The following is a 57,671-nucleotide window of genomic DNA, read 5'->3' on the forward strand; positions in this document are numbered from 1 at the left end:
TGAATTTTAACTTGGCTTCCGACCCTGGATCGATTTCCGGTATCGTCACAAATGCGCAGACCGGAACGCCCATCATCGGTGCAAATGTACAGGTTAGAGTGGTTGATTCAAGTGGCGCAGTGATAGCCACGGTCCTAACAGATGAGAATGGACAATATGTTGTAAATGGTTTAGCGCCCGGAATCTACACTGTTGTTGTGTCAGCACAGGATTTTCAGACTAATGCTGCTACTATACAGGTCATCTCCAATCAAGCAACGGATGGAAGCATCGCCCTTCAACCCGATCCGGGTCAGATTACCGGCACAGTAGTGGACAGTGTAGGAAGCAACCCAATCCCCGGAGCAAGTGTCAGCATTGTGAACAGTTCCGGAAACTTGATCACGACAGTACTGACAGACACAAATGGTGTATTCATGGTAGAAGGTCTTGCCCCTGATAATTATACAGTGAATGTATTTGCAAACAATTTTCAAAATGGTATGGTCGGTGCTCTCGTTTCCTCCGGACAAACGACACCTGTATCTGTTTCCTTGGAGCCTAATCCAGGTTTCATCACCGGCACAGTCATTCCTCAGGTTCCAAATACAGTCGTCCAATTAAGGGATGTGAACAATGTACTGATCGATTCAGTCGTGGCGAACCAGGATGGTACGTTCTCATTTAACAACTTGACACCTGGAATCTATACAGTGCTGGCATCAGCCCCGAACTATTCAACTGCTCAGGCAGGGGTTTCGGTCCTCGCAAACCAAACGTCAACAGTGGATTTGACTCTTGTTCCTAATCCAGGTTCTGTATCCGGGATCGTAACAGATAATCTTGGAAACCCGATTGTAAACGCAATCGTACAGATATTCGACCAAAATAACATTCTGATTGGCTCCGGATTCACAGATTCATCAGGTCAATATATTGTCGGTAACCTTCCAAGTGGATCATTCAATGTGGTGGTCAACTCTCCTGGTTTCGGCCAGGTCATCACCGGGATAAACCTAGGTGTTGGAGAAGATTTAACCGGAGTAAATATTTCATTGATTCCTAATCCCGGCATCATCGATGGACAAATTACAAACTTTACGACAGGCGATACAATCGCAGGGGCTACAGTAGTCATTATTGACGGTATTTCCCAAATCCCGGTAGCAACCACAACAACTTCAGCCTTTGGAAACTATTCGGTCAGTGGCTTGTCACCTGGTTCCTATATTGTGTCCGCTTCAAAAATGAATTTCACTACGGAGCAAATCGGCGCCATTGTCATAAGCGATTCAGCTACAAGAGCAGACCTTGCATTAGGGGAAAACCCGGGAATGATATCCGGGAATGTGGAGGATACCAACGGAAATCCGATAACGGGGAATGGGATCCAAATCTCCGTATTCAATGAAAATAATGTGTTAGTTGTAAGCTTCTTAGCGAACTCCGATGGAACGTATTCAGTTCCTTCCCTAGCACCGGGCACATATTTCATTACCGCAAGTGCTCCGAATTACTCATCGTCTACCGTATCTGCCATCGTAGAATCAAATCAAACCACTACCGTTACCAACGTCTTAGCTGCAAATCCCGTCACGCTTACGGTGCAAGTCGTCATCGAAAATACCCTTACACCTATTGAAGGATCCGCCGTCACGATTCGTCACTCAAATAATATCGTGATTGCAACAGGGATTACAGATGGAAACGGTATTGTAACCTTTTTCTCCTTGCCGACAGGGACGTTGAATATTACAGCCGATGCTTCTTCTTTTGGAACAGATACAAAGTCGGTCATCGGGGGGCCTGGAGATAGCTTATCTGCTGTCCTGAGTCTTGCTCCAAATCCCGGGCAGATACAGGGCCTTGTATCAAATCTTGCAAGTGGAGAGGCGATACCTAATGCAGTCATTCAGCTCTATGATATTACCAATGTACTTGTCCAAACCACACTTTCTAATCAAAATGGGGCATATGCGTTTTCAGGGGTAACACCTGGCGTATATACTGTCATTGCCAACGCAACGGATTTCGGACCGGAGACGGCCGGGGCCATAGTCACTTCCAATCAAACGAGCTTTTTGAGCTTCGCATTAAGCCCGAATCCAGGGATTGTCCAAGGGTATGTAAGGGATTCGGTTACCCTGGATCCCATAGTCGGAGCCACTGTGGTAGTTCGGGAACTTTCCGGAACGGGTCCGGTCATCTTCACTACGATCACAGATTCGGATGGATTCTTCCAGACAACCACCCTATCCCCAAGAGTATATGTATTAGTAGGAAGCAGCCCTGATTTTGGTTCGAACTCTGTATCGGCAGAAGTCATGAGCGGGGGGGTAACCAATGTTGAAATCCTCCTTACTCCAAATCCGGGGGCTTTGACTGGGACGGTAAGGGATGCCCAGACTTTGCAACCTTTAACAGACACTTTAGTGAGGGTTATCAATAATCAGGGAACGATAGTCGCAACCGTTCAAACGTCAATTGATGGGACATATTTCATTCCTGGATTGACTGAAGGAAGCTATACCGTTTCAGCAATCAACACGGGTTATCAATCCTTGCTTCAACAAGTGAATATTCTACCAAATAGCACCATTGTGCTGGATTTCAACCTATTGGCCAACCCAGCAACCCTTAGTGGAACTGTCGTGGACACAATTACTGGATCACCATTAACGGGCGTCATCATCGAGGTTTATGTCAGTGGGACAGATATTTTGGTAAGACGTGTTCTCACTGATGAAAACGGGAATTATTTGATTGAAGGACTTCCCCAAGGGACTTTTGACGTGAAGGCTCAGCTTCAAGACTACGCGATCAGTGTCAATACAGTGTTCTTATCTCCAGGTGAGAGCGAGGAGTTAAATATTGCGCTTGTCCCATTCCCGGCAACGGTCCAAGGAACGATAAGGGATGCCGTTACGCTGGATCCGATTAGCGGGGCTCTTATAAAAGTGGTGATACCAAATACAGACATTGTCGTTGGAAGCATAATAACCTCGAGCGATGGAACGTATTCGATCGGGAATTTACCAAGTGGAAGCTATAATGTGGTTATCTCAGCAGACGGTTATGCAACAGAAGTCATTCCTGTCATACTTGCTCCTAATGGAACAGAAACCGTAAATGCGGATCTGGATCCAAATCCGGCCGGGATTACAGGTTTCGTATTAAATGCACAAACGACTACTGGCATACAGGGGGCGTTAGTAAGAGTATTTAACTCTGACGGAGTGTTTATTACCAGTACTTTGACAGATGATAATGGGCTTTATGCGATTCCTGGTTTGGCTCAAGGTCAATACACCGTCATTGCAAGTGCAGACGGTTTCGGAGAACAGATCGCGATTGTCACGTTATCTCCTGGGGAAACGGAAAGCCTGAATTTCAGCTTATCAAACCAAACCGCAACCCTAAGAGGGACGGTACGGGATGCAGTCAGTAATCAGCCAATACAATCCGCCCTCGTCCAAGTCTTCAGGATCGGAACATCGATTCCCGTGGCTTCTGTTCTCACCGATGGTTCAGGTGAGTATGAATTTACTGGTTTAGATCCAAGGGAATACAGGGTGGTCTTCTCAGCAGATGGTTATACAAGTGAGGTCTTTAGAGTATTCCTTACGAACGGGGAAGTCCAAACGTTGAATGCAGAGCTTGGTCGTCGACCAGCTACAATTAGAGGACGGGTAACGGATGCAAATACAGGAGAACCCATCCAAAGTGCAGGTGTCATAACAGTCATAAGCGGAAGCGGGATCATCGTAGCATCAACCTTGACCGACCAGGAAGGGAATTATATTCTAACCGGTCTTTCAGCCGGTGATTATAATGTCATTTTCTCTGCGGACGGCTATGTGAGTCAGACGGTCATGATCAGATTAAGTACAGGTGAAATGGCGATTATTAATGCGGCATTAGAATCAAACCCTGCCACCCTGACCGGGTTTGTGCGGGATGCTGCAACCCTGTCTCCGATTGAGAATGCGCTCATCCAAGTGTTCAAACCTGATGGAACACTTATAGGAACAACACTCTCGGATATGAACGGGAACTATACAATCTCAGGATTGCCGGGAGGAACGCTTGTCATCATCGCAAGGGCAACAGGATACCAGAGTCAGTTACAACCAGTCACGCTCACCCCGGGAACGACGAGCACGCTCAATTTCTTATTAGCAGACAATCCTGGAAGTGTCAGTGGTACCGTCACGGATATTCAAACAGGTGAGCCCATCTCACAAGTGCTTGTACAAATCTTCCCTGTAGGTTCACTGGTACCGATCCGGTCCACGTTAACCGATCCCGATGGATTCTATATTTTGACGGGCTTACCTCCTGGAACATATGTCATCAGATTTACTGCTTCAGGATATCCGGTTAAAGAGGTGACAATCGTATTAGCGGAAGGGGAGAACAGGCTGCTGAATGTTCAGTTGGGAGAAGTCATTCCTCCACCACCTTCAAACCTCAGACCTGAATGTATTTCAGTCGAGAAGGTATATGATTGGGTCATCGCTACTCATAATTCAACACAAGCATTCGGACTATCCCCGGACTGCAGGAAACTGGTGAATGGATTGCTTGAAAGGGGAGAGGGAATAGATATTCAATGTCAGCTTGATCCTTCCGTTTCTCCTGGATGCTCTCTGATTTCTTTTGAAAGAGGAACCCCGGGTACTGTTGAAATCAGGGGGGAAGTGAAACTCCTTGTAACGTTGAGTTCCAGAACGGATAATGCCGAAACATGTACAATGGAAGTACCTGTCTCCTTCGATAAAATAGTCGCGGTTTGCTTACCCGAAGGAATGGATGCGGGTAATGTGAACTGCTCAATCGTTGATTTTAAATGCCGCGAGAAGGGAGTAATTCTTACTCGCGACCAGGCAAAGATTCCATTTATCGCATGCCTGGAGATAGAAATACTTCAGCCTGTCACTCTTGAAGTACTTGGTGAATTTTGCAGACCAAGGACAGTAGTCGAACGTGTGAAAGAGGATGAAGATTTGTGTTAAGATGAAGTAAGGGGCTGTTTCAAAGGTCAGTACTAACTGACTTTTGGACGCTCCTTTTTTATGGTGGGTAATTTATGCCTTATATCCCTGGCCAAGAATTATTTTCACCTTCATAAGATAACCACCATCCTTTATACCTGAGACCAATGACACAACGCAATGACAAAATGTTTTGAAATTCGACAACAAGGGTAAAGGAATGTTGGCGCATTTATACGGTAATACTAATTCCGTGGGTCGTCAGGACGATACTAGATCCTGAACGGCTTTTATTATGGCCAAAAATACATATATTGAGGAGGGTGAAATTGTGGATAAATGGATGAAGTTTCTGGAAGTCAATGCCCCTCGGATTCTTGATCTCACGATAGAGCATGCGGTGCTCGTAGGTCTAGCCATTATCGTAGCTTTATTGATTGGGGTACCTTTAGGCATTTATTTAACGACCAACGATTATCTGGCGGAGACGGTGTTGCAAATTGCATCCGTCATGCTGACAATTCCGAGTATTGCCCTGTTTGGCGTCATGATTCCGATCTTTTCCATCATCAATCAGGGAATAGGATTTGTGCCAGCATTTGTAGCCTTGGTTCTTTATTCTCAGCTTCCGATTATACGGAATACATATACAGCAATCCGGAACGTGAGCCCCGAGATGCGCGATGCAGCAAAGGGAGTCGGGATGAAGACCCACCAGCGACTGTTAAGAGTCGAAATTCCAAATGCCTTTCCGGTCATAATGGCAGGAATCCGGACAGCTGTCGTCATGAATATCGGAATTGGAGTGATCGCAGCTTATATAGGTGCAGGAGGACTTGGTGTCCTGATCACTCAAGGGATTTCCAGAGGTGACAATTACCTGATCATCAGCGGATCTGTTGCAGTAGCGATACTTGCCATGATTGCTGACGCGATCTTGTTATGGATTCAAAAACGCTATACACGTAAAAGCATTGCATAAAGTGAAAGAGGTGAAGAGATGATTACGTTTGATCAGACTACAAAGACCTATGAAGGTGGTGTGACGGCGGTGAAAGGTGTCGACTTTACCGTGGAAGAAGGTCACATCGTCGTACTACTAGGACCATCCGGTTGCGGGAAGACGACTTTATTACGAATGGTAAATCGACTTGAATCAATTACTGACGGTAAAATCATCATAGACGGACAGGATTCAATGGAATTAAACCAAATCGAGCTTCGCAGAAAAATCGGTTACGTCATTCAGAGTAATGGACTTTTCCCGAATATGACGATAGAAGAAAACGTCATGATTGTCCCTGACATGTTAGGGTGGGGCAAAAAGGAGAAGAAGGAGCGTTTCAACAAGCTGATGGAGATGATCGGACTTGACGGGGATAAATTCGGTAAACGATATCCTCATGAATTATCCGGTGGACAGCAACAGCGTATCGGCGTCATTCGTGCTTTGGCAGCGGATCCTCCCGTCATGTTGATGGATGAGCCGTTCGGGGCACTCGATCCGATCATTCGTGAGAAGATTCAGGATGAGTTCCTGCAGATTCAACGGGAAGTGAAGAAAACCATCCTGTTTGTAAGTCATGATATTGATGAAGCGATCAAGATGGCAGACAAGATCGTATTATTGCGCGGAGGGGAAATCATGCAGTATGATACGCCTTCAGAGATGCTTGTCCGTCCGAAGAGTGACTTTGTGTATGAGTTTTTCGGAAAAGACCGTGCCATAAAGAGCCTCAGTCTCCATACGATATCCGATTTGAAAAATATCATAGGACTGGCAGATTTTGATGAAGCAATTCCCGATACGAAGACCATCAACGTGCGGCATGACCTCAGAAATACGTTGTCGATGCTTTTGAATCAGGAAGCTGATCAAGTGATTGTAACCGACGATGCGGGCACTAAATTAGGTGCGATTACCATCGATCTTGTTCAGAAGTATCTTCATTATGAAATCAAAGGAAAATCGAACGCGGTTCAGAAAGGATGATTCGGTGAATACCAAGAAGGTCGTCAGTAATATTGTCCGGTATGTGGTGTATGCGCTGGTCATCCTGTTCTTTGTCTGGGCGATAAAGAATCATTATTTTGACTATATGTTCAGTCAATCCAATACGTTTCTCCACTTATTGAAGCAACATCTGCAGCTCGTCCTGGTGTCTTCGTTGCTTGCCCTTGTGGTTGCTGTTCCAGTGGGGATCCTGATTACCCGAAAGCAGTTCAGGAGAGCCGAGTGGATTGTATCCAATACAGTTAACTTTGGTCAAACCATTCCAAGTTTGGCCGTTCTTGCCCTGATGATCAGTATTTTGGGCATCGGGTTTAAAACAGCTATCTTTGCACTGTTTATTTATTCTCTTTTACCGATTTACCGAAATACGGTTGCCGGAATTGACTCGATTGACGATAATCTCATAGATGCAGCAAGAGGGATGGGGATGAAGCCCCATCAAATCCTTTTCCGTATTGAATTGCCGAATGCAGCGTATTCAATCCTTGCAGGAATCAGGACAGCCGTAGTATTGAATATTGGAACGGCAGCTCTCGCTTATGTCGTAGGCGGCGGGGGATTAGGCGTCTGGATCTTTACGGGAATTCAGTTATTCGATAATGGCTATTTAATATCAGGAGCCATTCCGGTAACGATACTTGCCATTCTGGTTGATTTACTCTTGAGACTTATCGAGCGGCTGGTGGTTCCTAAAGGTACCAAGCAAACAATGGAAATGTAATGGTTAAAGCAGGAGGTGAAATTCATGAAACAGAAGCTGAAATGGGTTGGCATCGTGACCCTTATACTTATGCTTTCCGCTTGTTCAAACGTAGGGATAGGTGGTAAACAGATATCCGTCGGTGGAAAGAACTTTACCGAGCAATACCTGCTTTCTGAGATGACGGCCTTTCTTTTAAAAGAAGAGGGTTTTAAAGTCAAGCAAATGAATAATCTTGGAAGTACCGTCGTACGCAAGGCACTGGAAAACGAGCAGGTGGATATGATGTGGGAATATACGGGGACAGCCTTGATCACGTATATGGGGGAGGAACCGATGTCAGATCCCGAGAAAACGTTCAAAAAAGTGAAAGAAATAGATGCAAAAAAGGGCATCCATTGGATGAATATGTCCAATGTCAATAACACATATGCCCTTGCCATGAATGAAGACCAGGCAAAGGAATTGGGAATCGAATCAATCAGTGATTTGGCACAATACATCAACAATCATCCCGGTGAACTAACAATGGCATCTGATGCTGAATTTGCCAATCGAGCCGATGGTCTCCCGGGTGTGGAGGAGAAATACGGCTTCAAATTCGGTTCGGGGCAGATAAAGCAGATGGATCTTGGTTTGACTCAAAGAGCATTGAATAATCGTCAGGTGGACGTATCGGTTGCCTTTGAAACGGATGCAACCATCGTGGATTATGATCTTGTGACCTTAAAGGATGATAAAAATTTCTTCCCGCCTTACAGGGCAGCTGTCAGTATCAACAAAGACGTATATAAAAAGTATCCCGAAATCAAAGAAATCACTGGAAAATTGGCAGATAAACTAAACAGTGATATCATGCGGGAACTGAATTACAAAGTGGATATCGAAGGAAATAGTGTATCCGTTGTGGCCCATGATTGGCTGGTGGAAAACGACTTAATAAAAGATTAATAAAGACTCTTATAGGACTGGACCGATCGTGGTTCAGTCCTTTTTCATTCTAGCAATAAATAGTCAGCATAGTTTCAGTCTAATCCACTCATAGAAGTTAATCAGCATCAAATTCTAAAAGAAGAATGGATGTTTAAAACCACTATCGTTTGACATATGACACCGTGTCACTTAAAGTGGAGAATGTTCCATGTGACACGGTGTCATTTTTTGAAGGAGGAATGCGAAATTGCCTAAACCTACATTCTTCAATTTGAAGGAAGAGAAAAGGAATGTTTTGGTGGAAGCAGCCAAGAAGGAGTTTTCCAGGGTATCCCTATACGATGCCTCCATTGCAAACATCCTGAAGACGGCTGGAATCCCGAGGGGAAGCTTCTATCAGTATTTTGAGAATAAAGAGGATGCCTTTTTCTACCTCGTAGGAGAGCATGCCCGGAAACGGTTTGAAACCTTTATTGCTTTGTTGGAAACCCATGATGGGGATTTGTTCGAAGCCACAAGGGTCATGTTTCATACAATGCTAGCGTTTTCGTATGAAAATGGACAAAATAATTTTATTCGGAACGTCCTTTTGAATATGAATTACAAAATAGAAAAAACGTTCACACAGACGCTAACCAGCGAAACCATCGATCAGCGCTATGAGGAAATCTTCCTCTTAGTTAATAAAGATCAATTTGAAATTGATAATAAATCGGATTTGTACCATGTGTTGCAAATCCTTTCAGCCGTCACATTCCATAATCTTGTTCAGAGCATTGCAGATGAACTGACGCTTGGAGAAGCACTGGGAAAATACGATAAGGAAATTAACATGATTAAAAGAGGGTTGTGTAAATCCTCTTCATAATTGAATAGAAAGAAGGGAGAACATGAATGACAGAGATGCTAATACCCATTCCGAAACCTTTAATAAAACACCCCTGCTCATAGTCCTCATATCAGGGGCGTTCGCAGCCATCCTCAATCAAACGTTGCTTGGGACGGCTCTCCCTCATATTATGACCGATTTGAATCTGGATGCGAGTACAGCCCAGTGGCTGACGTCGATCTTTATGCTCGTAAACGGGGTGATGATCCCGATTACGGCATTCCTGATCGAGCGCTTCACGACAAGGGCCTTATTCCTGAGTGCAATGGGCTTATTTGCAGGAGGGACGCTCATATGCGCCATTGCACCTAACTTCGGGTTCCTGATGGTCGGGAGAATCATTCAGGCTTCGGGAGCAGGTATAATCATGCCACTTATGCAAACCATCCTCTTTCTTATTTACCCTGTTGAGAAAAGGGGAGCGGCCATGGGAATGTTCGGGCTGGTCATTTCGTTCGCTCCGGCAATCGGACCGACCCTTTCAGGATGGCTTGTTGAACAATTCCCTTGGAGAAGTTTGTTCTATGTGATTTTACCGATCGTCATCGTCGATTTTATCGTTGCGTATTTCATTTTAAAGAACGTGACCAAACAAACGTATCCGAAACTCGATATCCTTTCGATCATTCTCTCTTCACTGGGATTCGGTGGTTTATTGTATGGCTTCAGTATTGCAGGAAGCCAAGGGTGGGGGAGTGTTCAGGTTATCGTTTCGATGATTGTGGGAAGTGTGACACTCTTCTGGTTCATCACAAGACAGTTTAAGTTGAAGCAGCCGATTCTCGAATTCCGCGTGTTTCAAAATAAGATGTTCACATTAACGACAGTGCTGGGAATGGTCGTGTTTATCGCGATGATCGGAGCGGCAACGGTCCTTCCTCTTCTTATGCAGAATATGCTGGGTTTCTCCGCCTTTGAATCAGGACTTATGCTCCTCCCAGGGGCTCTCCTGATGGGGCTGATGAACCCTATTACCGGGAGGATATTTGATAAGTTCGGAGCCCGGTGGCTTGCCATTATCGGGTTGACCATTCTTACGATCACGACGTTCATGTTTACGAATTTATCGACAGGCACATCGTTTATGTACTTGGCCACAGTCAATGCCATCAGGATGTTCGGGGTTGCCATGGTCATGATGCCGGTAACCACTGCCGGGCTGAATCAGTTGGACAGGAGTCTGATCCCGCACGGAACAGCCATGAACAATACGATGAGACAAGTCTCAGGTGCCGTCGGAACAGCACTTCTTGTAACCGTGATGACAACGAGTGCCGATCCCGCCAGAGGACTCGAAGGGATGATCCATGGAGTCAATGTCTCATTTATCGTTGCCGGCATTACGGCCATTGCAGGACTTCTACTCTCCTTTTTCATCAAGAGCGGGCGACCTGCGAAGGTTAGAAGCAATGCTTGAAGGTAATAGAGGGACGGACCTTTCTTGTGACCTGGTCCGTCCCTCATTTTATTTGCCTTCTTGCAAATATTCTTCGTTTTCCCAATCGGTAACAAACATACAGCCAGGGGAATGGGTCAGCATGTAGGGGATTTTCGCATGAAGTGCCACTGCCTGAGGGGTAACTCCGCAAGCCCAGAACATTGGAGTTTCTCCTTTCCTGATACCGACAAAGTCACCGTAATCAGGCTTCGTGATATCCAGAATGCCAATTTCAGCAGGATTACCAATATGAACAGGACCACCATGCATTTTAGGGAATAGTGAAGTTATATCTGTTGCTTTCTGTACGAGTGAATCAGGTATCGGTCTCATGGAAACGACCATCGGCCCTTCAAATACTCCGGCTTTTACTGTCTGAATACTAGTCTGATACATAGCTACGTTTTTATTTTCCTCTATATGACGCAGAGGAATGTCCCCTTTGATGAGCTGACTCTCGAATGTAAAACTGCACCCAATGAGAAAGCTCACTAGATCATCCCTCCATATTTCATCAATCCGATGTTTCTTTTCAACCAATCGCCCATGTTCATATACATGGTACAGAGGGATGTCAGTGCGGATATCTGAATTTTTTGCATACTTGGATCGGAATTGCCCGGGTTCCAACACTTCTACAATCGGACAGGATTTTGGATTGCGCATGGTGAATAATAAAAAGTCAAAGGCATATTCCTTAGGAAGAACAACCAGGTTGGCTTGTACATAATCCTGGCAGACACCTGAAGTGTGAGTTTGGTGCTTTCCGCATCTGATGCTCGTTCTTAGTTCTGAAGGTAACATGGGAACAGGCTCTCCTTTAATTGAAATTTTAATAGTCTGAAGATTGGTATCCATTTTATCATAGATTTGTGCTACGTTATCAGTAATTAATCATATCAGTCAGGGGGAATACAATATGTCTCACAATCTACACGGCATGGATCCGAAAATATTATCGGATTTACAGTCTTATAAAGAAATTTTATGGACCAACCCGTTAGTCAATTCCGGTGATATCCCAGGGGGTGGCTTCCAGGAAATCGTTGAAGCGGAGCAGCGGCTCGCCCGTTTTGCTCCCTATATAAAAAAGGTCTTTCCTGAAGTCGTAAACGGGATCATCGAGTCCCCTATCAAGCGACTGGGAAACATGCAAACTGAGCTTCAAGATTATTTTAAAACAACGATACAAGGTCAGCTGGTCCTCAAATGTGATAACGAGCTCCCGATTGCAGGCTCGATCAAAGCCAGGGGAGGCATTTATGAAGTATTAAAAATCGCGGAAACGGTTGCTTTGGAACAGAACTGGATCCAAGAGACAGACGACTATTCGGTGCTGGCATCGAGTCGTTTCAAGAAGCTTTTTTCACGGTATTCCATCGCCGTCGGTTCAACGGGAAACCTTGGCTTGAGTATAGGAATCGTGGGGGCTTCACTCGGTTTCAAGGTCACTGTCCATATGTCCCGGGATGCGAAGCGATGGAAAAAGGAACTCCTGAGAGAGAAGGGGGTTAACGTTATAGAACATGAACAAGATTTCTCCCACGCGGTTGCTGAAGGAAGAAAGCAGTGTGAGTTGGATCCAGATTGTTTCTTCATTGATGATGAAAATTCAAAGGATTTATTCATGGGCTATTCAGTCGCGGCTCTCAGGCTTAAGAAACAGTTTGAAGAAGAGGGGATTAAAGTAGATCATGATCACCCCTTAATTGTATATTTGCCATGCGGGGTGGGCGGTGGTCCAGGTGGGGTGACCTATGGTTTGAAGCATGTATTCGGCGAACATGTCCATTGTTACTTTGCAGAACCTGTTAATTCCCCTTGTATGCTCCTTGGACTTGCATCCGGCAGACATGAAGGGATTTCAGTCCATGATATTGGACTGAGCAATCGTACGGAAGCGGATGGTTTGGCGGTGGGCAGACCCTCTGCCCTTGCAGGTAGAATGATTAACGAACTGGTGAACGGGGTCTATACGGTAAGCGATATTAATCTATTCAAATTGCTTGCCCTGCTGCATCAATCAGAATCCATCTTCGTTGAGCCGTCTGCAGTGGCGGGGATGATTGGTCCCTTGCTGTCGGATCTGCAGGAACACCTTTCCTCTCTTGACGTGGAATTATCACATGCCACCCATTTAGTATGGGCCACGGGTGGGAATCTTGTGCCGGAAGCCATCATGGAAGAGTATGTGAAAAAAGGAAAGGATTATTTGGTTGACTGAGTTGAGGGATAGTTTGGAACTGGGCGGATGCACACCTTCTGAAACCACGCATATGATATCGTGGTAAAAAGCAGAAGGGAATGATCAGAATGTACAATGTGCCGATGACCTATTCATCATACCCCCAAACCTTTACAGACGCTGCACCAAGAAGTGAAGATAATCCTCAGCACTTAGTGAATACCCTGCTTAACGGTATAAGCAGAAAGGCATCAACTGCAGATTTATACGACCGATTGGCCTGGGCCGCACCAACTAGTGAGGAACGTCAAAATCTAATGCGGATGAAGGAAGACGAGGAGAGGCATTGGTGGGAATTAACCAATTTATACACTTCCCTTACCGATACCCAGCCTACCTATCATGTAGAAAGAATTCCTTTTCATTCCTATCGGGATGGCCTGCAAAGAGGCTATGAAGCGGAGCTTGCAGATTATGAGCTGTATCGGATATGCAGTATGCAGGCACAGCATTCCACGGTATACGAGGTCCTCGTGAATACGTGCAGGGATGAATGGGGGCATGCCGAAAGATTGAGTATGTTAGGTGCAGAAGAAGACAATCGGATGTTGTCTAAGGATTATGGACCATACCCGTATACCGTGAACATTGATGAGGTGACGGTTAATAATGACACGTTCCGCACGGCTTTATGGACGGGTGAACATCTGCAGGTAACGCTTATGAGCATCAATCCCGGGGACGACATCGGTTTGGAAATCCATCCCAATACTGATCAATTCCTCCGTCTTGAACAGGGAGAAGGAATTGTGAGAATGGGTGATCGCCAGGATAACTTAACCTATGAGAAAAAAGTAAGTCAGGATTTTGCGATCATGATCCCGGCAGGTACCTGGCATAATGTCATCAATACCGGAAATACGCCTATCAAGTTGTACTCGATATATGCACCTCCACACCATCCCCGGGGAACGGTACATGCAACCAAGGCTGACGCAATTGCGGCTGAGGAAGGGCATAGCCACTATTAAACTGACTTTAATAAAAAGGATGTGGAATCGGTCGGATTTCACATCCTTTATAATGAAACTATCTGTTCCACTCCTTTCATATTTGTTGACAAAAATTCAGGAATAATATGTTAAAATGAAGCAGTGAGGATGAATAGAATGAGAGTTTGCAAGTGAGAGGATGAATCGATTGGTGAATAAAAGCAAAAAGATTATGGGATGGGCACAGCCTTTGATAATTGGGATAGCGTTAGCCGTCATTATTCGTTCCTTTATCGTCATACCCATTGTGGTTGAAGGAGCTTCGATGAATACCACTTTACTGGATCATGACCGCATGATCGTAAACAAAATGGATAAACCTGAGCGGTTTGATATTATCGTATTTCACGCAACTGAAACAGAAGATTATATTAAACGTGTAATCGGGCTGCCTGGTGACAAGATTGAATATAAAAACGATACGTTATACATAAATGGTAAAGCATATGATGAGCCTTATCTGGATGAACAAAAGGAAGTGACGGTAGGGGCGTTAACCCCTGATTTCACTTTACAGGATACCCCTTTAAAACAACTAACGGTTCCGGAAGGTGAATTATTCGTCATGGGTGACAACAGGAGGTTCAGCAAGGACAGTCGTCAGATCGGCTCGATCCCGATCAATAAAGTAGTGGGAACGACGAATATTGTGTATTGGCCGGTTAAGGAGATGAAGATCATTCATCATTAGATGATAGAAATGGCGATCATCAACTTGGCAGATTTTCAAATGCAGAAAATCAGAAAATACAAAGAGTCTGGAGGATGGAAATATGGACAGCATCATCTTTGATCTGGATGGTACCTTGTGGGACCCGATCGAGTCGGTACTGGAAGCTTGGAATAAGACAATCATCGAACATGAGCAATTAGAGCATGGAATCACCAGAAGGCACTTAGAGGGTACCATGGGGCTTCAAATGAAAGAAATTGGTAAGAAGTTGTTCCCGGAATTGAATGAAGAGGAAAGGGAACAATTATTGAAAGACCTTTCCTATCATGAAATTCCCCACCTGAGTAAGAACGGTGGTCAAATATATGACCATGTAGAGAAAGTGTTGGAGAAGCTTTCTGAGAAATACGATTTATTCATAGTAAGCAACTGTCAGGACGGTTATATCGAAGCATTCTATGAATATCATGGGCTGGACAGGCATTTCAATGATTACGAGAATCCAGGGAGGACTGGTCTTTCAAAAGGGGAAAACATTAAACTCATCATTGACCGAAACCAATTAAAGGAACCTGTCTATATTGGAGATACAGAAGGCGATCGTAAAGCAGCCAAAGAAGCAGGCATCCCCTTTGTATATGCATCGTATGGATTTGGAAAAGTAGAGTCATATGACTATAAGATTCAATCATTTGATGAATTATTAAACATCTTTTAAAGGTCTGTTCTCTTTGAGGGACGGACCTTTCATTTTTTTCTGAATGAATTAGAAAGAAGATCTATTTTGCCTATGCTTTTTGAGAATCTTATCTTGCAAGCTTCTTTTTATGCCGTTAAGATGGTAAGCTAATGATTTAGTAAACGCAAAATCTCAGGAGGCATTCAAATGAATATTGATAATAACGATATCTTAATTCGATTGCGGTACGCTCTCGATCTTAAAAATACAGAAATGGTAGACATCTTCAAGCTTGGTGGAATAGAATTATCAAAAGATGAAGTGATGAAAGTGCTGACGAAGTCAATGGATGAAGAAGGGTTGAATGAAGGGGACGATCACATACATTGTGACGATGAGATGTTCGAATCCTTTTTGAATGGTTTTATCACGTTTAAAAGAGGGAAGCGGGAAGTGAAGCCTGGACAGGCGGAAAGACCGGAATTAACGTATGAACATGTGAATAATCTTCTTTTAAAGAAAGTAAAGATTGCACTTTCCTTAACCAGTGAGGATATGATTGAAATCCTGGAATTGGCTGACGTACATATCACCAAAGGGGAATTAGGTGCGATTTTTCGAAGAGAAGGCCATAAAAACTACCGTATATGCGGCGATCGCTACGCGCGGAACTTCTTAAAGGGGTTGGCAATCAGATATAGGGGTTAGAAGATGAATCATACGTATGCAGGAGAGACGATTCAATTTGAACTTAAGTATAAAAACCGTAAATCAATCGGCATTTTCCTAGATAGCTATGGGAATATTGAAGTCCAAGCACCTAAAGGGACGGATGAAGAATCTGTCATTCGATTGCTTGAGCATCATTGGGATGGGATCCTTCAGAAATCGAAAGAATTGAAGGAGCGTTTAAATGGCCCTCAGATGAAGTCCTACCAACATGGAGAACCTTTCCTGTATCTCGGAAAAAGCTTCCCCATTGAAGTTCTTCATACCCCTGACATCACGAAAGACTCTGTCACTTTTAGCGGGGATACGCTAAAAATCCAGGTCAGAGAGCTTGAAGATGAACGGATAAAGCAGGCGTTGAAACGTTTTTACTACAAGAGGTGCAAGTCCATGGTAGAGAGCAGCATTGCTCATCATCAGCACCATTTTAAGAACAAGCCCCGGTCGGTACGCATTTCAGATAGTCAAAAGACCTGGGGGACATGCGACGGTAGAAGACAGCTGACTTTTAATTGGAAATTGGCCATGGCCCCACAAGAGGTCATCGACTATGTCGTTGTCCATGAAATGTGCCATATGATCCACCTCAACCACGATCGATCTTTCTGGAGGTTGGTTGGGAAGATTGTCCCTGATTATAAAGAGAAAGAGAAATGGCTGGCAAGTACAAGTTGGAAGATGACCGTATAGTGAGTCATGTCAGCAAGAGATTGGGAGGGATGGAAAATGACGATTGCCAGTTTCCTTATCATTGCCTGGATACTCAGTTGGTTTAAATTTGATCGGCTTTTTATTCAAGCATGTAAAGAGCTTTTCAAAAAAGAAGTGACAAAGGCAACCTATTATTTCACCTTTTTTTGCATTGGAACGATAGGGGACATCACTTTATTTTTTAATGGAACTTTTTATGATGTACTAATCAGTTAGGGAAGAGTGTTCAATAAACTAAGTGATATATATATAGTGAAAGGGTGATGGAAGTGTCTGAATCATATGCAATGTCCAAAAAAGAAATAGCCGTTTCGTTTCTGGAACGAGTTGCCTCAGGAGATGTCCGGGGAGCGTTTAAGGATTACACAGGAAATGATTTTCGTCATCACAACCCCTATTTTCGTGGTGACCCGGATTCGCTCATGATCGCCATGGAAGACAATGCTATTAAAAATCCCGACAAGAGATTTGAAGTGAAACGAGCGATGGAAGATGAAGAGACAGTAGCGGTTCATTCCTATGTAAGGCAGAACCCCGAGGATGCAGGGGCAGCGGTTGTCCACATTTTTCGATTTAAAAATGGAAGAATCGTAGAATTATGGGACGTAGGTCAACCGATTCCGGAGAATCCTGTGAACGAGAATGGGGTTTTTTAGAACGGGAGAGCAGATATCTATCTACACAAAAACCTGCACCACTAGGATAAATAGTAGGTGCAGGTTTAAATTTATTATTGTAAATGTCTTGTGATTATGATAAATTAATACAGAAACACTTTTACTAGGGTAAAAATATTCATATACCCTCAATAATAATTATACAACATAATATTCTCGTTAGTCAACCCTGAATTTTATAGCTGAAGGAGTGCTTAGATGAAATCTGAAATGAGGCATGAGCAAAAGCGAGTGGACGATGTGATTGATAACATCATGCAACAGATCGAAACCCTGGAAACCGAAACAGGAAGGCGCAAGGAGGAAGTGGCGGAGACCCGAAATCATTTCTGGGATGAGGTAAAGGTAAACACAGATACCTTCGATGATTTTCTGGAAACCGTTATTGCCTTAAGGCAGCAGGCGCAATCGTTAACCGTTTCGGAGAGTACTCACAAACAGGCACTTAAAAAATTATCGGCTTTGCACAGGATGAAAGGGAAGCCCTATTTCGGGCGCATTGATTTTACTGAAGAGGGGGAATCCACTGAAAGGGTTTATATCGGGATATCGACCCTGACTGATCAAACAGGTAATGACTTTCTTATTTACGATTGGCGGGCACCGATTTCAAGTGTATATTATGATTATCCACCAGGGCAGGCCGAATACACCACCCCGGGAGGCATCATCCGTGGGGTGGTGGAAAGCAAGTGGCAGTATCTCATCAGGGATGGTGTGATTCAGTCCATGTTCGATACGAGCCTCACGATCGGCGATGAGATTTTACAGGAGGTACTCGGTAAACGAACAGACAATCACATGCATAGCATTGTCGCTACGATTCAACAGAAGCAGAATCAGATTATCAGGCATGACCAGGGCAGGCTCCTCATTGTTCAAGGAGCAGCTGGGAGTGGGAAAACATCTGCTGCCCTTCAGCGTATTGCGTACTTATTATATAAATATAGGGAAACCTTGAAAGCAGATCAAATTGTTTTGTTCTCACCTAATTCTATGTTCAACAGTTATGTTTCTCAAGTTCTACCTGAACTTGGGGAAGAAAACATGGAGCAGGTAACTTTCCAGGAGTATTTGGACCACCGATTAAGCAAAGAATTCCAGGTTGAGGGTCCATACGATCAGCTCGAGTACGTGTTGAGGAAAGCAGACAACCGCCAAACGTATGAAACACGTACGGCGAGTATCCAATTCAAGGCATCTACCGATTTCTTTGAAGCAATCAAATCATACAGGGAATCCTTAGAGGGTTCAGGGATGAAGTTCAAAGGAATCATGTTCAGGGGAAGGACGATCGTTACGTCTGAAGAGATCACCGAACGTTTTTATTCATGTGACACATCACTTCGTTTCCATAACAGGATCGAAAAGCTGACTGAATGGCTAAACATTCAAATCGATCAGGCAGAGAAACGAGAACGGGTGGAGCCTTGGGTGGAAGAAACGATTGAATTGATGAGCAATGAGCAATACCATAAGGCGCGTAAGTATTTTAGGAAGAGAAATATCTCCGATGATTACGAAGTAGAGTACGAAGCGTTGAGAAGATTGGTTGTACGAAAAAAGTTCAAGAAGCTACGCAAATGGATCAAGACCCTCCAATATGTGGATGTAAAAGGGGTTTATCAGCAGCTCTTTACAGATCCTCTGATGATTCGTTCTTTAATGAGTAGGAATACACCTGGGAAATGGGAATATATATGCCGTTTGACGTTGAGAATGCTTGACAAAGGGAAACTTTATTACGAAGATGCGACGCCATTCTTACTATTAAAAGAGCTGATTCTCGGTTTCCAAACGAATACATCCATTAAGCATGTACTCATCGACGAAGCACAGGATTACTCTCCATTTCAATTTGAGTTCATCAAGAGGCTGTTTCCTTCAGCGAAATTGACCGTCCTCGGAGATTTTAATCAGGCTATCTTTGCTCATGCAAACGAACATGTTGATTTCAGTAATCTGACAGAATTGTATGGTCCGGATGAAACAGATCAGATTAACCTGACCGAGAGCTACCGGTCCACTAAACCAATCATAGATTTTACACGAAGGCTGGTTCCCGGCGGGGAACATATCTCCGCTTTCGAGCGGGATGGAGCAAATCCTGTCATAACGACAGTCACAGACCATGATGACCTGTATGATCAAATTACCGGAACAATTGAGAAATGGAAGGCGCATGGGTACCATTCAATCGCCGTCATATGCAAAACCGCTGAAGAAAGTGAACGTGTATTTGGTTCATTAAACCAAGTCGAGAACCTGAAACTAATGAAAAGCGTCTCCCTCGAATATGAACAAGGCGTTGTCGTCATACCTGCTTACTTAGCCAAAGGAATCGAATTCGACGCCGTCATTATTTACGACGCATCAGCCCAAACATACGATGAAGAAAGTCTACGAAGACTATTCTACACCGCATGCACACGAGCCATGCACGAACTAACGCTCTACAGCATAGGCAAACCAACCCACTTCATCCAAGTATAGAATGAGGGACGGACCTCCATTTTTCAGAAAGAATCCCTATACAAAAGGATTTTGCTCTGAAAAGAGAGGTCCGTCCCTCTTTTATGAAAATAATGGTAAAATATGATGTGGAATTAACTAAGAGGTAGAGGAGTGGATAAGTTGAATTCCTATATGGATTTGTTGAATAGTATGGGTGCCCACCATGGTAATTCGAGATTTGTGTTGGGGATAGACGGATTAAGTCGTTCGGGGAAGACTACTTTGGTTCAACAATTACGCTTTGAATTAGAGAAAGAAGATCGTCCCTATCAAATTTTTCATCTGGATGATTTTATCGTTGAACGGGCACGCCGTTATCATACTGGTTCAGAAGAATGGCAGGAATATTTTCATTTGCAGTGGGATGTAGAATGGCTTTCAAATCACTTCTTTCAGAAATTGAAAGCAGAGGAACAGATCACTCTCCCATTTTATGAAGGCTCGCGAGACACTCATGACGACAGAACCATTCCGTTGCCAAAGAAAGGTTTAATCATTATTGAAGGAGTATTTCTTCAGAGGGAAGAGTGGAGACATTTTTTTGATAAGATTATCTATTTGGACTGTTCGAGGGAGACGAGGTTTAACCGCGAATCAAACGAAACGAAAAAGAATAGGTCAAAATTCGAAAATAGATATTGGAAAGCAGAAGATTATTATATCAATCGGTATCATCCTGCAGAATCGGCAGATATCATGATAACTTCATAAGCCGTTATGCGGTAGCGGGGTTTTTCAAATGCATGGTGACGGGGTAAAGTATATTAGATACTTATTAAACAATACTAATAGAAAATACCTGTAGGAGTCGAACCGAATTGATTCACGTTGATTACTTTGAAATGATTGCTCGTTCAACAGCAAGCTTCCTGGTTCTCCTCCTTGTCGCCCGTTTGCTTGGAAGGAAACAATTGAGCCAGTTAACTTTTTTTAACTATATAACCGGGATCACCATCGGTTCCATTGCAGCAGATATTGCAGGTGAATCGAAGACGCCTTTTTTTGAAGGACTCACCAGCCTTGTCTGGTGGAGTGTCTTAACACTCCTGGTTGGATATATCGGACTCAAATCACCGAGAGCACGGGTAGTGATGGATGGGCAACCGGTCATTGTCATGAAGAATGGTAAAATTCTTGAAGATACGTTAGGGAAACATCATCTGAATATGGACGATTTAAGCATGCTCCTAAGAGAAAAAAATGTATTTTCTACTAACGAAGTTGATACCGCCATCTTCGAACCTGATGGGAAATTAACCGTGTTTTTAAAATCCGACAATCAACCATTAACCAAAAAGGATCAGGATATCATAACCGGTAAACCTACATACATCCCAACAGAATTAATCGTTGATGGGAACATCCTGTATCAGAATTTAAAGGAAGTGGGCATATCTGAAGAGTGGCTTCGAAATCAGCTGCACCACTTCCAAGTGAAACTTCAAGATGCATTTTATGTTGAGTTGCAGGAAAATGGAACACTTTACATTGATCGGCGTCGGGACCGGTTAAAGGAGTAGAGAAGGTGTCAACCCTTACATTAGGGTGGCACCTTTTAATTTTGGAAAGGATTGTGTTTTATTAAATAATTTGGAATAATTGGAATATGCGTTCGTACTATCAATAGCTGTATTAGGAATGGGGGAGTTGAATTGCTATTGTTTATCATACTGCCTTTTGTCATGGGACTGCTGGGAGCGTATTTAATAACAGTCGGTCTTTGGGAACTTAGGATAGGAATCGACAGAAAAAAATATTCAACTTATATGTTCACTGGACTTGTATTGATCCTTTTCCTCATGATGGGTTAGTGAGTAAATAAAAACTGATTTTTTATCTTTTTATCTATCCGTAATGGGGTAACAATAACAGCAGCTAAATTGTATCGAAACTAGTATTCAATCTAAAGAGGGTGTTAATGATGAAGTTTTATATTGGCTCAAGCTTTGCAAATAAGGACCTTGTGCGACATGTAAGTGATCGACTTGAACAGAAAGGCTTTAGCCATACATATGATTGGACCAGGAATGATCGCGCATCATCATTGAAAGACCTTCAGCATATCGGACAGAATGAAAAAGATGCCATCACTGAATCAAATGTGGTCATCATTATACTTCCTGGAGGAAAAGGAAGTCACGTCGAACTGGGAATAGCGCTGGGACTTGGAAAACGCACCATCCTATATTCCCCCAAAGGTGAGGTATATGATCTTACAAACACGACTACATTTTACCACTTACCTGAAGTGGAAAAGTATTCGGGAAGTATAGAGGGGTTATTGGAATATGTTCTAGAAAACCGCCTAAATGAATAGGAGCGATTGACCATTGCTCGAGGAAGGAGACCACATTGAAGAAAATAAAACGAGTGATCTTACCAAATCAAGGCAGAGTCATAGTAATCTCGGACATACATGGAGAACTGAATCTTTTTATCAAGCTCCTACAAAAAGTGAATTTCAGTTCAGAAGACCATCTATTCATAAATGGTGATCTTTGTGAAAAAGGAAGCAACAGTAAAGGGACTGTCCGATATATCATGGAATTAACAAAGAGGAACCCGAATGTTCATGTAACGGAGGGGAATTGCGACACTGTAGTAGAAGATCTTCTTGAAGAGAATCCTAAATTGATGAACTATATCAGATCAAGAAAACATTCCATATTGAAAGAGTGGCTTGATGAAGTAGGATTTGAACTCAAAGAGGATACTGCGGTTCAGGAGGTGAAAGAGATCCTTACCCGACATTTTCCCCATGAAATACAATGGCTGATGGAGTTACCGACTGCCATCGAAACAGACGACTATATTTACGTCCATGCAGGTCTTGATGATGGTGAGGATTGGAGAGAAACGGATCGAATAGCAGCGATCACGATGCCTGCATTCCTCGAGAAATCACATCGATCAGGGAAATATGTCATTGTCGGCCATTGGCCTGTTGTCAATTATTCCAGTGACATTCCTTCCAATAATCCGGTTGTAAGGGAAGATAAGAAAATCATCTCCATTGACGGCGGGAATGTCATTAAATCGACAGGTCAGTTAAATGCATTTATCATACATAGAACCAAGAACGGGGACAGCTTTTCCCAAACCTATACCGATCATCACTTAACATGTGAAGTGGTGAAGGGCTACATATCAGAACCAATCATGTCGGGGTCCATTTCCTACCCAAACTACGAATTGATACCACTCCAACCATTTGAGCATTTTACACTGTGCAAACAAGTTGGAACGGATGATCTATTATATGTTAAAAATGAGTACATTCATGAAAGTGAAAAGGGAACATATTCAGCAAAAACGGATCTTTCATGTGCGCAGATCTCTGTGGATATTGGAGATATCATCTCGGTTGTTGACAGTAGTTGCAGTGGTTATGACTTAATCAAGAAAAATGGCGAAGAGGGATGGGTACCTAAAGACGTTTTCCCAGTGAAACAGCAGCTCTCGAATCCAGTCGTTTAATCAATATGACAGATAAGGTGCGATAATCTATGGAATATAAAATAGACTCACGAAAGGGTTATAGTCCGCAAATCAGTTACCTGGTCTCTCAGATGGACTATGCCAGAAAAACGACATTGGAAAGTGTGAGAGGATTAACCCCCTCTGAACTGGACTTTTTACCATGTGAAGGTGCTAACAGTATCGGAGCTCTATTGCTCCATATGGCGGCGGTAGAAAAAGGGTTTCAAATAGAACTATTTGATGGGAGAAGGCCAAACGAACAGGAAATGGCTGAATGGGGTGCAGCCTATAGCCTAGGAGAAAAAGGTCGAAAGAATATAAATGGGAACCCTCTTGAATTTTATCTGACAAAACTTGGGGAGGTCAGAAAGAAAACATTCCAGGAGTTTTCCGTGCGTAATGATGAATGGCTCTTTGAAAGCAGATTATGGGATAATCAGCCTTCCAACCATTATTTCATCTGGTTTCATGTATTCGAGGATGAGATCAATCACAGGGGCCAAATCCGGCTGATTAGAAGAATGCTCACTGAAAAGAATGCATTTTGATCCAGTTGTTGTGATTTGGTAGCCTAATTCAGGGGTGAACGACTATGAATAGAATTGAAATTTGCAGACCAAAATCAACCGATAAACAAAAACTGACCCAATTTTTTACAACGGTTATTCAAGATACCTTTGCCAAAGAAGGGATCTCTTTGTTCCATGAAGATTTAAAGAATGAACTAGAAACCAAGAATGCCTACTTACAATCTGACTTTGATAGTAATGGGACAGAACGGTATTTCCTAATAGCAAAAGATGGTCAAGAGATAGTAGGTACCATCGAATACGGTCATTCCACTGAGCTCATCAATCGCACTACCGGTGGCGCTCTAAGGGATGTATATGAGATAGGAACGGTTTTTGTTCATCCCGGTTACCAAAGATGTGGGATTGGTTCGCTCCTTTTGAACACGATGCTTCTTACGTTTCTAAATCGGGGGATTGAAGAGTTTTGCATGGATAGTGGATATGCTAGCGCTCAAACGATATGGACAAGAAAATTGGGATATCCCGATTATTGGTTGAAGGATTACTGGGGTGAAGGTTCGGATCACATGGTTTGGAGAAGGAATATGAAAGATGTTCCCATCATTTTCAGGGGAATTCTTAATTATGGAAGTAGTGGGGGGATCCAATGAAACCACAAACAATCGACTTTAACAAGAAATTGAAAGATTATCAAATAGTCGGAGTCAGCATGGCTACAATTGAAGGCGCCTGCATAAGTAAAACCGACTGCTTTGGTTTTCTTGAGGTAGGAACAAATAGACGAGTGGAACATGACTCAATCTTTCATTCGTGTTCAATCAGTAAGTTTTTCACCTCCATGTTAGTGATGACTCTATCTGAACAGGGCATTCTGGATATAGATAGAAATATTAATGAGTACCTGTCATCATGGAAAGTTCCCGGGAATTCTCTCGGAATCATAACATTGAGGCATTTACTGAGTCACCATTCAGGAATTGTGGATCCGGAAGGCTCTTTTTCTGAAATCTTATCTATGTCTGATACCCCTTCCATGGTCGAAATATTGGAAGGGAAAACACCCTATTGTGAGATTCCAATCGAAGTGAAATATAAGCCTGGAAGCGAATTTTCCTATTCCGATGCCGGCTTCTGCGTCATCCAGCTTGTGATAGAGGATATCATGGGAGAATCATTCGAAGGGGTAATGGAAAAATATTTATTCCTGCCCCTACAGTTAAAGAATAGTACTTTTCAGCTGCCGGCATCCAAAGATCAGTTCTCCTGTGGCCATACCAAGGATGGTGCCCTGGTAACCGGAGAATACCCCATATACCCCTATCCTGCAGCTTCAGGATTATGGACCACCCCAACGGATGTTGCTCTATTGATTACTGAATGGATGAAAGCAATCAAAGGCGAAAGTAATCTTCTCTCTTCGGTCAGTGCTAAAGAGATGATTGCCCCTCAATTTGAAAAAGAGTGGATGGGGCTTGGTGTTTTTCGTGATACTCATGAAAAAGGGTTAGAAGTTTCCTCACTGGGATGGGGAGTCGGCTTTCAAGGTATGATGGTTGCATATCCATATGAAGAAGCGGGTCTCGTGATCATGACGAATACAGACACAGGTATCCATCAGCTAAAGGGGCTCATTGGTGAAGTATACAGAGCATATTATTAATAGTTCTAAAAATGGAGAGATCCATTTGAAAAGAATTGGGGGAACTGAAAATGTATCAGTATTTCAACGGTTTTGTCATTCGAGAAGGAACGGAGGGAGTGCCTGCACATTATGTTGAAGCATTATTTGAAGATGCAGGTTGGGCTAGAAACACACCTTCATGGCAGAAAGAAAAGTTTTCCTTGATATTCACTAACTCGACCTGGGCATTCACGGTTTGGGATCAAGACAAGATGATTGCCATGGTCAGGGTCATATCAGACAAGGTCATGGCCGCCAATATCATGGACCTAGTGGTATTATCAGAATATCAGGGCAGGGGGATAGGGAAAAAACTTGTTGAGCTCTGTGTAAACAAATTACCACATGGAGATTGGTTTGCCCATACCTCTGCAAACAATTTTACGTTCTATGAAACCTGTGGATTCGAGGTGAAAGACTTAACTGAAAATGGCACATGCGCGTACTATGGTTATATTCAAGCGCGCAGAGATGGTCATCGATAAATGCCTTGATCATTTATTTGTTTTTTAGTTGTATATGAAACAAAAAAAGGCTCGTACTACCAAGCCTTTTTCTCAAGTCAATTAAACAATTAATCCTAGAAATTTTTATTTTTTTTCGCTTTTTTTCTAAAGTAACTAATCGTTATTCCAATAATGACCGCAATAATTAATAGAGGAATAATTATAAACAAAACAGCTCCAGATGCTCCACTCATTGAGGTTCCTCCTCTCGATTCATTCATAAAAATATTCCCCTCTACAAGTTTGCTGAAACGTATGAATGTGTTTTGTTTATGAAAATGAATGTTCAGATGTTACAACCTTTACCATTTCGTTAGCAATATCTATTGGTCAATTGGGTTTCCCTAATGAATCGCCGGGATTTTAATTTTCACCGTAAATTCTTCTTCCTTATACACAAAATCCAGAAAACCATTATACTCTTTTACGGTTTCCTGAATGATCTTGGTGCCGAGACCTTCGTGGCCTTCCTTTGTTGTATGTCCGTAGCTTTGATATAGCTCATCAAGGATCGATGGCGATATCGGGAGGGAAGGGTTCTTGCAAACCAGCATATAAAGCCCGCTTCGTTTATAAAACTGGAGGCTGACGCTTGCTCCATTATTGTAATGTTCAAGCCATTCGGCTGAAGCCTCAATACTATTGGACAACAGATTCCCAAGGAGTGTCACAATCTTCTTATCTGGGAGGGGTAACGTGGAAAGGGGCATATCCACATCATATATCATCGTCACCCCGCAAGTCTTTCCTCGATTGTACATCTGGTGGAGAATTCCGGCCACACTTCCACGTTCCCCTTTAATGGAAAGGTTGGTTTCTTCATACCCGTCCACCAAATCGTCTAAATAGGCAGCTGCCTCTTCGTGATGGTGATGTTCGAGCATATAGTGAATGGACGAAATATGTTTGAGGAAATCATGCCGCTCACTTCGTACAACCCGAAATGTTTCGGATAAATGAAGTCGTTCCATCTCGAACTGCTCAATATCATTCTGAAGCCCAATAAATTTGGAGGAGACATCCCATCGGACCCACTCAATCCCGATAAAAATCATAAAAAAGATCGCTGGTAACCATGTTGAATCAATGATCAAATACGGAAGTAAGAGAAATAGTTGTGTGAGGGAAAGCAGGTTGCTCCATTTCTGATCGAATCCAAAAGACTTTATGTTCATTTTTCTATAACACAGATACGTTACGAAAAAGATTGCTGCATAAGTGAAATAAAGGGGTAGATCCCATTGTAGGTTCGTTAATAATGCGTGAATATGTATAAAGGCAAATAGGGAAAGAATTAACCAATAAATTTTCATTTGTTTCACATCGGGCTCCACCTTTTAGAAATAATGTTGTTGCAGATACTCTACTTTTTCCTTTGTGATCATTGCCTGTGCCTCGATTCCATCAAATGTAATCACATAAGAATTCTTCGCATAGAGAGAGAAATTCTTTACAAAGTGTATATTGATGATGAAGGAACGATGGGAACGGATGAAATCCCTTTCCCGTAATTCTCCTTCTAATTCATTCAAGGTCAGATAGGTTTTGATCCTTTCCTCTTTGGTGTAAATCGTCGTGGATCGGCCAGATCTTTCAATGAAGACGATATCTTTCTTTTGAATGATATGTATATCATTTTTTTGCTTTAAATAGAGTCGGCCCTTCAATTCTGCCGTTCTCGACTTTTCCATAAGTCGCTCGATGGATTTCATCAGGCGATCATTTGTATATGGCTTCATAATATAGTCATGGACATTCAATTCAAAGGCATGGACAGCATATCCACTGTTTGCCGTCACGAAGATCACCGATATGTTGAGAGCATGTGAGTGGATGATGTCTGCCAATTCATATCCGGATAGGTGGGGCATCTCAATATCTGCAATCAATACGTCGATGGTTTCTTTCTTGATTTGGTCATAGGCTTCCTCGGCGGAGGTGGTGGAAAAGACGATTTCCAGTCCCTCGGCACGGGAAACGATGCCATTTAATTTATCTAAGTCAATCATTCGATCGTCTACGAGACCAATCTTCATTTCCATTCCCCTCGCATCTTCTGAAGTTCTCCTTCATTTTACCATCTTTCATGAAGAATTTGGCATTTTCACGACAAGAAAAGGACATTTCACGACATAAGTAAAGATTCCATCACCAATTATTTGTAAGATGACATTACAATCATACTTAATGAGGTGAGAAAATTGATTTATATTCATGAAGTTACAAAACAGTTTAAAGATAAGAAAAAATATGTAACCGCATTAAAACATGTTTCTCTTTCGATTCAAAAAGGTGAAGTGGTCGGGCTGTTAGGCGAAAATGGTGCCGGAAAGACGACACTTCTTAGAACGATTGCCACCTTATTGACACCCACCGAGGGTTCAATAGAAGTTGCAGGTCACGATACCTTAAAAGAACCAAACGAAATCAAAACCAAGATCGGTGTATTATTTGGTGGGGAAACCGGTTTATATGACCGATTATCTGCAAGGGAGAATCTTCAATACTTTGCTCGATTATACGGATTAAGCAAACATGAAACAAAGGTGAGAATCGACGACCTCTCCCGGATGTTCGGGATGAGAGACTATCTTGACAGAAGAGTGGGAGGTTTCTCCAAAGGTATGCGTCAGAAGGTAGCCATTGCCAGAACCCTGATTCATAATCCCGAAATCATTTTGTTTGACGAACCGACGACTGGTCTCGACATCACTTCTTCGAATGTATTCCGCCAACTTGTACATCAATTAAAACGAGAAGGAAAGACCATCCTCTTCTCCAGTCACATCATGGAAGAAGTCTCCATGCTATGTGACAAAGTAGCCATGATGCATAAAGGGGAATTGGTGTACCAGGGGGATATCGAAGAATTATATAAGACTGAAAAGAGCAGGGATCTTAATTATATCTTTATGAGTAAACTGGTGAGAGGGGATGAACATTATGCTTCTTAGTATCTATTTAAAAGAATTGAAAGACAGCTTCAGAGACAGGAGAACTCTTCTTTTGACCGTCTTTCTTCCGATTTTTATGATGAGTGGACTCGTTTTCTTCTATGAAAATATGGTTTCAAGTGGAGAAGGTGAAACGTATGCCCTCGCAGTCGACTCCAATGTCAGTAAGGACGTCACTCAAATTTTCTCAGGAAATGAAACGATTGAATTAGTGAAAACAGACGATCCCAGGAAAGCCGTTGAAGAGGGAGAAGCACTTGTTGCCATGATTGTGAGCAGTGATTTCATTCAAAATATCAATGAAGGAAAGCAAGCTGATATCACCTTGATCGGAGATTCCTTCAGCCAGAACTCCAGCAACCTGATGAATGCAGTTACCAACTCTCTCACCGCCTTTGAGAAAGTGGTTACGTCAGAAAGGTTGAGAGCTGAAGGGACGGACCTTTCTGTCATTCAGCCATTCACCATCACAAAACAGGAAGTGTCAGATGAAGAGGGGAGTATGTTCCTGTTATCTTTTCTTGTTCCGCTAATCCTGGCTATATCCATAGGAGTGGGAACCGCCCCATCGGCAGCTGACTTATTTGCTGGGGAAAAAGAAAAGAAAACGATGGAAGCATTACTCATGACACCCGTCAAACGCTCCACATTAATGCTTTCTAAATGGTTGACCATTGCTTCAGTAGGTGTCATTACAGGTCTTGTCACGCTTATTGTCCTCGCGATGGAGATCAGCCTGTTTACAGAAAACTTAAAAGAAGCCGTATCCTTTGGAGAGAATGTCTATGTCATTATAGGGATTTCCCTACTGCTAACTATTGTGTATGCCGTGTTCATCGCTTCCCTGCAGATGATCACAAGCATTCTGGGGAAAACCGTTAAAGAAGCCGGTAGCTACAGTGCGCCAATTATGATGCTTGCGGCGTTTCCAGGCATGATTATCACAAATGTCGGACTAAATGAGCTCACCTTCAAACATTTTGCCATACCGATTCTAAACTTATTCAGCCAATTTAAAGAACTGTTGATGGGTGTGGTCGATTATCAGCACATCGCGATTACGATAGGAAGCAATCTGGTGATCATGGTAATCATCTTTGCCATTGGCAGAGTTCTATTTATGAAGGATAAATGGGTGATGAATTAATAAGAAATGATACAAACACGGCTCTAATCCTAAAAAGAAACACACGAACAATTATGAAAAGAAGGGAAAACAAGGGATGGACAATATCGATAAACGAAACCGACTGGATGATTCTCCTTTTCAATACCGGGTCCTCAAAGATCAAACCGTATTTATCGAGTATGAAGGTAAGCAGGTGAAAAGCTTAAAAGGAAGAGAAGCGGATAAATTCTTGAAGAAAATGAAAGAAGCCCATGATGAAAAAGGGATGCAGTTAATTATGGCAAAAGTGACGGGTAATTTTAAAAGGGGAAATGAACGGAAGAATTGAATGCACATATTAGTAATCAATTTTTATAGGAGGATTTCCTAATCGGGGAGTCCCTCTTTTTCTATTATGCTAGTATTTTGAATATTATGGTAAAATATAAAGGGATATATAGTTTTTTTCAAAAAATATTTTGGTTGTTTCCGTATAATTTTGCATTGTCTAAACGTTTTACATATGAATGATCAAATAGAGGGGGATGACCATGCAGGGAAAAATGAAAGAATCTTTTACGGAAAAAAACAGGGAATTGGCGATGGAATTCCATTCCATGATCGAAGAATTCAAAGAAGGCTTGTGGAGGTATTGTCGTTATTTAACGGGCTCACCCTGGGATGGAGAGGATTTATTTCAAGATACCATGCTAAAAGCATTCGGAGGTTATTACCAGCGTTGGCACCCGACTAACCCGAAAGCCTATTTGTATCGAATGGCGACAACCACGTGGATTGACCAGTGCCGTAAAGAAAAAAGACATGTCGGTCTCCTTGAGGAAGATGAACTTCCTCAAGAAAACTTCACAGATGGTCTGGAGGCAGAGGAAGCCTTACACATCCTTTTTGATCTTTTTTACCCGAGGCAGGTGTCGGTCTTTCTGTTAAAAGAAGTGTTCAGATTCGATGCCAGGGAAGTGGCAGGGATGGTCAGGACCACTCCGGGAGCGGTCTATGCAACGGTCCGTCGGATGAAAGAGAAGTTGCAATCTGTCGACCTACTCGAGAGCAGGTCTCAACATCCGGTATCTGACACTCATCCTGTCATCCAAGCCTACCTGAATGCAATGAATGAAGGTGATATTGAAGCTGTTATGGCATTAATCAGTGAAGAAGCCCACAATGAGGCTGTCCTCGGTTTCCAGGAATACAGCAAGGGGGAGATGCGTTCCGGATCCATGAAATATGGTCTCCCTGGTATGAGGGCTGTGGAATACTGCTTATGGGGCCGTCATGTCATAGTCATGCTTTCTGAGGGTACGAATGGACCTGAAATTCATGATATCCAGTACCAGGAAGTGGAGAATGGGAAGATTGTGCACCATATTAGTTACTACTTTAGAAAAGAATTGATATTTGCCGCTGGTGAAGAATTGGGGATTCCACCTCAAATCGACAAGCCTGTAGTGGAATGGAATTGATAGGAGTAAAAGAAGCCAATCTGATGATTGAGCTTCTTTTTTTAAAAACATCCGAGTGGATGGATAATTATGTTAAAGTAAAGTCATAACTTTCTTTTATTTTTTGATGAACGTTGGAATGAAGTATTTTGGTAGAGAGTTAGAGAGATTTTATCGGACTAAACAATGGGGAGGAAATTCAAGATGCAAATACGCTTGAAAAATGAAAACCACATAGAAATAAGGGCATACGAAACGGAGGACTTTTTCAATATACATACTTTAAATAGAGAAGAAAAATGGAATAATCTAGTGGAAAACATGGAAAGTACAAAGGATGCTTGGGAGCATTCGAACATTGCATATGTAGCAGAGTGTAATGGGCGTGTCATCGGCTATATCCGAGGACTTACGGATCAATCTGTAACATTGTTTATTTGTGAACTGCTGGTCCACGCAGATTTCCGCGGGTTGGGAATCGGAGATGCTATGCTCAAATACGTTCATGGGCTATTTCCAAAGACGAGAATTGAGATGCTGACCAACACGTCTTCTCATACCTATTATGAACAAAAAGGATACAGACCGTTTTATGGATTCAGAAAGACCTTCGCGGAACATTAATCAGATATATTTTCCAAGACTGCTACGAACGAATAACCATTTTCACTGCCTGATCATATCTGAAACGAGGACTGCATTTGAATTCCATCCTCAACATATGATGATAAGGGGGAGATATAAATGCTGTGGTTTTTTGTTTTAATTGCAGGAACCTTAGTATTTGCGTTAGCCATTGACATCAGACGCAAGCGAAGAGGGAACGACCGCCACACACCTGGCATAGACCCCGGAGCGAAACCAGGGGAAGACCGTAACTACACCATGGGTGGCGGACGGGATTCAGGTGGAGGGACAGGGCAATGATGGGACCCTGGCAAACTTGAAACTTTCACCATTTCAGAAAGTCCAGTTTAGGTTGACTGGGCTTTTTGTAATTTCAAACTAGTTCTTCACTTTAGAAATCTATTTGAAATCTATAAAAAGATTGCCAGAAATAAAGTGGTTTGAAATAATTGGTAGAAATAGATCGTTAAGGGAGGTTTTTGAATTGAAATTAACACATACCAGATTATTGGTGGACAATTATAGAAAATGCTTTCTTTTTTACAGAGACGTCCTGGGCTTTGAAGTATCGTGGGGTGATGAAAACTCCCTGTATGGACAATTTAAAGTTGGACAAACACACTTAGGGATATTTGAGAGGAAACAGATGACGGATGCCCTCAACTCCGGATACATTGTAGGAGGGGAGCAAGGTGAACGTTTTGCTTTAATTTTTGAGGTGGCGAGTGTCGAGGATACATATGAAAAACTGAAAGAAAAGGTGGAATTCATCACCAGTCCCATGGAGAAATTGGAGTGGGGGATGAAGGTCGCTCATTTTCGTGATCCTGAGGGTGCGTTACTGGAAATCTATGAAAATATTTAGGGGACTAACGAGTATCTTTTCTTCTATTAATAGGAGGTATAACATATTATGACCAATCTGACAGGTAAAATAGCCATCGTGACGGGAGCAAGCCGGGACAAGGGCATTGGGGCAGCCATTTGTCGTTCGCTTGCACGTGCAGGTGCTGATGTCTTTTTTACTCATTTGAGTTCATTTGATGATATGAGTGGAACAGGAGTAGAACATAGCTTTCCTCAACTTCTATGTGAGGAGTTACTCAATACGGGAGTGCGTGCTGCTCATATGGAGCTGGATCTAAGTGATGAAACAGCTCCTTTACGATTGATGGACCAAGTACAGGAAATTCTAGGCACACCTGCAATATTAGTGAACAATGCAACATACGAAGCGCCGGCAAACTTCCGTACACTTGATAAAAGCATTCTTGATAAGCATTACCAGGTGAACAATAGCGGTACTATATTGTTAACAATGGAATTTGCAAGGCGATATGAGCGCGCTTTCCCGGGGGACAGTCATGGTCGGATTATCAACATGGTTTCTAAAGGACCGGACCCAAATAATTTAGCATATATTGCGTCAAAAGGAATGTTGATTGCCATAACGGAACCGCTATCAGTCGGACTTGCTCCTGTTGGGATCACAGTAAATTCAATCGATCCCGGCCCGACAGATTCAGGGTGGATCACTGATGAAATCAGAAATCATTTGCTCCCCATGTTTCCAAGCGGCCGTATCGGGGAACCAGAAGACGCTGCAAGACTGATCAACTTCCTTGCCAGTGAAGAATCCAGATGGATTACAGGACAATTGATCAAATCAGAAGGCGGCTTTATAGGCAAGTGATGGTTTTAGAGAGGGACGGACCTGACTTTTAGAAATATAGGTCCGTCCCTCTATTTACAAAATTATCTAATAATGAGATAATAATGAAAATGTTGCGGGGAGGGATAGTAAGTTTATGGAACCAACTAATTGCTGATTAATTTATTTTTAAATTAATACGGATTTTGTATGGAGCTAAAAGTGCCTATGGAAGATGGGTTTATTTGTTATGCTCTTTATGGGATCAGGCAATTAGAAGGAAACTTACTTTCCTGATATCAAGTTGATATTTTCATGAAGAGGAATGCGACGTCAGCAGTAATTTGTATGACTTGGTGTGTCTTTTTTATGGATCAGATGTTGATTATGATACAAGACTGTAGGAAGGATTCCCTTCTTATGGTCTTTTTTTATTGCATAAGTGAATAGAAGTAAGCCTTTTTTAACCTGTCCATAACTAGCGTAACTTCATGTTAATGAAAGAAGGGAAGTATATGTTGGAGTTAAAAGTTAATGGAATCAAAAAATATATGGAAGCGACACTTGTTGTTGAAGATGTTTCAATTGAAGTTTTTCAAGGAGACAAAGTGGGATTCGTCGGGGAGAATGGATCCGGAAAAAGTACAGTCTTAAAGGTGATTGCAGGCATAGAGCCCATGAATTATTATCCTGGGTACCCCCAGACTTCAAGCTACGGATACGATGAAGGTCTCATCCACATCTCGAATGGCGCAACTAGTGCCTACCTTGAACAATCGCCAAAATACCCAGCAGGATTGAAGGCGAGGGATGTCCTTTATTCAGCATTTGAGGAAGTGGATCGAATTGAATCAGATATGCGCAAATTGGAACATGACATGAGTGTGCTGGAAGGGAATGACCTTGCTAGAGCAATGGACCGATATAGTAACCTCATTCAATTATTTGAAGTAAAGGGTGGTTATGAGAGGGATGAGAAGGTAAGCAAGGTCTGTACGGGACTGCAGCTTACAGAAAGCCTGTTAGAGCGTGACTTTGACTTGTTAAGCGGAGGAGAAAAAACAACCGTCGGGTTAGGGAAGCTGTTGATCCATCAGCCGGACATCCTGCTCCTGGATGAACCGACGAATCACCTGGATATGTCATCGATCGAATGGCTGGAGGGTTACCTGAAGAGCTATAAAGGTATGGTCCTCATTGTCTCCCATGATCGCTATTTCTTAGATAATGTAGTCACGAAAATTGTGGAAATTGAAGATAAGAAATCGATTTCCTATAAAGGGAATTACAGTTCTTTTGTGCTTCAAAAAGAAGAGAATATGAGAATCCAATACGAACATTTCAAAGAGCAGCAAAAGAAGATCAAACGATTGGAAAATACGGTCATAAGCTTACGAGATTGGGCAATGAGAGCGGATAATACGAAGTTCTTTAAAAGGGCCGCAAGCGTTCAGAAAAAGTTATCCAAGATCGAGCATATTGATAAACCCGTTTTTGAAAGAAGGAACATGCAGCTTGACGTGAAAGCTTCGGGAAGATCGGGTAAAGAGACCATTAAAGGAGTTGGATTGTCGAAACAGTTTGGGGATAAATTGATATTTACCAATAGTGATATCATGGTGCGTCACGGAGAAAGAGTGGGAATGCTTGGGCCAAATGGATGCGGAAAAACCACTTTTCTAAAGATGCTCATCGGCGAAGATCAACCTGATGAAGGCGTCATCCAGTTTGGAGCAAATGTAAAATCGGCCTATTTACCTCAAATCATTACATTTAAGAACGAAGAAGCCACCGTTCTAGATGCTTTCCGGGAAGACATCTTTATTCTGGAAGGAAAGGCGCGGGAATACCTTTCAAAGTTCATGTTTTACAAAGGAAGTGTGTTCAAGAAAGTAAAACACCTTTCAGGGGGAGAACGAATCCGATTAAAACTTGCTCAGTTACTGTTTAAGGATATTAATCTATTGATTCTGGATGAACCGACGAACCATCTGGATATCGATACGATCGAAACGATTGAGGAAGCCCTGGACGAATTCAGTGGTACCATTTTCTTCATCTCCCACGACCGCTACTTTATCAATAGAATGGCACAAAGGATCATTGCCGTTGAAGATTACACATTAAAAAGCTACAGTGGCAATTATGATGATTATAAAAGTGAAATGGAAAAGCGGAGAAAAGAGTAAGAGACTTTTAATTGTGGGGGACGGACCTTGAAAACAAGGTCCGTCCCTATTCCTGTAAAAGTGATATAATGAATATCTGAAAAAAATATAGGTAAGGACGTAGATGAAATGAAGTACATATGGAAGCAATATATGAAAGTGCCTTTTGTTTTGAAGATGTCCGTCGGGTTCCTTTTAGGGATCATCGTCGGTCTCGTCTTTAAATCAGATGCTGAGATCCTGAGACCATTTGGGACGGTACTTATTCACCTTCTTAGCTTGATTGCCATTCCAGTGATATTCCTCACCGTGGTACAAGCAGTGAACAAGATGAGTATGAGGCAGCTTGGTCGGATGGGGTGGAAGCTGATTCTTTATTATGCAGCCACCACGGCAGCCGCTGTCTTCATTGGTCTTGGTTTGGCGTTCCTGTTCAACCCTGGAACCAATTTGGAACTGCCTAATACGCAAGTGGAAGAACCGCAAGCACCGCAGTTTGGGGATGTTTTGCTGCAAATTATTCCTGATAACCTGTTCCAGGCTTTTGCCGGGGGGGATACACTGGCCATTATGTTCCTGGCCATCATCATGGGGATAGCCATTTCATGGATGAAATTTTCTGCAGATAGCAAGATGCAGGAATATGGGGGACTATTGGATAAAGTTTTTACAGCCTTTAACGAAATGTTTTATATCCTTCTTAGAGGGGTGTTGGCTTATGCTCCCATCGGGGTGTTTGCCATCAGTGCGGCTACATTTGGTCAGCAGGGGTGGGAAACAATCCAATCCCTACTGAAGTTTGTCGGGGTCTTTTATCTTGGACTTCTTCTTCTTTGGGTTGTCGTATATGCTGGATTCTTAAAGTTGACAGGTAACTCTGTCATCACTTTCTTCAAACAGACGAAAGAAGCATACAGCACTGCTTTCTTTACATCCAGCAGTATCGCATCTTTACCGGTAGCCATTCAGTCTGCCAAAAAAGCGGGGATCTCTGAGAAAACGGCGAATTTCGCGTTACCATTAGGCGCTATCTTTAATTCAGACGGTGGAGCTTTACGAATGGGTGTATCGATTGTATTCGCAGCAAATGTGACGAACCTGCACCTTTCCGTTACCGACCTGTTGATGATTGTGCTGGTCGGGACTTTACTGTCTATAGGAACATCTGGAGTTCCTGCTGCAGGGTTGGTTACATTATCTGCGGTCTTAACGATGTTCGGTTTACCACTCGAAATAGTCGCCCTCATTGCAGGAGTCGATGCCATAATTGGAATGGGTGGAACAGCATCTAATGTAACCGGCGACATTGTCGGTGCAGCTGTCGTAGATCGCTCAGAAGAAAAAAACGGCTAAACAAAGAGGGACGGACCTTGAAAACAAGGTCCGTCCCTCTATTTAATTTGGATGCTCAATCAAGGATATCAGTTCCTTTATAACTGGATCTGAAGTCGCTGTTTCAGGATGAACCGCATAAATGGGGCGGTGGACAATATATGGCTCAATGGGGACGAGTTTGCCTTGGAGCACCTCGTCTTTGACCATGGAGCTTGAAAGAAATGCGATCCCGAGTCCCCTTACAGCAAGTTGTTTGATTAAGAAATGACTGCTTGCTTCAAGGACTTCAACCGGTACGATTCGCTCTGACTTTAAGAACTCATCCGCATATTCCCTCGTCCCAGATCCTTTTTCCCTGAGGATGAAGGGGGAGGAATGGAGGTTCATCCTGTTGCTAGCGAAGAAGCGGAGCTCATCCCGACTGATCACCTCTACCTGAAAGGGCTCTAAACCTTTTGTTCCTTCTACGAGGGCAAGATCGAGATTGTTTGTATTCAAAGCTTCCACTATCGTCTCGTGATTGTGAATCATCAATTGTAAACGGACTTGAGGGTACAAGACCTTGATCTTTTTGACAAAATCGGGAAGCAAAACATCACTGACGGTGTGAGTGGAACCAATCCGTAATTGAATTTCCTGCTTTGCTTGATTCACTTGTTCCATTGTCCTCCATAGTTCCAGCATCTCTTTCCCTTGCTCAAATACCCGTTCACCTGCAGGCGTCAATTCAAACAGCTGATTGGTGGAGGAACGGTGAATGAGTGCTGCACCAAGGGCTTGCTCCAACTTTTTAATGTGGACGCTGACAGTAGGTTGAGATAAATTCAGGTATTCACTTGTCTTGGTGAAATGCTGAAGTTGGGCAAGAGTGACAAACGTACGGATCCAGTCCAGTTGCATCATATACCTCCATTAATAAACGTAATCGACTATATTATCATTATTCATTTCTATTATAACTTATATAGAGGTATAATGTTCTATGAAGGAAGTGACGTACGACATGGAATGGATTTTATTTATGATAGGTGGCGCCGTCATCGGTGTCATCTCAGGTTTTTTCGGGATAGGGGGCGGAATTGTTCTGACTCCTACCTTACTGGTCCTTGGTTATGAGCCTAGTCAGGCCATCATATTATCCTTGATGCTTACTCTGGGATCTACGGTAACAGGTACACTGTCACATCTCCGTTTAAAGAATGTGTCCAAAAAGTTAGCGGTTTTCCTTGGAGTTTTCGGAGTCATAGGCTCTGTAGTGACTGTACCATTTGTAAAATGGCTTGATGCCATCAACGGGGCATCGACGTTCATCTCAATTGTCTATATTGCCATATTAAGTTGGTTTTCTTACCAGTTTTTAAGTAAACGACAACAGGACTCGAAGCCTAAAGGGGTCTTTGCAGCTCCCGTCATAGGCTTATTCACGGGAATGATTTCATCCCTAATGGGTGTCAGCGGGGGATTTGTCATGACTCCCTTACTTACGAAATGGCTCAAACTTGATCTGAACAAAGCAATTGGAACCAGTATATCTGCTGCTTCCATTATCGTATTGTCCGGGATCACCTCATATATGTACACAGGGGAGTCACTTGACTATCGCCACGGAATTTTGCTGATCATCGGTGCTTTGATCGGGACACCGATCGGTTCCATCCAGCTCAAACGATTCTCAGGCGTCATCGTCAAGCGGATGCTTGCCGTACTTTATATGGTCGTTGCAGTGAGCGTATTCTTCAAGATGCTATCAATCGCAACTGTCTCACTCGGTTTGATTCTTGGAGCGGTACTCGTTTTCTTTGGAATGCTGATTTATTCAGTTCAGCATTCCAAAAGGACAGCAAACTACTGACGAGGCAATTTTTGGAGAGGGGATTCCCCTCTCTTTTTTTATTTTTAAAAGGAAGAAGGATAAAGTTGACAAGGCAGGGAACCTATTTTTATAAGGAAGATTTGAAGTGAGTATAGATCCTTACTGCTCCTTTCTTGCTTCACTATTCATTGACAATTTGTCTAATGATTAGCGGGACAATAGACCGTACAATGGTAATAAGTCTAAAATTTATTTGCAAAGGATGATTCTATTGACGATCAATCGAACAAGATTAAACCATCATCTGCAAGAGTTAGCTGAAATCGGAAAAATTGGAGAAACTGGCGTTTGCCGCCTGGCTCACTCGAAAGAGGATCGGCAGGGCGTGGACAAAGTTAATGAGTGGATGGAAGTGGCTGGTTTAACGACAAAGATTGATGGATTTGGTAATCTGATTGGCAGGCTCGAAGGAAAGGATAATACTAAACCAATCCTTATTCTTGGATCACACATCGATTCACAGCCTTATGGGGGCAGATTCGATGGGACGGCGGGAGCGCTGGGAGCAATCGAAGTGGTTCATACCATGATGGACAATGGAATCATTCCTGAACGGACCATTGAAGTGATATGTTTTTCTGATGAAGAAGGAAGCCGTTTCAATAAAGGCATCTTTGGCGTAAGGGCTTTGGCAGGAATGCTTGAGGAGGGTGAACTTGAGCGAAAAGACAAGGCTGGGGTTACAAGAAGGGAAGCACTGAAGGAGTTTGGTGTCGATACAGACCTGACACAAAGCCCTGTATATAAAAAGGGAGATATCGCCGCCTTCCTGGAGCTTCATATCGAACAAGGACCAGTGCTTGAAGGAAAAGATAAGCCGGTAGGAATTGTTTCAGGAATTTCAGGGCCTATTTGGTTGACGATAACACTCGAAGGATTTGCCGGCCATGCCGGATCCGTTCCGATGAAAATGAGACAGGATGCTCTTGTCGGTGCATCAGAAATTATTCGCAAATTCGATGAACTGGTTAAAGAAGAAGGAACCGATACAACGGTTGGGACAGTGGGAAGTATGCAGGTGTTTCCAAATTCCAGAAACATTATTGCTGAAAAGGTAGAGTTTACAATTGACCTGCGTGATATCGATCTTGAAGCACGGACCAAACTCGAGCAAAAACTTTATCAACTGATCGAAGAAACCGCTTCTACTTATCATCTCAAATACGATATCAATGAAGATACAAGAAGTGAACCAAGGTATTGTGCAGATTGGATCAAAAAAGTCATGAAAGAAGAAGACGAGAAGCTCGGTTTCGATTCTCCTACCTTGATGAGCGGACCGTTCCATGATGCCCTGATTATGTCCTATATCAGTGATTATGGAATGATCTTTGTCCGCTGTGAAAAAGGGATCAGTCACAACCCTTTAGAGTTTGCCGAGATGGATGATATCGAAAAAGGTGTGCAGCTCCTATACGCCACAGCCCTGCGAATTAGTCAGGAAAAAAGAGTCGATGACCTTGTTCAGAATAAAGTCGGGTATTCTTCGGTTGATAATAACTAAAGAGTAACCATTCGATGGTACTTCTGTCAGTTGTCCTTCTAAGACAAAGGTATACTTTCATCTGGCCAGGCTATCTCTTACCTAAGTTAGGGGATAGCCCCATTTACGTATTGTCAATCCAATAACTCAAATAGGTAAAATCCAGCGATGATGCAATCGCTTGCACATCATAAAAAGATTAGATAATATAAATTCAAAGCTACTTATTGATGGAGGTCTACATGGAAACGGAAAAACAAAAAATGCTCCAGGGTGAACTTTATGAACCCTGGGATCCACAATTAATCGAAGAGAGAAAAAGAGCCCGCTATTTAACGCGAAAGTTAAATCTTACAACGGAGGAAGAAGGGGAAAAAAGAGTTTCTACACTAAAACAGCTATTCGGTTCAACGGGAGAAACCGTTTATTTAGAACCAAACTTTCGATGCGATTATGGATATAACATTCACGTAGGAGACAATTTCTTTGCTAATTTTGACTGCGTGATATTGGATGTGTGCAAAGTCAGTATCGGAAATAATTGTATGCTTGCACCCGGGGTACATATATACACAGCTACTCATCCTGTAAATCCCATAGAGAGAAATAAGGGACCTGAATTTGGTAAGCCTGTCACTATCGGGGACAACTGCTGGATTGGCGGCGGAGCAATCATTAACCCAGGAGTGAGCATTGGGGATAATGTAGTCATTGCTTCTGGTGCTGTTGTGACAAAAGATGTTCCATCCAACGTAGTGATTGGTGGTAATCCTGCCCGCATCATCAAGGAAATTGAAGTGGAAGAGATAAGATAACGATAGGAATAAAATGTTAAAAGGAGCTGGGAAACGATACTCCCAGCTCCTTTCATTAAAATTTATCAGGAAATTGCTTCACGATTCCATCAGATAGAGAATCAGACAAATGAAGGATATGTGCTCTACCATCATCAAAGCTTTTGATATTAGCTTTCCAATCTTTTTTAATCCGTGCCACTGCTTCATCGGTCACGAACTGTAGATGCATGTATAGCAAATCTTTTAATTTTTTTTCAGGCCAATAGGGATTGGCGCTTGCTAAGAATCGGGCAATATCGTCGGCATTTCGATACCATTCTTTATTAAGCTGTTCTACTTGAGCTGATTTGCCACCTTTTGCAGCTTCTACGATTTTTCCCGCAAGTACAATATGTTCTGTCAATAAATCCGCTAATTGGTTACCTGCTTTTTCCCCATAATAGGGTTTTACCGCATTTCCGATATCTTTCTGGTTCTGAAGCAACCTTGCCAGTACTATATCAGTATCTTCCAACCCATCCACTGCACTTATGATGTAATTCCTTGTGTAGAAGACATGGTCGGTCCATAATGTCCTCATATCTTCCCGGGCCTTCATACTTGCTTCACTTATACAGGAATCCTGCTTGGCCGCTGCCACCCCAGGCAATGAAAAGAGTGACGCCATCACAACGAGCAATAAAACCGCATATTTTTTCAACTGAATACCTCCCATCATAATTGTTCTATATTTATCATTCGTTTATTTTAGAAAAACATTCAATCAGATATGATGGTAAGGAATGATAACCTGAAAAAAGTTGTCCATTTTTAAAAAATTTGAGTTGCTTGTCCTCACCAACCCGACACTTTCGACATAAAGTGTTCTATGGAGGTGATGCATTGGCAAGAAAAATAATACAATACCTTTTTCTCAGTCCATCCGTAACTCATGCCAATTTTGAATGGGGATCTCCTTCCCTCTCGAATCCGTACGTTGCACAGTTTGGGGTAACCCTAAGGCCCCATATTAAGGTAAAAAACAATGATTATAAGATCAACAGTTCATACTGAAAAAATCGAAGCGAACACAGTATGGAACTCCGCCGGTCAAGAAATACAATGATAATGAATAAAGTGAATAAGATCGTGTTTTTCGCAATACAATAGAGAGAAAGAAAAACTAAACCCTATAAGAAAGTCCCCTCCATGAATATAGAATCGTCCGTAAAAAAGTGTTTCCTGTTCCTTAGCAGGGAACCTTTTTTATATTGAAGAGAGGTGGCGATAGGAAATTGTCCAAGCATGCTTGTCCATTTGTGAATATAGTACTATATGTCAAGCTCTTAGGAGGAAATTAATTGAAAACCATCATGATTGATCCGGGACATGGAGGATCTGATCCTGGTGCCACATATAAAGGAAACGAAGAAAAGAAATTCAATCTTTTGACGGCCGTTGTGGTCAGGGATTATTTAGTGTCGAATTACAATGTGAAGGTGTTAATGACGAGGACCGGGGATCAAACCTTATCTCTTTCAGATAGATCCGACCTTGCCAATCGCTCGAACCTGGATTTGTATTTATCCATCCATCATAATGCAGGTGGAGGGACAGGGTTTGAAAGCTATGTATACAATGGGAGTGTACCGACACAGACTTTATCATTTCAAAAAACCATCCACGAAAAAGTAATAGAAGCCGTTCAGCCATTCAACGTAACAGATAGAGGGAAGAAGAGAGCAAATTTTCATGTGCTCCGTGAAACCAAAATACCATCGGTGTTGGTGGAAGTGTTGTTTGTTGACAATCCAAAGGACGTTGCGCTCTTGAATGATACAAAGTTCAGACAGGCAGTAGGAATTTCGCTTGCAAAAGGCGTTGCCAAAGCACTTGCACTCCCGGCAAAAGTTTCGGGCAATCAGCCACTTTTCAAAGTGATCGCAGGGTCATTTACAGAAAGGAAGAATGCAGAAGACCGGGTGAAAGAGTTGAAAGCTGTTTCATTTGAAGCGTTTATAGATGTGGTAGTCGTTTCCGGCAAAACGTATTTCCGGGTTCAAACTGGGGCTTTTTCAGTGAGGGAAAATGCAGAAGATCAAATAATAGCATTAAGCCGGGTGGGGATCGATGCCTTCCTTTTAAGAGAAGAGGCTGTGCCGGCTCCTGTGCCGACGGACCCTCCGCCAACCGTTCCACCAGAACCTACTAAGCCCCCACAGCCTCCTGGTATTGATTATTCCATTATGGGAACATCTATTATCCAAGCCCAACAATTAGATGAATTTGTGAAAGCAGTGAATCCTTCCGCACCCTTAGTGGGGAAATTTTACACTTTCTATGGGGACCTTTACGGCATCCGGGGAGATATCGCATATGCACAAGCCATTCATGAAACCAATTATTTCAGATTCACAGGACAAGTGAAACCTTCTCAAAATAACTATGCAGGGATTGGTACCACCGGACCCGGAAATGATGGGGCTTCATTCACCACGCCTGAACAGGGGGTACTTGCTCATATCCAGCACCTTTACGCGTATGCATCGACTAAACCACTCCCTGAAGGAGCACCACTTGTGGACCCGCGGTTTACCCTGGTCACAAGAGGTTCTGCAGCGAACTGGACGGACCTGAATGGAAAGTGGGCTGTTCCAGGAACTACCTATGGTCAGAGTATTCTCTCTATATATAAAAGAAATATTGAAGATGCCCTTCAATCGATTGAAAATCAGAGAATATTGCTGAATAATGCACTGGATAAACTGAATTAGGCGTAAAAAGAGTGCTGTATGAACGGCACTCTTCATTTTATTTATAATAAAATACACACTCTATGTTCTACAAATACATTAGTCAGTCCGTACATATGGATGGAATGGAACGCAAATACTAAACGTATGTTCGGGAGGTGAGTACAATGGAAAATAAGAATTTTGAACAAATTTATGAAGAATACAAGCAACAAGGTAAGGTTCAGGCGAAAATGGAAATAGCTGATGAACTTTCTACAGGGGCAGAACAAATTGTTGCTGTCAGAAGAAATAATGACAATGACCTTATCGCCTTCAAGACCGAGAGTGGTCGGGAACTGGATTATATAACCGCTCTAGAAGAGGCAAAAGCCGGAAAGCTCGCCCATGTCGATGTGATTCATCGCTATGGCAGGGATGTCATACGAAGTGAGCCGGACGGGCTGAAAGAAAATAATCTCAGTGAACTTCCTTCATTTTAAGGCGAAAAACAAGCATACCCAATAATAGGGTATGCTTGTTTGTGAGGGACGGACCTCTCATTCTTCCTCCTTTAATAAATGGAACAGCATTCGTTCCCGATCTTCAAAAAATTGCTTCATGATCTGATAGTGACTTGTGTCCTCAAGATTTGCTTCACTTAACCCATTATCCGTTAGCTGAATGAGGTTCGATGAAGGATAGGCCATTAAGATGGGAGAATGAGTAGCGATAATAAATTGAGAATGATCATTGACCAGTTCATGTATGCGGGAAAGCATGGATAGTTGCCTCAAAGGAGAAAGCGCAGCTTCCGGCTCATCCAGGATATAAAGACCTTTTCCTCGAAATCTGTTCATGAAGGTCGAAAAGAATGCTTCCCCGTGAGATTGCTCATGCAGGGATTTCCCTCCAAACGAGTCGATTACCTTTGGAGCTGTTAAACGGTCCCGGTCCATTTCTTCAATATTCGTCGCTACATTATAAAAGCTTTCCGCCCTTAGGAAAAAACCGTCTTGAGGACGATCGATCCCCCTTACCACCTTCATGTATTGATCCAGGTTTGAGTAGGAATCATACGTAGAAAAAGTAAAATTAAGCGACCCTCCCTCAGGGTTAAATCCAATGGCCATGGCAATAGCTTCTAATAACGTGGATTTACCCATTCCATTTTCTCCGACGATGAACGTGACATTTGGATGAAGGGAAAGATCCTTTAAGTAACGTATACTTGGAATATTAAAAGGATAAGAGTGTAATGAGGGGAGGTCTTCTCTCTTGAGCGACACTGACCGTATGTATGGTTGGTGATAAAACGACATGGTCTAGCTCCTTTTTATCTTTAGAGTACCATAAAGGATCATGATACATATACAAAAAACTGCCATTACCGGAGTAAAGGCAGTTCGTTTCACGTTATCTTGAAGGTTCAAGCAGTACTACACTTTCTATAGTCGACGCCAATAGGCTGATATCAGTAAATTCTTCCACTTTCATTGTATCCACATAAATAATGCGAAAACATTCCCTGTCCAGATGGTAAGTAACAGTCATAACAGGTGAGTGCTCATGGTCAGAAATCGTATGAACAATCTCACTTTCCTTGAATTCCTTAAGAGTCTTGAGCATGGTTACGATATTTTCAAGTGACATTTAACATGTCTCCCTTCTACTTGCTAGAGGGATTGACTAAATACAGTCTCGTAGACCCATTGAACTTCAAGTATAACATAGAATTGGATAAATAGAAACATGCGTTCTGAAAACAACTGGAAATGATCATTATGTCACAGGAAACAAATGTATACCTCCCTAGATGAATTCATATGATGAAAGAGCAAGGGAGGTAGGTGAAGAATGGACGATCGATTAATGAGGGGTTCCCCTTTAGAATTGAAGTATCCGGATGATATGCTTTCCATCATTCGAGAGGGATTAAACCCCTCCACATCCAAAAAGATTATCATCATAGGGGCCGGGATGAGTGGACTGGTTGCAGCCTCGACTTTAAATAAGGCCGGGCATAATGTCGTGATTCTTGAAGGAAACCAAAGGATCGGGGGAAGGATTTATACCGTTCGGAAGCCATTTACCTCCGGGAATTATTTGGATGCCGGTGCCATGAGGATCCCCGATAACCATCGATTGGTATTTGAGTATATACGTAAATTCAATCTGCCATTTCAACCATTTCAAAATTCCTCTTCTAAAGACTTGTTTTTAGTAAATAACATTTTAGTGACGAGAAAAGAGTACGAAGCTGATCCGGATATTCTGCAATATCCTCTCCCCGAAAGTGAAAGAGGAAAAACCGCTTCTGAGGTCTTTCTTGAAGCCACCAAGCCTTTTATAGATTTGTATAATAACAGTGAACACAGTGAACAATTGAACTTAATAAAAAAGTATTCGAATTATTCAGTGGGGCAATTCCTGTCCAACAACCCGTTTGGAAAATCCTTATCGTTGAATGCCATCAGGAAAATAAATGTCATTCTCGGAATCGAAGGATTTCCTGAATTTTCATTTGTTGATATATTAAAAGATATTATATTTCCTATCTTTAGAAAAGAGACGAAGTTTTATGAAATAACAGGTGGGAATGACCGATTGCCGTATTCATTAATGGGTGAGCTACAGTCCAATATTTTCATGAATCAAAAAGTGACCCGTATCATTCAGTCTAAATCGGGTGTCGTCGTTCAAACGATTAACCCCTTGGATGGGACGTATAGGGAGTATCAAGCTGACTATGTGATTGTCACTGTTCCTTTTACCGTTTTTCAATTTATTGATGTCGTCCCATATAAATCGATTTCTTTCAAAAAATGGCAGGCGATCCGTGAAGTGACCAATATTCCATCTGTAAAAATCGGTATCGAGTTCAGAAGTCGTTTTTGGGAGGAAATGAATTACGGAAACATTGTATCCGATCTTCCCACCCGATTTACTTATATGCCAAGTCATGACATAGGGAGCAACAAACCTGGTGTGATGCTGGCAAGCTACAGTTGGGGTCAAAACGCTCTCTTATGGAATAGTAAATCGAAGGAAGCAATCATTTCAGAAGTGTTGAAGGATCTTTCCAGGGTTTATGGAAATCGGGTTTATACAGAACTACTGAATTATTTTGTTTATAATTGGAGCAGAAATCCTTTCTCGGCAGGATGTTTCACTCTATATACACCTGGTCAGGCAGCTGACATCGGGGATTATGTCCGTACACCCGAAGGCAGGATCCATTTTGCAGGGGAACACACCTCTTCTTTTCATGGTTGGATAGAAGGTGCGGTGGAATCCGGTATAAGGGCTGCATATGAAGTGAATGGGCGATAAACCAAAGACGCATCTCATCATGCGTTTTGTTTACGTTCAGGTCGTTTTTAGAAAAATGATTTTCCATTTGTGTCCTGTCCTATAGGAAATCAGACCGAATCCTGAAAAAACCTTCTACTCTATCGACACTCTGCATAAAGTTAACTATTAAATACTTTATATAGGGGTACTGATGATGTCGTATAAGTCTCGAAATAATAATAGCTTAGTCCCGCTAGTATTCGTATCTATGAAAGCCGTCATCCGGGTAGTATTGATAGGGATCATCATGATGTATGTCATGGTATGGCTGATTTCGTCGACGGCCATTAAATTGAGGGTGGACAGCCTTTTCTATACTTCGGTATCAGAGCTTGTACCGAAAGAGACATTCCTTATGCTTCTGTCACAGGAAATGACAGGTCTGCGCATCGAGAATAAAGAGGCCATGAATACCGACTTTGATTGGTTGGAAAGCGTTACGAATGTATCACTGCTTGACCCAAGGAGTCTATTTGGACGAGAAATCCCTGGAATAGAAAATTATCATACGCATATAGCCGTTGCCGGTAAAGGGACGGACATTACCAATTTACCTAATGAGTCGCCAGCTCCAACGGAGGACCAGCTGAAGGATCAGGAAATCGATCAGAACCAAGTCGATCAAGCCAATCATAACTCAGGTGACGGTGTGCAGGAGATTGAAGAAAAGTCTGTGTTCATTTATCACTCCCACAGCTGGGAAGCCTTTAGCCCTCTAATTAAAAACAACGATTCAAAAGATCCGGCCAGTACGAATGAAAAGGTCAATGTCATTGCGGTTGGTTCAAAATTGAAACAGGAACTCGAATCACGAGGAATCGGGGCAGTGCAAGACAAGACAGATGTAAACCAAGCATTGAAAAACAAATCATGGACCTATTTTGAATCCTATAAGCTGACAAGGGGATTGGTTCAAGAAGCCCTTGCACAAGATGACGATTTAACCTATTTAATAGATATTCACCGGGACTCCCAACCCCGAAATATTACGACCAAAACGATCAATGGCAAGGACTATGCACGCCTATTTTTCATCGTAGGGAAAGAAAATAAGAATTTTGAAAAGAATCTCAAAATCGCGAAAGAATTAAATGCTAAATTAGAAGAGAAGTACCCTGGAATCAGCAGGGGGGTATTCGTTAAAACAAAAGCAGAAGGAAATGGGGTCTACAATCAGGATCTAACAGAAAGGGCGATGCTCCTTGAGTTTGGCGGAGTGGAAAATAACTTAGTGGAATTATATAATTCCACCGAAGCATTTGCGGAAATCTTTGCAGCTTATTATAAGAAGGATGCAGTTGAGGTAAACGCTCAATAACTATTGAAATGACGTGAGCCATAGGCCCGCGTCATTTTATTGTTTGGCCATTTCCGAAAAGATAAACCAGGCTTCTAACTGGTTAACTTCGTGCAATTTTTCCAGTGAATAGAGCCGACATCACTATGCGGATGGCAATCCTTCTGAATATAGTGATACTCATCCTCAAGTTCTCTAAGTGTCAGCTCGAATAATTGTTTATTTCCTTTTTTGAAAATGTTATGGACGACCAATTTGTTAATTAACTCATTTCTTCTTTTATTAATTGCTTCCTGGAGATTTTCTCCCATTATGATCACTCCTCTTATAATATGAATAAACAGAGAAAGAGACTTTTTCATGTAAAAAAGCCTACTTCCTAGTAAGATAAGAAGAAGGCTTTAACGGAAAAAACTTCAACTTATCTTTCAAGCTTGACGCTTGTGGATTTAGCACAGTGTTCTAGAAATTAGAATCTGTTGCTGAGGTATCATCGGGCCAGTCCCTCTACCTCTCTGGATAAGTGGCTATGTGGTTATCAGAATTCTATTATATGTTATATCAAACTATTCCTAGTTGTCAACTTTGAATTAAGCGTGGCACCAGGATCAAAAAATGATGTCCTTATTCTAATTACATATCATATTCCTTTTTCAGACACAGTTTCTTTTTCTAATCTGCCTAAAACATGATAATCTGTATACATACACGTAATTAATGGAGTGAATGGTATGAAGAAAGTGGTTATCGTAGGTGGGGGCATTACAGGCTTAACGGCTCTCTATAATCTGCAAAAGATATCCAGGGAACAAAATCTGGATATTGAGTTAGTATTAATTGAACGGGATCAACAGCTCGGTGGTAAGATCAGGACGATAACGGAAGGTGACTTTATTATGGAAGCTGGTGCAGATTCCATTGTAGCCCGTAATGAGGGAGTACTTCCATTGGTCAATGACCTTCAACTTCAAAACGAACTGGTCTATAACGAAACAGGAACATCTTACATATACACAAATGGTGAACTGCATAGAATACCTCCAGATACAATCTTCGGTATTCCCATGAGCATAGAAGCACTTAATGAAAGCACTCTGATTTCTGAAGCCGGAAAGAAAGCGGCCCTTCTGGACCTGGAGACGAAAAATACTGTATTCACGAAGGAAAGCTCCATCGGAGAATTTCTGGAAGCATTCCTCGGGAAAGAACTAGTGGAAAATCAGATCGCACCTGTATTATCAGGGGTGTATTCTGGGAACTTGTATAAGCTGACCATGGCCTCGACTCTACCATATCTTCTGGATTATAAAAATGAGTATGGGAGCATCATCCAAGGATTATCTGCAAACAAGCAGAAATTCAAGGGATCTTCCAATAAAAAGTTCATTTCCTTTAGGCATGGATTATCCACCATTATCGACCGTCTGGAAGAAGAGTGCGGTGATGCGACGATCCTAAAAGGAACAGCGACAACAAATCTCCAAATGAGTGCTGACAAATATGAGCTCACGTTAAAAGGACATGAAAGCATTCAAGCAGATGCTGTCATTTTTGCGACACCTCATGATGTGACTCAACAGATTTTAAATCGTGCAACATTAAATGAAGATTTTAATACCCTAAGGAACTCTTCCTTGATCTCCATCTATCTGGGTTTTAATGTTCCTGACGAGGAGCTCCCGGCTGATGGTACAGGGTTTATTGTTTCTAAAGGCAGCGAAGTGAAGTGCGATGCATGTACATGGACGAGCCGTAAATGGAAACACACATCCCGAAATCATAATCTTCTGGTAAGACTTTTTTATAAGAGCTCGAATGCTCATTACGGGCAGTTAAAGCATTTAGAAGAGGACGAACTGACAAAAGTGGCACTGGACGATATTAAGAAGAGCGTCGGAATCAATGCGGATCCCATTTCAGTGGAGGTGACCAATTGGAAAGATTTAATGCCGAATTATCATCTTTCGCATAATCAGGCCGTGCAGGCTTTGGAGAAGGTGATCACAACTGAAATGCCAAGAGTGAAACTGGCCGGAGCCTCCTACTACGGCGTGGGGATAGGCGCCTGTATTCAGAACGGAAAGAAAATAGCAGAATCGATAATAGAAGACATCATGTAAGGAGCTTGACCTCAGAGGGGTCATGCTCCTTTTGATGTTGAAAAATCAATATAGTTAACACCAAAATGAAAATATCTATTGAATGCCCTTCCATTATTTGAAATAATTGGTTATTGAGGATTATAGATGCTAGAGCCTTGCACAAAATCATTCATTGGAGGAAAACATGACATGGCAAACGTACCAAGAATCGTAAACAGCGTGCTGGAGGAATATATGAGACTATTGAATACATATTTACCTGAAACACTCGAAGGATTGTATTTACACGGGTCCGTTGCCCTCGGTGCATTTGTGAGTGATTCCAGTGACATTGATTTTATTACCATCACCAACCGTCGACTAACCACAGAAGATTACGACGCTCTTAATCGTATTCATACAACACTACAGCAGACGTTTCAAAAGCCGGAAATGGACGGGGTATATATTTTAAAAGAAGATTTCGGGAAGATGGGTCCAAGCTGTGAAGAGGATACCGAAATGTACGCATACTATAACAATGGTGAATTAAAATTTGGGGAATATTTCAATTTTAACCCTATCACATGGTATTTAGTGAAGCATAACGGGATTAGAGTTATAGGACCTGAAATTTCATCATCTTTTTCAGGACCATCCAGAGAGGAACTGTACCAATATGTCCTTCATAATATGAATACGTATTGGTCTGGAAGACTTCAATCCTTCGAAGAATCTCTAGAGGAGGTAAAGCATTATCCCACCACTATGATTGATGCTGAAATAGAGTGGTCGGTCCTTGGAGTTCTTCGTCAATATTACACATTGAAAGAAGCGTCGATCATTTCCAAGCAAGATGCCGGCCGGTATGGATTGCAGGAGCTTCCTGAAGAGTGGCATAGCCTGATTAGGGAAGCGATGAACATCCGTTCAGGGTTGAAAGGATTTGATTCAGCCTTAAATGAGATCCGGGTAAAGCAGACCATAAAGTTTTTAAAATATGTGATAGCCCATTGCAATGAGAAGAAAATGGAGCATCCTATTCAACGCTAGGGTACAAGTAATAGGCAGGAAATGATCCTGCCTATTTATACTCTACACCTTCTTGATGATCTCCATCCCTAATTGATCCAGGGCGTATTTGATTCCCTGTTGCAGGATTGAAAAGCAGGGAATATGGTTCATCCGATAGCCCCTCTGTGTGACCTTAATACTCAGTTCAGAAGAAATCCCCACAAGTAAACACTTAGTTCCCAATAGGGAGGCTGCACTTACGAATTTCTGAATGAAAGATAACGTATAATCATCCACCCTGCTGAGACTGGTCAAATCGATGATCAGGAATTCAGCTTTGTAACGCGGCAGATTGAGAAGTGTTTTATTCAGCAATTCTTCAGCTCGAATTTCATTATAGCGACCTACAAGAGGGACCACGAGAATCGAGTCCAATACAGGAATGATCGGTGAAGAAATTTCTTTGATGATCTCGGATAACACTTCGGTTCTCTGCTTCGTAATACGATCCAATTCTTCTTGGGCTGCTATGGTTTGCTCTTCCATTAGAGCATTCACATTCAAAGAAGGAGAAATATCGGATGCGAAAAACTCATATACGCTACAGTCGTCACCACTGATCTGGCTTTTAACCACCCGGTACCAAACTTTAGAGCCGAATATTCCAGTCAGTACACCAGCCCAATGACCTGGTATGAATGTTCCTTCTTCTTCTTTTCCCTGTGCAACATTCACTTTATACTCCCACCCATTGCAAAATTGCACGACTGCCTTTTTTTCTTCAATGGAATACGATAAGATTTCTGTAATTCCCCAACCAGCCGTTACATAAGTATTAGGGAGTTTATCCAGGATTTCTTCCGGTTTGCCGATGGATTTCAAATAAAAGTCACTGACGATCAGGCCGGTTCGGTAGCCTGCTGTCTCTAGGACCAATCTTGCCTCTTTTTCCCCGGCTATTTCCTCGATGGAATCGATCAGCGTTTTAAACGCTGTATTAACCCAAAATAATACAACCTCATCATTTTCAAATGTTATGGATCCCTTATCCAAGTCCCAATCAAATAATGAACCATTCACATCAATATCATACTTTGTCATCACATTAACCCCCATGGATACCAGAATAGATTTTTTATGTATTATTAAGTCAAATACTACTCTTTTACCCCAATCAAATATTACCTAAACCATTTAATTAGGAAGTATAGATCAAAGGGGAAATGGGGGATTCACGTATGTCATAATGACGGGAAGAAATGACAGTACCACGAAGAAAAGATCCTTCGTGATACTGTAAGAAGATTAGGTCACTATTTAGATGTCCGATTGGCATATGGATAAATGGGATCCATTAGATTGAACTCATATGTCTCTCCATTAACAATCCCCACCACTTTGTCACTGTCATACAGATCCAACATGAATTGTGCCATTTCCTTTGCTGTATGATATTGCGGCACAGTGCCATCATAATTGAAATCAGGTACATCAAATGATCGTTGGGCGAACTCGGTTTCTGTCGCTGCTGGTGCCAATACTTTCGCTTTCATCTGTGAACCTTTTGAAGCAAGCTCCTGTGCGAGCCCTTCGGTGAATGCACTCACATAGAACTTCGTAGCACAATAAGTTACGGCATCTGCAACAATTGTGTATCCACCACCTGAAGAAACATTGATCAGTTGAGTACCGGCTACATGTTCATAATCCCTTACAAATAGGGAAGATAATAAGGTCAATGCCTCTATATTAAGGTTCAACATATTTTGGATTTTTGTAAGATTCTGCTCAGATACGGAATCGAAGTTCCCAAATCCCGCATTATTAATCAACGTTTGAATCTGGTATTGTTTCAAGTTTTCATAAAGTTGGTAGACGTTTTCGCTGATGGACAAATCCACAGGCATGATTATGACATCAACCTCTGGGTATGCAGCCGTAATCTCATTCTTCAGCTCACTTAATTTTCCCTCTCGTCTGGCGACAGCTATGATATTCTTCCCTCTGGCTGCGAAGGCAAGTGATGCCTCGTATCCGATTCCCGAGCTTGCTCCAGTAATGACTGTGTAGTTCATATTTTCTCCTCCTGACTATTTATGTTACACTACAATCCTAAAGCTTAGAGTGGACTCTAAGTCAACTGTTTATGCATTGGAGGAAAGCGGAATGTATAGTATTAGTGAAGCGTCTTCAGAACTGGGGGTCACTCCGCACTCCCTTCGTTATTATGAAAAAGAAGGAATCATCACTCCAGACCGATCACCATCAGGTGTTAGGGAATATACTGAATCCCATATGAAATGGCTGAAATTTGTGTTGAAACTAAGGGAGACTCAAATGCCCATATCAACCATTAAAAAGTATACCGCGTTGTTCCTGGAAGGGGATCACACCATGGAAGAGAGATTGTTATTACTGGAAGAACATCAACGAAATATACAGGAGCAGCTTCAAACTTTATCGTCTACTAATGAAATGTTGAACAATAAGATTGGTTCGTATAAGAGAGTTATGACGGAACACACATCAGATAGTTGAAGTTCCCTTATTCGTGATGGTAAGCCTACATTTATGGTTCTGAATCCTATAGTATGAAAATGGAAAGGGTACCTGACTTCATATGTCAGGGCCTTTTTTTGCGAAATCATCACTTATTTTCAAGCATCCGTAGTGGCAAAACACGGGTTGGGTAAACTAAGTTTCAAATGACAGATTAGGGACAAAGGCGGAATTTATATGCAAAACATCTGGAAAATTTTCACTAGGGACATAAAAAATGTATCCAGGAACTGGGTGGCTGCATTCCTGATAGGCGGCTTGATGTTATTACCATCTCTTTATGCCTGGTTTAATATCGGTGCTTCCTGGGACCCGTACAGTAAGACCGATCAACTTCCGGTCGGGATCGTGAATGAAGATAAGGGGGCGGAACTCAAGGGGGAGAAACTGAATATCGGGGAAGACCTTGTAAAGGAATTAAAGAAAAATGATGATATGAACTGGAAGTTTGATGACAGAAAAAAAGCGATGGACCGCGTGGAATACGGTGAGTATTTCGCAGTCATCATCATTCCCGACGACTTCTCGGGGAAGTTGGCAACTGTCATAGACGATAAACCTGAAAAGGCGACCTTGGAATATTACGTAAATGAAAAGATCAATGCCATCGCACCGAAAATTACAGAATCCGGGGCAGGTGGGATCGTTGATAAAATAACAGGTTCGTTTATATCTACTGTCAATGGGACCATATTTGAACTGTTTAATGAGCTGGGAATTGAGATTCAAAAGGACCTCCCTGACATCAAAAGGTTTGAAGATTATGTATTTACAGTAGATCGAAAGTTACCGGGAATCGGTGCTGCCCTGAATGAATCGTTGTCGGATGCCGAGAGTGCCAAGAAGATCATTCAGAAAGCGCAGGATGAAATCCCAGATGTGAAACGTGTGACGAATCAGGGACTTGATACGATCGATCGGACAACGGATTTTCTCAACAAAGCTGAAAATGAATTAAATGAGTTGGCTCCAACCATTCAAGAAGGTTTAGAACAGGTACAGGAAATGTCTTCCAAGGTCAATGATTTCCTGGGTCAAATCCAAACCTCTTCCGTAGACCTTAGTGGAGCAGAAGCCATCAACAAGGGAATTGCTGATAAGCTTACCTCCTCCATTCAGACGATTGACACGGTTGAAGGTTCCTTACAATCGTTACAGAAGAATGAAGAAAATCCAAATCAGGAACAAATTGAACAGGCCCTGAATCAGCTGGAAGAAGTTAAAGTGGAAATGCAGAAAATTCAAAATGAAGGTCAGAAACTAAATGATTTCATTACAACAAAGCAACAAGACGTGAACGAATTGATCAAGGGCATCAAAGATCGTGCCCGTAAAACGGATAATGATATGGGTGAACTTATAAAAAGATACAAACAAACAATTGAACCGGCGGTATTAGGTGAGGTAGCTAATGCAAAGGGAACCTTGAATGAAGCAAGGAACATCCTTCAAGACATCCAAGGGACCATTCCGGAAGTGGAAAGGATTCTCTCTAATACAGATAAGAACATCGACAAAGGAACCGAAACCCTCCAAAGCGTTTCAAGTCAATTTCCGTATATAAAAGACAAAATCAGCCAGCTTGCCGGACGTATCAGGGATATCCAGGGGGAAACCGATATAAATGAAATCATCGATCTCCTTCGGAATGATCCCAATGCAGAGAAAAGCTTCTTTGAAGAACCGGTTGTCTTAAATAAAAATAGTTTATTTCCAATCCGGAATTATGGGGCTGCCATGACCCCGTTTTATACTGTGTTAGCCATCTGGGTAGGTGCACTTTTGTTAATCTCGCTATTAGCAACGGAAATCATCGCTCCACATGAGTTTAATGAAAGGGAAATCTATTTTGGTAAACTGCTGACGTTTCTCGGCATTGGGTTCATACAAGCCATGATTGTAACAGTTGGAGACATTTTTATCCTGGGGGTTCATATCGCAGAACCTGGTTGGTTTATTGGCTTCGGATTATTCATCAGTATTGTTTTTATGATTGTGGTGTATACGTTGGTATCGGTATTTGGGAATATCGGAAAAGCGATGGCCATCGTCCTTCTGGTCCTGCAGATTGCAGGAGCCGGCGGGACTTATCCCGTGCCCCTTTTGCCGGCTTTTTTCCAAACCATCCATCCCTTCCTCCCATTTTCTTATAGCATCGATCTCATGAGGGAAGCGGTTGGCGGGATCGTCTGGGAGAGAGTGTTCAGAGATCTATTAATTCTAAGCTTATTTGGCCTTATTGCTTTACTATTCGGCACATTTTTCAAAGGGCCGCTAAGTAAAAGGACAAAAGCTTTTATGAAGAAATCCAAAGAGTCCGGGTTGTTTCATTGAAGATATTGAGGATGGAAATCGGTTTTCAATTCGCTTCCCTGCTTTTTAGCGATGGAAAAGGATTCCTCTCTTTACAATTAGGGTAAAGCCTAATAAATACATAATGTAAAAGGGAGGAAATAGTGTGAAGCAAGCCATGTTAATCGTCAATCCATCTTCTGGGAAGGAATTGGGTGAACAATATAGTGACCATGCACTTAAAACGATGAAGGAGATGGGATATGAGACTGTTTTACGATTGACGAAAGGAGAGGGGGACGCAATGGAATTTGCGAGGGAAGCTTGTGAGAAAAGATATGATTTCCTTGCCGCGATGGGCGGGGATGGCACGATCAATGAGGCCATCAATGGGATGGCTGAACAGGAGTACCGGCCTATTTTCGGCCTCATCCCGCTCGGTACCGTCAACGATTTCGCACGCGCTCTCAATATTCCAATGAAACCTGAAGAAGCAATCGACATCTTTAAGCAAAATCACGTCCAGAAAACCGACGTCGG

At 42.3% G+C, this 57,671-nt stretch carries 56 protein-coding genes and 1 riboswitch (2 of these 57 cut by a window edge); of the genes, 46 read left to right on the forward strand and 10 right to left on the reverse strand.

The window, feature by feature from the left end:
* The 7 genes from M1J35_RS13490 to M1J35_RS13520 all read left to right on the forward strand — a co-directional run.
* A protein-coding gene (locus tag M1J35_RS13490; protein WP_254651450.1) for a carboxypeptidase regulatory-like domain-containing protein crosses the window boundary here: on the forward strand, positions 1 to 4,994 show its 3' portion. The gene continues 2,563 nt to the left of window position 1, outside the view; 4,994 of the gene's 7,557 nt are visible here — the last part of the coding sequence; its start codon lies beyond the left edge, outside the window; its stop codon occupies positions 4,992 to 4,994.
* A gap of 322 nt (positions 4,995 to 5,316) precedes the next feature.
* Positions 5,317 to 5,955, forward strand: coding sequence for an ABC transporter permease (locus M1J35_RS13495; RefSeq protein WP_229595272.1), 639 nt, complete (start codon positions 5,317 to 5,319; stop codon positions 5,953 to 5,955).
* An 18-nt stretch (positions 5,956 to 5,973) separates the two neighbouring features.
* Complete coding sequence (locus tag M1J35_RS13500) at positions 5,974 to 6,966, forward strand: ABC transporter ATP-binding protein (RefSeq protein WP_224520093.1); 993 nt, start codon at positions 5,974 to 5,976, stop codon at positions 6,964 to 6,966.
* Between the two features lie 4 nt (positions 6,967 to 6,970).
* On the forward strand, positions 6,971 to 7,708 hold the full coding sequence (locus M1J35_RS13505) for an ABC transporter permease (protein ID WP_224520092.1): 738 nt from the start codon (positions 6,971 to 6,973) through the stop codon (positions 7,706 to 7,708).
* A 24-nt stretch (positions 7,709 to 7,732) separates the two neighbouring features.
* A complete protein-coding gene (locus M1J35_RS13510) occupies positions 7,733 to 8,638 on the forward strand; it encodes a glycine betaine ABC transporter substrate-binding protein (protein WP_254651451.1) in 906 nt (301 codons plus the stop codon).
* Between the two features lie 229 nt (positions 8,639 to 8,867).
* Positions 8,868 to 9,488, forward strand: a complete 621-nt coding sequence (locus M1J35_RS13515; RefSeq protein ID WP_254651452.1) for a TetR/AcrR family transcriptional regulator — start codon at positions 8,868 to 8,870, stop codon at positions 9,486 to 9,488.
* 22 nt (positions 9,489 to 9,510) lie between these two features.
* A complete protein-coding gene (locus M1J35_RS13520) occupies positions 9,511 to 10,926 on the forward strand; it encodes an MDR family MFS transporter (RefSeq protein ID WP_254651453.1) in 1,416 nt (471 codons plus the stop codon).
* Between the two features lie 48 nt (positions 10,927 to 10,974).
* On the opposite strand, the gene M1J35_RS13525 is transcribed toward M1J35_RS13520, so the two are convergent.
* On the reverse strand, positions 10,975 to 11,751 hold the full coding sequence (locus M1J35_RS13525; protein ID WP_224520086.1) for a putative hydro-lyase: 777 nt from the start codon (positions 11,749 to 11,751) through the stop codon (positions 10,975 to 10,977).
* 115 nt (positions 11,752 to 11,866) lie between these two features.
* Here M1J35_RS13525 and M1J35_RS13530 point away from each other — a divergent pair, with 115 nt between their 5' ends.
* From M1J35_RS13530 to M1J35_RS13610, 17 genes are all read left to right on the forward strand, one after another.
* A complete protein-coding gene (locus M1J35_RS13530) occupies positions 11,867 to 13,171 on the forward strand; it encodes a D-serine ammonia-lyase (protein ID WP_254651454.1) in 1,305 nt (434 codons plus the stop codon).
* Positions 13,172 to 13,275: 104 nt separating this feature from the next.
* Positions 13,276 to 14,163, forward strand: a complete 888-nt coding sequence (locus M1J35_RS13535; protein WP_254651455.1) for a cupin domain-containing protein — start codon at positions 13,276 to 13,278, stop codon at positions 14,161 to 14,163.
* 160 nt (positions 14,164 to 14,323) lie between these two features.
* Complete coding sequence (gene lepB, locus M1J35_RS13540) at positions 14,324 to 14,875, forward strand: signal peptidase I (RefSeq protein ID WP_371928671.1); 552 nt, start codon at positions 14,324 to 14,326, stop codon at positions 14,873 to 14,875.
* A gap of 82 nt (positions 14,876 to 14,957) precedes the next feature.
* A complete protein-coding gene (locus M1J35_RS13545; RefSeq protein WP_254651456.1) occupies positions 14,958 to 15,575 on the forward strand; it encodes an HAD family hydrolase in 618 nt (205 codons plus the stop codon).
* A 168-nt stretch (positions 15,576 to 15,743) separates the two neighbouring features.
* Positions 15,744 to 16,244 carry a YehS family protein gene (locus tag M1J35_RS13550; RefSeq protein WP_224520082.1) on the forward strand — a complete coding sequence of 167 codons (501 nt, stop codon included), beginning with the start codon at positions 15,744 to 15,746 and terminating at the stop codon, positions 16,242 to 16,244.
* Positions 16,245 to 16,247: 3 nt separating this feature from the next.
* Positions 16,248 to 16,955, forward strand: a complete 708-nt coding sequence (locus M1J35_RS13555) for a M48 family metallopeptidase (protein WP_254651457.1) — start codon at positions 16,248 to 16,250, stop codon at positions 16,953 to 16,955.
* A 36-nt stretch (positions 16,956 to 16,991) separates the two neighbouring features.
* Positions 16,992 to 17,192, forward strand: coding sequence for a hypothetical protein (locus M1J35_RS13560; RefSeq protein ID WP_254651458.1), 201 nt, complete (start codon positions 16,992 to 16,994; stop codon positions 17,190 to 17,192).
* Positions 17,193 to 17,263: 71 nt separating this feature from the next.
* Entirely contained in the window at positions 17,264 to 17,632 is a 369-nt protein-coding gene (locus M1J35_RS13565) for a nuclear transport factor 2 family protein (protein WP_254651459.1), read from the forward strand.
* Between the two features lie 219 nt (positions 17,633 to 17,851).
* Positions 17,852 to 20,146, forward strand: a complete 2,295-nt coding sequence (helD, locus tag M1J35_RS13570) for an RNA polymerase recycling motor HelD (RefSeq protein ID WP_254651460.1) — start codon at positions 17,852 to 17,854, stop codon at positions 20,144 to 20,146.
* 153 nt (positions 20,147 to 20,299) lie between these two features.
* A complete protein-coding gene (locus M1J35_RS13575) occupies positions 20,300 to 20,878 on the forward strand; it encodes a kinase (protein ID WP_254653760.1) in 579 nt (192 codons plus the stop codon).
* A gap of 107 nt (positions 20,879 to 20,985) precedes the next feature.
* On the forward strand, positions 20,986 to 21,687 hold the full coding sequence (locus tag M1J35_RS13580; RefSeq protein WP_224520078.1) for a DUF421 domain-containing protein: 702 nt from the start codon (positions 20,986 to 20,988) through the stop codon (positions 21,685 to 21,687).
* Positions 21,688 to 22,085: 398 nt separating this feature from the next.
* On the forward strand, positions 22,086 to 22,484 hold the full coding sequence (locus M1J35_RS13585; RefSeq protein WP_318020226.1) for a nucleoside 2-deoxyribosyltransferase: 399 nt from the start codon (positions 22,086 to 22,088) through the stop codon (positions 22,482 to 22,484).
* Positions 22,485 to 22,519: 35 nt separating this feature from the next.
* On the forward strand, positions 22,520 to 23,644 hold the full coding sequence (locus M1J35_RS13590) for a metallophosphoesterase (RefSeq protein WP_254651461.1): 1,125 nt from the start codon (positions 22,520 to 22,522) through the stop codon (positions 23,642 to 23,644).
* 29 nt (positions 23,645 to 23,673) lie between these two features.
* Positions 23,674 to 24,195 carry a DinB family protein gene (locus M1J35_RS13595; RefSeq protein ID WP_254651462.1) on the forward strand — a complete coding sequence of 174 codons (522 nt, stop codon included), beginning with the start codon at positions 23,674 to 23,676 and terminating at the stop codon, positions 24,193 to 24,195.
* A gap of 44 nt (positions 24,196 to 24,239) precedes the next feature.
* Positions 24,240 to 24,830, forward strand: coding sequence for a GNAT family N-acetyltransferase (locus M1J35_RS13600; RefSeq protein ID WP_254651463.1), 591 nt, complete (start codon positions 24,240 to 24,242; stop codon positions 24,828 to 24,830).
* Positions 24,827 to 25,840 (forward strand): serine hydrolase domain-containing protein, encoded by a 1,014-nt coding sequence (locus M1J35_RS13605; RefSeq protein WP_254651464.1) that lies wholly within the window; start codon positions 24,827 to 24,829, stop codon positions 25,838 to 25,840. The genes M1J35_RS13600 and M1J35_RS13605 overlap by 4 nt, the downstream gene beginning before the upstream one ends.
* Positions 25,841 to 25,890: 50 nt before the next feature.
* Positions 25,891 to 26,346 carry a GNAT family N-acetyltransferase gene (locus tag M1J35_RS13610; protein WP_254651465.1) on the forward strand — a complete coding sequence of 152 codons (456 nt, stop codon included), beginning with the start codon at positions 25,891 to 25,893 and terminating at the stop codon, positions 26,344 to 26,346.
* A gap of 365 nt (positions 26,347 to 26,711) precedes the next feature.
* On the opposite strand, the gene M1J35_RS13615 is transcribed toward M1J35_RS13610, so the two are convergent.
* A complete protein-coding gene (locus M1J35_RS13615) occupies positions 26,712 to 27,680 on the reverse strand; it encodes a sensor histidine kinase (protein ID WP_254653761.1) in 969 nt (322 codons plus the stop codon).
* 24 nt (positions 27,681 to 27,704) lie between these two features.
* Positions 27,705 to 28,403, reverse strand: coding sequence for a LytR/AlgR family response regulator transcription factor (locus tag M1J35_RS13620; protein ID WP_034759630.1), 699 nt, complete (start codon positions 28,401 to 28,403; stop codon positions 27,705 to 27,707).
* Between the two features lie 165 nt (positions 28,404 to 28,568).
* Between M1J35_RS13620 and M1J35_RS13625 the strand changes: the two genes are divergently transcribed.
* The 10 genes from M1J35_RS13625 to M1J35_RS13670 all read left to right on the forward strand — a co-directional run bounded on the left by M1J35_RS13625 (position 28,569) and on the right by M1J35_RS13670 (position 37,688).
* Positions 28,569 to 29,321, forward strand: a complete 753-nt coding sequence (locus M1J35_RS13625) for an ABC transporter ATP-binding protein (protein WP_034759629.1) — start codon at positions 28,569 to 28,571, stop codon at positions 29,319 to 29,321.
* Positions 29,311 to 30,468, forward strand: a complete 1,158-nt coding sequence (locus M1J35_RS13630) for an ABC transporter permease (protein ID WP_224520071.1) — start codon at positions 29,311 to 29,313, stop codon at positions 30,466 to 30,468. The genes M1J35_RS13625 and M1J35_RS13630 overlap by 11 nt, the downstream gene beginning before the upstream one ends.
* Positions 30,469 to 30,544: 76 nt before the next feature.
* Positions 30,545 to 30,778 (forward strand): hypothetical protein, encoded by a 234-nt coding sequence (locus M1J35_RS13635; protein WP_224520070.1) that lies wholly within the window; start codon positions 30,545 to 30,547, stop codon positions 30,776 to 30,778.
* A 202-nt stretch (positions 30,779 to 30,980) separates the two neighbouring features.
* Complete coding sequence (locus M1J35_RS13640) at positions 30,981 to 31,910, forward strand: RNA polymerase sigma factor (RefSeq protein ID WP_224520069.1); 930 nt, start codon at positions 30,981 to 30,983, stop codon at positions 31,908 to 31,910.
* 183 nt (positions 31,911 to 32,093) lie between these two features.
* On the forward strand, positions 32,094 to 32,513 hold the full coding sequence (locus M1J35_RS13645) for a GNAT family N-acetyltransferase (protein WP_224520068.1): 420 nt from the start codon (positions 32,094 to 32,096) through the stop codon (positions 32,511 to 32,513).
* A gap of 120 nt (positions 32,514 to 32,633) precedes the next feature.
* A complete protein-coding gene (locus M1J35_RS13650) occupies positions 32,634 to 32,816 on the forward strand; it encodes a hypothetical protein (RefSeq protein ID WP_229595114.1) in 183 nt (60 codons plus the stop codon).
* A 184-nt stretch (positions 32,817 to 33,000) separates the two neighbouring features.
* Complete coding sequence (locus tag M1J35_RS13655) at positions 33,001 to 33,381, forward strand: VOC family protein (protein WP_254651466.1); 381 nt, start codon at positions 33,001 to 33,003, stop codon at positions 33,379 to 33,381.
* Positions 33,382 to 33,429: 48 nt separating this feature from the next.
* A complete protein-coding gene (locus M1J35_RS13660) occupies positions 33,430 to 34,209 on the forward strand; it encodes an SDR family oxidoreductase (protein WP_224520065.1) in 780 nt (259 codons plus the stop codon).
* 473 nt (positions 34,210 to 34,682) lie between these two features.
* Positions 34,683 to 36,356 (forward strand): ribosomal protection-like ABC-F family protein, encoded by a 1,674-nt coding sequence (gene abc-f, locus M1J35_RS13665; protein WP_254651467.1) that lies wholly within the window; start codon positions 34,683 to 34,685, stop codon positions 36,354 to 36,356.
* A gap of 108 nt (positions 36,357 to 36,464) precedes the next feature.
* Complete coding sequence (locus M1J35_RS13670) at positions 36,465 to 37,688, forward strand: dicarboxylate/amino acid:cation symporter (protein WP_254651468.1); 1,224 nt, start codon at positions 36,465 to 36,467, stop codon at positions 37,686 to 37,688.
* 42 nt (positions 37,689 to 37,730) lie between these two features.
* On the opposite strand, the gene M1J35_RS13675 is transcribed toward M1J35_RS13670, so the two are convergent.
* Complete coding sequence (locus tag M1J35_RS13675; protein WP_224520062.1) at positions 37,731 to 38,573, reverse strand: LysR family transcriptional regulator; 843 nt, start codon at positions 38,571 to 38,573, stop codon at positions 37,731 to 37,733.
* 79 nt (positions 38,574 to 38,652) lie between these two features.
* Between M1J35_RS13675 and M1J35_RS13680 the strand changes: the two genes are divergently transcribed.
* From M1J35_RS13680 to M1J35_RS13690, 3 genes are all read left to right on the forward strand, one after another.
* A complete protein-coding gene (locus tag M1J35_RS13680) occupies positions 38,653 to 39,522 on the forward strand; it encodes a sulfite exporter TauE/SafE family protein (RefSeq protein WP_254651469.1) in 870 nt (289 codons plus the stop codon).
* Between the two features lie 223 nt (positions 39,523 to 39,745).
* Positions 39,746 to 41,047 (forward strand): M20 family metallo-hydrolase, encoded by a 1,302-nt coding sequence (locus M1J35_RS13685; protein ID WP_254651470.1) that lies wholly within the window; start codon positions 39,746 to 39,748, stop codon positions 41,045 to 41,047.
* A gap of 221 nt (positions 41,048 to 41,268) precedes the next feature.
* Positions 41,269 to 41,841 carry a sugar O-acetyltransferase gene (locus tag M1J35_RS13690; protein WP_254651471.1) on the forward strand — a complete coding sequence of 191 codons (573 nt, stop codon included), beginning with the start codon at positions 41,269 to 41,271 and terminating at the stop codon, positions 41,839 to 41,841.
* 55 nt (positions 41,842 to 41,896) lie between these two features.
* Here M1J35_RS13690 and M1J35_RS13695 read toward each other — a convergent pair whose 3' ends face one another.
* Positions 41,897 to 42,538, reverse strand: coding sequence for a glycosyltransferase (locus M1J35_RS13695; RefSeq protein WP_371928760.1), 642 nt, complete (start codon positions 42,536 to 42,538; stop codon positions 41,897 to 41,899).
* A 625-nt stretch (positions 42,539 to 43,163) separates the two neighbouring features.
* Between M1J35_RS13695 and M1J35_RS13700 the strand changes: the two genes are divergently transcribed.
* The gene (locus tag M1J35_RS13700) at positions 43,164 to 44,576 is read left to right on the forward strand and encodes an N-acetylmuramoyl-L-alanine amidase (RefSeq protein ID WP_254651473.1); all 1,413 of its coding nucleotides are present in this window, start codon (positions 43,164 to 43,166) and stop codon (positions 44,574 to 44,576) included.
* A gap of 146 nt (positions 44,577 to 44,722) precedes the next feature.
* On the forward strand, positions 44,723 to 45,037 hold the full coding sequence (locus M1J35_RS13705) for a DUF3892 domain-containing protein (RefSeq protein ID WP_229595126.1): 315 nt from the start codon (positions 44,723 to 44,725) through the stop codon (positions 45,035 to 45,037).
* Positions 45,038 to 45,094: 57 nt separating this feature from the next.
* Here M1J35_RS13705 and M1J35_RS13710 read toward each other — a convergent pair whose 3' ends face one another.
* Together M1J35_RS13710 and M1J35_RS13715 are read right to left on the reverse strand one after the other, a co-directional pair.
* Positions 45,095 to 45,856, reverse strand: coding sequence for an AAA family ATPase (locus M1J35_RS13710; RefSeq protein WP_254651474.1), 762 nt, complete (start codon positions 45,854 to 45,856; stop codon positions 45,095 to 45,097).
* Between the two features lie 94 nt (positions 45,857 to 45,950).
* Positions 45,951 to 46,187, reverse strand: a complete 237-nt coding sequence (locus M1J35_RS13715; RefSeq protein ID WP_254651475.1) for a hypothetical protein — start codon at positions 46,185 to 46,187, stop codon at positions 45,951 to 45,953.
* A 204-nt stretch (positions 46,188 to 46,391) separates the two neighbouring features.
* Between M1J35_RS13715 and M1J35_RS13720 the strand changes: the two genes are divergently transcribed.
* Together M1J35_RS13720 and spoIIP are read left to right on the forward strand one after the other, a co-directional pair.
* Positions 46,392 to 47,867: a flavin monoamine oxidase family protein gene (locus tag M1J35_RS13720; protein ID WP_254651476.1), complete on the forward strand. Its 1,476-nt coding sequence runs from the start codon at positions 46,392 to 46,394 to the stop codon at positions 47,865 to 47,867.
* A 172-nt stretch (positions 47,868 to 48,039) separates the two neighbouring features.
* Positions 48,040 to 49,206, forward strand: a complete 1,167-nt coding sequence (spoIIP, locus tag M1J35_RS13725) for a stage II sporulation protein P (protein ID WP_254651477.1) — start codon at positions 48,040 to 48,042, stop codon at positions 49,204 to 49,206.
* A gap of 74 nt (positions 49,207 to 49,280) precedes the next feature.
* Here spoIIP and M1J35_RS13730 read toward each other — a convergent pair whose 3' ends face one another.
* Positions 49,281 to 49,496, reverse strand: coding sequence for a Fur-regulated basic protein FbpA (locus tag M1J35_RS13730; RefSeq protein ID WP_254651478.1), 216 nt, complete (start codon positions 49,494 to 49,496; stop codon positions 49,281 to 49,283).
* A 107-nt stretch (positions 49,497 to 49,603) separates the two neighbouring features.
* Positions 49,604 to 49,711: riboswitch (SAM riboswitch) on the reverse strand.
* A 205-nt stretch (positions 49,712 to 49,916) separates the two neighbouring features.
* On the opposite strand from M1J35_RS13730, the gene M1J35_RS13735 reads away from it, so the two are divergent.
* Both M1J35_RS13735 and M1J35_RS13740 read left to right on the forward strand, forming a co-directional pair.
* Positions 49,917 to 51,305 carry a protoporphyrinogen oxidase gene (locus M1J35_RS13735; protein WP_254651479.1) on the forward strand — a complete coding sequence of 463 codons (1,389 nt, stop codon included), beginning with the start codon at positions 49,917 to 49,919 and terminating at the stop codon, positions 51,303 to 51,305.
* A 171-nt stretch (positions 51,306 to 51,476) separates the two neighbouring features.
* Positions 51,477 to 52,319 carry an aminoglycoside adenylyltransferase domain-containing protein gene (locus M1J35_RS13740; RefSeq protein WP_254651480.1) on the forward strand — a complete coding sequence of 281 codons (843 nt, stop codon included), beginning with the start codon at positions 51,477 to 51,479 and terminating at the stop codon, positions 52,317 to 52,319.
* 42 nt (positions 52,320 to 52,361) lie between these two features.
* Here the strand turns inward: M1J35_RS13740 and M1J35_RS13745 are convergent, their stop codons facing one another.
* The gene (locus M1J35_RS13745; RefSeq protein WP_254651481.1) at positions 52,362 to 53,381 is read right to left on the reverse strand and encodes an STAS domain-containing protein; all 1,020 of its coding nucleotides are present in this window, start codon (positions 53,379 to 53,381) and stop codon (positions 52,362 to 52,364) included.
* Positions 53,382 to 53,593: 212 nt separating this feature from the next.
* A complete protein-coding gene (locus M1J35_RS13750; RefSeq protein ID WP_254651482.1) occupies positions 53,594 to 54,355 on the reverse strand; it encodes an SDR family NAD(P)-dependent oxidoreductase in 762 nt (253 codons plus the stop codon).
* Between the two features lie 91 nt (positions 54,356 to 54,446).
* Between M1J35_RS13750 and M1J35_RS13755 the strand changes: the two genes are divergently transcribed.
* The 3 genes from M1J35_RS13755 to M1J35_RS13765 all read left to right on the forward strand — a co-directional run.
* Entirely contained in the window at positions 54,447 to 54,818 is a 372-nt protein-coding gene (locus M1J35_RS13755; RefSeq protein WP_254651483.1) for a MerR family transcriptional regulator, read from the forward strand.
* A gap of 282 nt (positions 54,819 to 55,100) precedes the next feature.
* On the forward strand, positions 55,101 to 57,173 hold the full coding sequence (locus M1J35_RS13760; RefSeq protein ID WP_371928761.1) for a YhgE/Pip family protein: 2,073 nt from the start codon (positions 55,101 to 55,103) through the stop codon (positions 57,171 to 57,173).
* A gap of 124 nt (positions 57,174 to 57,297) precedes the next feature.
* On the forward strand, positions 57,298 to 57,671 hold the start of the coding sequence (locus tag M1J35_RS13765) for a diacylglycerol/lipid kinase family protein (protein ID WP_034759582.1). Its footprint extends 514 nt past the window's final position; 374 of the gene's 888 nt are visible here — the first part of the coding sequence; the start codon lies at positions 57,298 to 57,300; its stop codon lies off the right edge, out of view.

The sequence above is a fragment of the Rossellomorea sp. KS-H15a genome, assembly GCF_024195245.1.
In the GTDB taxonomy this organism is placed as follows: Bacteria; Bacillota; Bacilli; order Bacillales; family Bacillaceae_B; genus Rossellomorea; species Rossellomorea vietnamensis.

Bases quoted from the DNA above. Each gene is read 5' to 3' on its own strand.
- M1J35_RS13710 (WP_254651474.1), bottom strand. From the start codon at position 45,856: ATGTCGTTTTATCACCAACCATACATACGGTCAGTGTCGCTCAAGAGA.
- M1J35_RS13610 (WP_254651465.1), top strand. From the start codon at position 25,891: ATGTATCAGTATTTCAACGGTTTTGTCATTCGAGAAGGAACGGAGGGA.
- M1J35_RS13730 (WP_254651478.1), bottom strand. From the start codon at position 49,496: ATGGGAGAAAATCTCCAGGAAGCAATTAATAAAAGAAGAAATGAGTTA.
- M1J35_RS13720 (WP_254651476.1), top strand. From the start codon at position 46,392: ATGGACGATCGATTAATGAGGGGTTCCCCTTTAGAATTGAAGTATCCG.
- M1J35_RS13640 (WP_224520069.1), top strand. From the start codon at position 30,981: ATGCAGGGAAAAATGAAAGAATCTTTTACGGAAAAAAACAGGGAATTG.
- M1J35_RS13745 (WP_254651481.1), bottom strand. From the start codon at position 53,381: ATGACAAAGTATGATATTGATGTGAATGGTTCATTATTTGATTGGGAC.
- lepB (WP_371928671.1), top strand. From the start codon at position 14,324: ATGAATCGATTGGTGAATAAAAGCAAAAAGATTATGGGATGGGCACAG.
- M1J35_RS13705 (WP_229595126.1), top strand. From the start codon at position 44,723: ATGGAAAATAAGAATTTTGAACAAATTTATGAAGAATACAAGCAACAA.
- M1J35_RS13495 (WP_229595272.1), top strand. From the start codon at position 5,317: ATGAAGTTTCTGGAAGTCAATGCCCCTCGGATTCTTGATCTCACGATA.
- M1J35_RS13575 (WP_254653760.1), top strand. From the start codon at position 20,300: ATGGATTTGTTGAATAGTATGGGTGCCCACCATGGTAATTCGAGATTT.
- M1J35_RS13500 (WP_224520093.1), top strand. From the start codon at position 5,974: ATGATTACGTTTGATCAGACTACAAAGACCTATGAAGGTGGTGTGACG.
- M1J35_RS13750 (WP_254651482.1), bottom strand. From the start codon at position 54,355: ATGAACTACACAGTCATTACTGGAGCAAGCTCGGGAATCGGATACGAG.
- abc-f (WP_254651467.1), top strand. From the start codon at position 34,683: ATGTTGGAGTTAAAAGTTAATGGAATCAAAAAATATATGGAAGCGACA.
- M1J35_RS13530 (WP_254651454.1), top strand. From the start codon at position 11,867: ATGTCTCACAATCTACACGGCATGGATCCGAAAATATTATCGGATTTA.
- M1J35_RS13560 (WP_254651458.1), top strand. From the start codon at position 16,992: ATGACGATTGCCAGTTTCCTTATCATTGCCTGGATACTCAGTTGGTTT.
- M1J35_RS13635 (WP_224520070.1), top strand. From the start codon at position 30,545: ATGGACAATATCGATAAACGAAACCGACTGGATGATTCTCCTTTTCAA.
- M1J35_RS13595 (WP_254651462.1), top strand. From the start codon at position 23,674: ATGGAATATAAAATAGACTCACGAAAGGGTTATAGTCCGCAAATCAGT.
- helD (WP_254651460.1), top strand. From the start codon at position 17,852: ATGAAATCTGAAATGAGGCATGAGCAAAAGCGAGTGGACGATGTGATT.
- spoIIP (WP_254651477.1), top strand. From the start codon at position 48,040: ATGATGTCGTATAAGTCTCGAAATAATAATAGCTTAGTCCCGCTAGTA.
- M1J35_RS13760 (WP_371928761.1), top strand. From the start codon at position 55,101: ATGTTATTACCATCTCTTTATGCCTGGTTTAATATCGGTGCTTCCTGG.
- M1J35_RS13645 (WP_224520068.1), top strand. From the start codon at position 32,094: ATGCAAATACGCTTGAAAAATGAAAACCACATAGAAATAAGGGCATAC.
- M1J35_RS13535 (WP_254651455.1), top strand. From the start codon at position 13,276: ATGACCTATTCATCATACCCCCAAACCTTTACAGACGCTGCACCAAGA.
- M1J35_RS13525 (WP_224520086.1), bottom strand. From the start codon at position 11,751: ATGTTACCTTCAGAACTAAGAACGAGCATCAGATGCGGAAAGCACCAA.
- M1J35_RS13565 (WP_254651459.1), top strand. From the start codon at position 17,264: ATGTCCAAAAAAGAAATAGCCGTTTCGTTTCTGGAACGAGTTGCCTCA.
- M1J35_RS13550 (WP_224520082.1), top strand. From the start codon at position 15,744: ATGAATATTGATAATAACGATATCTTAATTCGATTGCGGTACGCTCTC.
- M1J35_RS13735 (WP_254651479.1), top strand. From the start codon at position 49,917: ATGAAGAAAGTGGTTATCGTAGGTGGGGGCATTACAGGCTTAACGGCT.
- M1J35_RS13740 (WP_254651480.1), top strand. From the start codon at position 51,477: ATGGCAAACGTACCAAGAATCGTAAACAGCGTGCTGGAGGAATATATG.
- M1J35_RS13660 (WP_224520065.1), top strand. From the start codon at position 33,430: ATGACCAATCTGACAGGTAAAATAGCCATCGTGACGGGAGCAAGCCGG.
- M1J35_RS13585 (WP_318020226.1), top strand. From the start codon at position 22,086: ATGATGAAGTTTTATATTGGCTCAAGCTTTGCAAATAAGGACCTTGTG.
- M1J35_RS13620 (WP_034759630.1), bottom strand. From the start codon at position 28,403: ATGAAGATTGGTCTCGTAGACGATCGAATGATTGACTTAGATAAATTA.
- M1J35_RS13685 (WP_254651470.1), top strand. From the start codon at position 39,746: ATGATTCTATTGACGATCAATCGAACAAGATTAAACCATCATCTGCAA.
- M1J35_RS13630 (WP_224520071.1), top strand. From the start codon at position 29,311: ATGCTTCTTAGTATCTATTTAAAAGAATTGAAAGACAGCTTCAGAGAC.
- M1J35_RS13715 (WP_254651475.1), bottom strand. From the start codon at position 46,187: ATGTCACTTGAAAATATCGTAACCATGCTCAAGACTCTTAAGGAATTC.
- M1J35_RS13600 (WP_254651463.1), top strand. From the start codon at position 24,240: ATGAATAGAATTGAAATTTGCAGACCAAAATCAACCGATAAACAAAAA.
- M1J35_RS13680 (WP_254651469.1), top strand. From the start codon at position 38,653: ATGAAGGAAGTGACGTACGACATGGAATGGATTTTATTTATGATAGGT.
- M1J35_RS13520 (WP_254651453.1), top strand. From the start codon at position 9,511: ATGAATGACAGAGATGCTAATACCCATTCCGAAACCTTTAATAAAACA.
- M1J35_RS13605 (WP_254651464.1), top strand. From the start codon at position 24,827: ATGAAACCACAAACAATCGACTTTAACAAGAAATTGAAAGATTATCAA.
- M1J35_RS13695 (WP_371928760.1), bottom strand. From the start codon at position 42,538: ATGGGAGGTATTCAGTTGAAAAAATATGCGGTTTTATTGCTCGTTGTG.
- M1J35_RS13690 (WP_254651471.1), top strand. From the start codon at position 41,269: ATGGAAACGGAAAAACAAAAAATGCTCCAGGGTGAACTTTATGAACCC.
- M1J35_RS13555 (WP_254651457.1), top strand. From the start codon at position 16,248: ATGAATCATACGTATGCAGGAGAGACGATTCAATTTGAACTTAAGTAT.
- M1J35_RS13650 (WP_229595114.1), top strand. From the start codon at position 32,634: ATGCTGTGGTTTTTTGTTTTAATTGCAGGAACCTTAGTATTTGCGTTA.
- M1J35_RS13510 (WP_254651451.1), top strand. From the start codon at position 7,733: ATGAAACAGAAGCTGAAATGGGTTGGCATCGTGACCCTTATACTTATG.
- M1J35_RS13755 (WP_254651483.1), top strand. From the start codon at position 54,447: ATGTATAGTATTAGTGAAGCGTCTTCAGAACTGGGGGTCACTCCGCAC.
- M1J35_RS13615 (WP_254653761.1), bottom strand. From the start codon at position 27,680: ATGAAAATTTATTGGTTAATTCTTTCCCTATTTGCCTTTATACATATT.
- M1J35_RS13545 (WP_254651456.1), top strand. From the start codon at position 14,958: ATGGACAGCATCATCTTTGATCTGGATGGTACCTTGTGGGACCCGATC.
- M1J35_RS13675 (WP_224520062.1), bottom strand. From the start codon at position 38,573: ATGATGCAACTGGACTGGATCCGTACGTTTGTCACTCTTGCCCAACTT.
- M1J35_RS13670 (WP_254651468.1), top strand. From the start codon at position 36,465: ATGAAGTACATATGGAAGCAATATATGAAAGTGCCTTTTGTTTTGAAG.